We start from the raw sequence: 57,671 nt of genomic DNA on the forward strand, positions 1-57,671 counted from the left end.
GAGCAGTTCGCCGTCGACGTAGCGGAAGGCGAGGGCGCGCCAGTGGTCGACGGGGCCGGGCAGTTGGAGGGTGTGGTGCAGCAGGACGCCCTCCGGGCCCACGACGACGGCTCGCTCGGGGGTGTGGAGGATCAGTGCGGGCCAGGCCCCGGTGATGCGGACGCCCTGCGATCCGTGGCGCCGCTGGTTGGCGGCCTCGGTCTCGGCGACCAGTTCGGCGTACGTCTCGTCCAGGGCCGGCCAGCCGAGTTCGTCGGGGATGCCGGTGCGCAGGGTGGCGGCCAGCACGGGCGGGACGTCGCGCTCCTTGATGACGCGCACCGCCTCCGGCGCGACGTCGGCGGCCACGGCGCGGAAGGCCGAGAGCTTGTGGAGGGCGGTGCGCAGGCCGGGGAGTCCGGCCGCGTCACGGTACTCCTCGGCGCCGGCGGTCAGCCATTCCTTGAGGAGTTCGCGGAGGACGGGGTGCTGCGCCAGCCGCGTCAGCGCGGCGGTGTCGAGCGCTTGGCCGTGGCGGTGTCCGATCGCGCCGATGGTCCGGCGCAGCAGGTCCCGGAAGACGGGCCGGGCGGCGACGGCGGCGAGGTCGCGTGCGCCGGGTGTGGTGTCGGTGAACCAGATGACGAAGGGGACGCCGGGGCTCTGCGCGTGGTCCGAGTCCAGGTCGTCCGGTTCGGCGACGGGGACGCCGGAGGCGAGGCAGAGGTCGAGGAGGTCCAGGTCGGCGTTGCGCTGCCAGCGGCCCTGGAACAGTTCGACGGGGCGCCCGTCGGCGCGCAGCCGGTCCGCCATCCGCGCGACCAGCTCCAGGGTGTGCGGGCTGCGGCCCGCGGTGGCCCGGTTGCGGCGGCGGTGTGCTTCCCAGCGGGCGAGCCAGTCCGCCGGGGAGACGGGCCGTTCGATGGCGGACCCCTCGTCCTCGGGGGCGTCCGGGAGGGCGGTCAGGAGTTCTTCGGCGCCGGACTCCGCCAGCAGCGCGAGCCAGCCGCGTTCGCCCTCGGTGTCCTTGCCGCTCTCGCTGAAGGTTTCCGGGAAGAAGCCGAGCAGTCGCGCTCGTACGGCGGCGTCCTGCCGGGCGAGGGCGAGGAGCGCGGGCCGGTACGCCGTCCAGAACGAGGCCGGGGCGCGGACGACGCCCGGGGAGTCGATGAGATCGGCCACCAGGTCGCGTTCGGCGGCGTCCTGGTCCAGCCCCGCGGCCTTGACCAGGGCGCGTACGTCCTGGGGCAGCGCGGCGTAGGGCGGCATGCCGGCCGCGCAGCGTTCGACCAGCAGGCGGCGGAACTGGGCCCAGGCGTCCTCCGGTGCGAGCCGGGCCACCAGGTCGCGCACGTACTGGCGCAGCGCCTTGACGGTCAGCGCGCCGGCGAAGGCGAACTCCAGGAAGACGGCTCGCTGCCGGTCCTCGTCCACGACGAGTCCGTGGACCCGCTCGGCCTCGCGGGCCTTGCCGAAGAAGGAGGCGGCGTAACTGGTGCTCTCGGCCTGGAGGAAGAGGCGGGCGACCTGCTCGTAATAGGTGGGGAGGAAGTGGGGAACGGCCCGGCCCAGGCGCGTGCCCAGGGCGTCGAAGCCGTCCTTGGCCGCTCCGGCGCGGGTCTTGGCCTGGCGGCCCAGCCGCTCGATGTCCTTGACCAGCGCGAGGGCGTGGTGCCCGTTGGCCGGGTCGTTGACGAGGGCCCAGGCGGGGAAGCCCAGGGTCTCCCTGCGTACCTGGCCGACCACGGGGGCCTCGGTGGTCCGGGCCAGTCCGAGGAAGTCCAGGGCCAGGTCCTCGGCCTCGCCGAGGGTGCCGGGCACGAGCCTGACCACCGGGCGGTCGCCGAGGGCCGTGTGCGTGTAGGTGCGTGCGGTCAGGGCGTCCGCGTCGTCCCGGTCGGTGGTGCCGGCCGGAAGGATCGCGCCGGCGTCCAGCAGGGCCGCGGCGCGGGCGTCGGTGAAGGGCTCTCCCAGCGGGCTGCGGGGCTGCGGCGGGCCGGCCGTCGTGGTCGTGTGGGTGTTCGTCGTCGTGGTGCTCATGCCGCCTGCTCCTCGTCCTCCAGATCACGGCCGGCGTAGAGCGCCGCCGCCATGCGCATGCCCTCGGACCACGCGACGGGGCCGACCTCGGCTGCCGTCAGCGCGCGTCCCGTGGGGTCGGTCCAGCCCAGCGGACCCGTCTCGGTGTCGTAGGCGTCGTAACCGTCGTGCTCACCGATCCAGATGCGGGCCTCCGCCGTGGTCCCGTTCTCGACGACGGGGCACACCGCGTATCCGCCGCGGACCCGGTAGCCGAGCTGGGTGGCGCGGCCGTGCAGGAAGCGCAGCTCCTTGAAGACACCGCCCGCGTACGTGTCCACGGACGTGGTGTCGGCGGCCAGTCCCTCCGGCCGGCGCCACACCTCGCGGAACAGCTGCTCCACGTTCTGGCTCACGCCGAGCTCGACCGCGAACTCGCGCAGGTCCTCCAGGTCGTCGAGGAGGACCGGGTGCGGCACGCTGACGACGTCCGGGGTGATGCGGACCGTGTCGCCGTCCAGGTCGACGAGGCCGAGTCCGCGGTCCGGGTCGACGTCGCGGAGGAATCCGGCGACGCCGCCGTCGGCCCCGGTGACGACCGTGTCCCGCAACGCCTCCTGCCAGGCCGGATCGGGCCAGACCCGCGCCAGCACGGCCGTGGGAACGGGCAGCGACCGCACCATCCACTGCTCGACGTCCGTCAGGCACCGCTGCTCGTGCCGGGTCAGCCACTCGGTCAGCTGCCGGAGGCCGACGACCGCCGGGTCGTCCTTCAGCTTGGCCGGGACGGACTTCAGCCGTCGGCCCTTCTCATTGCGGCAGACCACCTTGCCCGCCTCCAGGGCGACTTCGTAGTCGCCCGCAGGAACCCACCCCATGCGCTGTTCTCCCCGTCGTTCCCGACGGCCGCCGGACCGGCGGCACGCTGATGAAACCCGTCGGCGGCAACTCACCGTGACGAGTGAGACAGACTCTAGGTGCCGCCACTGACAACGCGGATCTCGGGGACGGGGGCCGGTCCACGACCGTCACGTGAACGCGAACGGGGCGCGCGGGGCGCTCGGGGACCACGCGTCGGCGGGCCGGCCGCTCGCACCGGCGGGCCCGGTGGTGCCGCTGCGGGAGGGCGGAGAACAGGGCCGGGCACGGAATTCAAGAACCAGGGGCCCGCCCGCCGGCCGGTCGCGTGGTGGGGACGCGCCGGCCGGGGCCGTGCGTCAGTGCCGGAAGGACGGCCGGACGCTGAGCAGTTCGGTGCGCAGCGCGGGCGTTCCGTCGACGGGCGCGGGATTCTCCGCGGTCGGCACGATGCCGCCGGCGGCGACCTTGTCGAGCGTCTTCAGACCGTCGGCGCCGACCGTGCCGAAGACCGTGTAGTCCGGCCTCAGCACGGAGTCGCCGTAGACGACGAAGAACTGCGAACCGTTCGTGTCCGGACCGGCGTTGGCCATCGCCAGCAGGCCGCGGCCGTAGAGGCGGCGGGTGCCGGTCGTGTCGCCCGGCACCGTCGGCAGGTCCACGGGAAGCTCGTCCTTGTACGTGTAGCCGGGTCCGCCTTCGCCCGTGGCGCTGGGGTCGCCGCACTGGAGGACCCTGAGCGTGGGATACGCCGTCAGCCGGTGGCACACGGTCCGGTCGTAGAACCGGTGCCGCGCCAGGTGCACGAAGCTCTGCACGGTGCACGGAGCCTTCGCCCGGTCCAGCCGCAGCGGGAGCGCGCCCTGGCTGGTGCGGACCGTCGTGGGTACGGTGCCGTGCGCGGGGGTGTGCCGTGGATCGCGCGGCAGGGGAACCCGACGCGCCGCGGGCTCGTCCGGAGTCTCGGTGTACTGGCACGGACCGTGCGTGGTGCGCGGCGTGGTGACGGAGGCGGAGCCGGAACCTGAGGCGGAGGCGACGCCGCCCCCGGACGCCACCAGTGCCACCGCGACCACCGCGGTCATGAGAGTTCGGCCCATGCTGCACACCCTCCAGAAGATCGCCCGGTTGCGGAGCGGTCGCAGTCTAGGGCGCGACCCGACGGGCGAGAACCCGCCCGTCGGCCACATCCGTCTGACGGCCTTCGGCCACGCGAACCGGTCGATTCCCGTACGCGCCGCCCGGATTCGGCGCCGTACTCCCGCCCTGTTTCACTGCCGCACCGACCTGCTCGGTTTCGGTGCCGCAGGCCCGCCCTGTCGCGGCGCTCGGCACGACTGTCAGGAGGTGTTCAGGGCCACCGTGGGATGCAGGCGGGACGCCCGGACCGCCGGATAGAGTCCCGCGATCACGCCGATGACCAGAGTCGCCGCCACACCCCCGGCCAAGGACTCGGGCGGGACCACCGCCGTCCAGCCCTGGACGCGTGCGAAGCCGTACGTCGCGGCCGTGCCCAGGAGCGCGCCCGTCACCCCGCCGAGGGCGGAGAGCAACAGCGACTCGGTGAGGAACTGGAGGCGGACCGCACCCCGGGTCGCGCCCAGCGCGCGTCTGAGGCCGATCTCCTGACGGCGCTCCAGCACCGAGATGACCATGGTGTTGGCCACGCCCACCCCACCGACCAGCAGGGCCACCGCGCCCAGTCCGAGCATGAGCGTGGTCAGTCCTTCGTCGGTGGCGGTCTTCGCGGCCAGCGCGTCCGAGGGACGGGAGACCTTGATGCCGCCTTCCCGGCCGGGGTCGACGGTGCGGGCCAGGATCGCCCGTACGTCCTCGACGGAGGCGTCGGTGGAGCGCTCGAAGACGGTGGTCGGATGTCCGTCGAAGCCGAAGTACCTTTCGGCGGAGGGGAATCCGACCATGGCCACGCGGTCCAGGGCGGGGACCAGTTCGAGAGGCTTCAGGATCCCGACGACGGCGACCCGTGTGTCGTTCATCATGATCGTCTCGCCGGTACGGGTGATGCCGAGGCGTCGCGCGGCGAGAGAGCCGAGCACCGCCGTCGGCAGCCGTTCGGAAGCCGGGTCCAGCCAGACGCCCCGGGACACCTCGCCGCCGAGAGCCGCGAGGAGGTCGCGGCGGACCGCCTGGGCGGTGACGCCCGCCGAGCGTTCCTCGGGGACCACGTCGCTCCGGCGGATCCGGGCGTCGATGTCGGCGGAGGCGGTGGCCTGCCGCACCGGGCCGATCCGCTGGACCATCGCCACCGCGTTCTTCGGGAGCTTGATCTCCTCCCCGGTGGGACTCCTGCCGGCCTCCGCCGTGAGCAGATTGGTGCCGAGGCGGTCGAGCCGGGCCATCAGGTCCGCGCGGCTCGACTCGGACAGGCCGACCACGGCGACCATCGTCGCGATGCCGATGGCGATACCGAGCGCCGAGAGCACCACCCGGGCGCGCCGCGCGCGCAGCCCCACGGCGCCGACGCGCAGGACGTCGCCGGGCGAGAGCCGGGCGGGCCGGAGACCGTCTCTCATGACGTCCCCTCCGGCGCGCGGGTTCCGTGCCCCTGCGGAGGCGACGGGCGGCCCGTGTCCGACACGATCTCCCCGTCCCTGAAGCGCACCCGCCGCGGCAGCGCCTCCGCGATCTCCTGGTCGTGGGTGATCACGCAGACGGTCGTGCCGCCCGCGTTGAGCTCGCGCAGCAGCTCCATGACGATCCCGCCGGACGCGGTGTCGAGCGCCCCGGTGGGTTCGTCCGCCAGGAGCAGCCGGGGCTCGCCCACCAGGGCGCGGGCGATGGCCACCCGCTGTTTCTCGCCTCCGGACAGTTCGTGGGGCGTGTGCGAGGCCCGGTGGTCCAGTCCCACCGTGGCCAGTGCCTCCCGTGCCCGCACGCGCCGTCGCGCGCGCGGTATCCCCGCGTACAGCAGCCCGTCGGCGACGTTGTCCACCGCGTCGCGGCCGGCCGCCAGGTGGAAGTGCTGGAACACGAAGCCGATGTGGCGGGCCCGCAGGGCCGAGAGCCGGGCGTCGGACAGCTCGGCCACGGGGTATCCGGCGATCCTGACCGTGCCGCTGGTGGGCTTGTCGAGGGTGCCCATGATGTGGAGCATCGTGGACTTGCCGGAGCCGGACGGGCCGACGACGGCGAGCAGTTCGCCGGCCGTCACCGCGAGGTCCACCCCGCGCAGGGCGTGGACGCCCCCGGGGTACGACTTGGTGGCACCCCGCAGTTCGACCACCAGCGGCTCCGGGGGCGCGGCCGGGCCGTGCGTCCGGGGTGCGGGGAGTGCCGTCATGACGCCGCCACCCCGACCTTCATCCCCTCTCGCAGTCCGGCGCCGCTGACCTCGATCCGGCCGTCGGCGGTCATGCCCGTCTCCACCCGTACCATCCGGGACGTGGTGCCCTGGACGATCTGGAGTCCGTAGCCGCCGTTCTCGCCCCGCAGGGCCACGACCGCCTCCACGGGAACCGCGAGGACGTTCGTGCGCGCCTCGCTGACGAAGCGCACGCTCGCGCCCGCCCGGGGGTCCTCGCCGGAGGCGGCCTTCGCCCCGCCGTCCAGGACGACTTCGACGGTGATGCCCTCCTGGGACGCGTCCTCGGAGGCGCCCGCCTCGGGGCGTACCGTGCCGGCGACCTTGCCCGTGACGGTCCGCCCGCTCGGCAGGGTGACCTCGACCTTGGTGCCCGAGGCGGTCAACGCGGCTTCGGTCGTGTCCAGTTCGGCCCGGACGACGGGCTGGGGAGAGGCCACGGTCAGGACCGTGTCGCCGGGCGCCACACGGTCGGCGAGAGCCGCGTCGGCGGAGACGACCTTGACCGGTCCGGGCTGGAAGACGACATCGCCGGCGCCGACGCGGCCGGTGGGCTGCCGGTTGAGGGACTTCTGCCATCGTTCGACGGCGGCCGCGGTGTCCGGGCCGTACCAGACGTCGGCGTACAGCCCCGATCCGTAGCCCAGCTCCCTGAGGTTGCGCTCCAGTTGCAGCACATCGCTGCCGCGGTCGCCGTTCTTCATCTCGCGGAACATGGGGACCGGGCCGCGCAGGAGGGTGACGGGCTTGTCGTTCAGCTCGTACAGCGCCTGGCCGGCGGTCACCGTGGAACCCTCGGTGGCGGCCACCGTGACGGTGCCCTCGACGGCGGCCTTGACCGGGCGGCGCCGTGCGAAGTCGAGTTTCCCGTCGACCGTCGTGGACCGCACGAGGTCGGTACGGACGACGGCGGCGGTGGCGGGCGGCAGACCAACGCCGGCGGCCGGCTCGGAGCCGCCGCCCTCGCCGATCAGCAGCACGCCTCCAGTGGCCACGACTCCGGCCGTGCCGAGTGCGAGGAGTACGGTGCGTCGTCTCACTGCATGCCTTCCACGCTGTCGATCAGCTTCGGCCGGCAGGTCTCCTGCGCCTTCTTGTACGTGGGCGAGCCGACGTCGAGGACGGGCGAGGCCGGATTCGGGTCACCGCCCGGGATGGCCTGGCCGCCGTTCATGGTCGGGTTGGTGAAACGCGAGACGCCGTTGTCCCGCATGCACGTGGCGTGGGCGAGCATCGACTCGTACGCCTTCTGCTGGTCGACCTCGGGCTCCACGTCCATGGCGGCCTGCATCTCGGGGACGCAGACGCCGTTCTTGCCGCCCTTCCACGCCTCCTGCTCGCCGGATCGTTCGACGACCTTCTCGATCTTCACCCAGTCGAGATATCCGCTCAGCTTGGGGTCGGGGTAGTCCTTGTAGCCGCCCTTGGTGCGCATGCACCGGACGTACGTCAACTGGGCGTCGTAGTAGGCGCTCTTGGCGGTGGGCCGGGGGGTCACGGTGCCTTCGGGGGCTTCGGGCGTCCCGGAGGAGGGGCCGGCGGACGGGACGTCGGCGATGGGCGGGTTCTTCTCGTTCCCCGCACCGGAGTCGTCGCCGCAGGCGGCCGCGAGCGCGAGGACGGGCAGGGTCATCAGGGTGGCGGCGCGCAGCCGCAGGGCGGCCCGGGGCCGCGTTGCGTAGCTCATGGGTCCCACGATCACCACCCAGCGTGATGGGCCGTCCATGGTTCCATGATGGGAACGTAACAATGCTCTGACCTGCGCCTTCCGCTGCCCCGAAGGCGCGTGGAGCGGCACGGCGGACGCCCATAATCGTGCTCATGCCGCATGTGCTGCTCATCGAGGACGACGCGTCGGTACGAGACGGAATGGAGTTGGTGCTGCGCCGGCACGGATACGGGGTGGACACCGCCGCCACGGGTGAGCAGGCCCTCGCCCTGCTCGACGGCCCGGACGGCCGGAAGGTCGAACTGGCCGTGCTGGACCTGATGCTGCCCGGGATGGACGGCTTCGAGGTGTGCCGACGCATCCGGGAGCGGACGGCCGTCCTGCCGGTCATCATGCTGACCGCGCGCGGCGACGACCACGACATCGTGACGGGGCTGGAGGCGGGCGCCGACGACTACGTGGTCAAGCCGGTCACCGCGCCCGTGCTGGAGGCCCGCATCCGGGCCGCGCTGCGCCGGGTGGAGCCGCCGGCGGGCCGGGACCGGGAGAGCGACCACGACGGGCTGGTCATCGACCGTGCCGGACTGACGGTCACGCGTAACGGCGTCCCCGTTCCGCTGCCGCCGGTCGAGTTGCGGCTGCTGCTGGAGCTGTCGGCCGCGCCCGGCCGGGTCCTCAGCCGGGAGCAGCTCCTCGAATCGGTGTGGGACCACAGCTTCCTGGGTGACTCCCGGCTGGTGGACGCGGCAGTCGCCCGGTTGCGGTCCAAGCTGGAGGACATACCGGCCAAGCCCCGGTTCGTGCAGACCGTGCGGGGCTTCGGCTACCGCTTCGGGCCGCTGTGAGACGGGCGGACGGGGGCGCGGGTGGTGGCGCCGGACACCCGAGGCGGTTCACCGGCGGGTTGCGTCTGCGGCTCGTGCTCACCTTCGTCGTCGTGGCCCTGCTGAGCGCGGCGACCGCGACCGCCCTCGCCTACCGGGACGCGCGCACCGCCGTCCTGCAGCGCACCCAGAACGCGACGGTGAACGACTTCCGGGCCCAGGTCGGCACGGTGGCCGCCGATGTCGACCTGCCGCCCGACCAGGAGTCGCTGTCCCGGTTCGCGGCGAAGGTCTCCGAGCGCGTCGGCGGACGCACGGTCGTCGCCCGCTACCGGTCCCTGTCCGCGACCTCCGACACCTTCGGCGCCGCGACGCCCTGGATCACCGCAAGCCTGCGTGCCTCCGTGGCGGCCGGCGACCGCATCGCCTTCCAGCGGGTGCGGTGGCAGGGGGAGCCGTACCTCGTCGTCGGCACCCCTGTCCGCTACGTCGACGGGGACCGCCGCGCCTCCGGCCTGGAGGTCTACACGCTGACCGATCTGCGGGCGGAGAGCGCGGACACCGCCTCCCTGCTCGACTCCGTACGGAACGGCACCGTCCCGGTGATCCTGCTCGCCGCCGTCCTCGCGCTGCTGGCGGCCGGGACGGTCCTGCGCCCGGTGCGCAAGCTGGGCCGGGCCACCCGCGGGCTCGCCTCCGGCGACCTGGGCAGCCGGGTCGAGGTCACGGGGGGCGACGAACTCGCCGACCTGGCCCGGACGTTCAACGAGACCGCCGACGCCCTCCAGGCGTCCGACGCCAGGTTGCGCGAGCAGGAGGCGAAGGCACGCCGTTTTGTCGCGGACGTCTCCCACGAACTGCGCACCCCTCTCGCGGCGATGACGATGGTGGCGACGGTCCTGGAGGAGGACGCCGGCCGGCTGCCTCCGGACGCGGCGCGGGCGGCCCGCACCGTCGGCGCGGAGACGGCCCGGCTCGCCCGGCTGGTGGAGGACCTGATGGAGATCTCCCGCTTCGACGCCGGGGCTGTCCGGCTGAACGCCGCCGGAACCGACCTCGCCGCCACCGTCCGGGCCTCGCTGGCGCTGCGCGGCTGGACGGACCGGGTCCGCACCGAGCTCCCGGACGAACTGCGGGCGGTGGTGGACCGGCGGCGGATCGATGTGATCGTGGCGAATCTGGTCGGCAACGCGCTGCGGCACGGCGCCCCGCCGGTCACCGTAACCCTGCGCACCTCTCGCACCGGGGACGCGGAGTGGGTGCTGCTGTCCGTCACCGACCACGGCCCGGGGCTGCCCCCGGAGGTGCGCGAGCGGGTCTTCGACCGCTTCTACAAGGCGGACGCCGCCCGTACGCGCGGCGCCGCGGACGACAGCGGGCAGGGCAGCGGCCTGGGGACGGCGATCGCGCTGGAGAACGCCCGGCTGCACGGCGGCACGATCGAGGTGACGGACGGACACCGGCCGCCGGACCCGGACGCCCGGACCACCACACCCGGTGGCGGCCGGGACGCCGCTCGCGGCGCGGTGTTCACGCTGAGACTGCCCCTGCGACGCCCGGAAGAGGACACGGCATGCGCATAGTGCGGCAGGGGGTCCTGGCCGCCGCGCTGGGGATCGCCCTGATGGCGTGCGGGGTCCGGCCGACCGGCGTGATCGGGGCGGGTGAGCCCGCCTCCGGTCTGACACGCGGGATGCGGCTCTACTACGTCGCGTCGAGCGGGTTGCGCCCCGTGCCGCTGATCGACCGCGAGATCGGCCCGAACATCGGCGGGGTACTGAAACTGCTCCTCGACCCTCCCGAGGGACTCGTCAACCTCCTCCAGCTGGGCGGCTACACGGTCTCCGTCCGGGGTGCCCGGGTCACGGTCGAGATAGACGGCTCCTACGGGGGAACGGGCCGGGACCTCGGTACGGGCCAGCTGGTGTGCACCTTGGCGAGCGCCCGGTCCGTGTCCGCCCCGGGGATCGACAGCGACGAGGTGGAGGTGGTCCTGTCGCCGTCGCAGGGTCCGGAACAGGGGCCCTACCGGTGCGCGGACTACTTCGTGCGGTGAGCTGCCCCGTGGTTCCGGGCGGCCGGGGCACGGCGTCGCCTGCCGACGGGCGGCCCGCGCACCGCGCACCGGTGTCCGAATGTGACAGAGAACCGTCATTGCGGCCACCCGCACGCGTGACGACGATAGAGGCATGTCCACCCCCCACCGCGTCGTCATCGCGGTCTTCCCCGCAGTCGACCTGCTCGACGTCTCCGGCCCCGCGGAGGTCTTCGCCCTGGCCAACAGGGTGTCGGGCCGCGCCGGCTACGAGGTGCGGCTCGCCGGACCCGAGGCGGGCGAGGTGCGGACGTCGGCGGGGGTGCGGCTGCTGACCGATCTCGCCTTCGAGGAGGTGAGCCGGGACGTCGACACCCTGTTGGTCCCCGGCGCGGTCGACGTGACCGACGACGGGCCCGTCGCCCGCATCGATCCGGACATCGTGGCGTGGGTACGGGAAACCGCCCCGCACACCCGGCGGGTGGCGTCCGTGTGCGTGGGCGCCCACCTGTTGGCCGCGGCGGGGCTCCTGGACGGCATGACGGCAACCACGCACTGGTCGACCGCCGCCCAGCTCGCCGCCGCGCATCCGGAGGTCACGGTCGACGCCGACCCGATCTTCGTCCGGGCCGACCGGGGGCGGGTGTGGACCGGGGCCGGAATCAGCGCCTGCCTGGACCTCGCACTCGCCCTGGTGGCCGAGGACATGGGCGAGGACACCGCCCTGGCCGTGGCACGGCAGTTGGTGATGTACCTCAAGCGGCAGGGCGGGCAGAGCCAGTTCTCCGTACCCCTCAGCAGGCCGGCCGCCTCGCGGCGCGACATCGACGCGTTGCGGCTGTGGATCGCCGACCATCTCGACGAGAACCTCTCGGCACCGGTGCTCGCCGCGCGCATGCGCCTGAGCGACCGGCACTTCGCCCGGGTCTTCAAGCAGGAGACGGGCCTCTCCCCCGCCGCGTATGTGGAGTCCGCCCGTGTCGAGACGGCCCGCCGGCTCCTCGAAACCACCGACGACCCGCTCGACCGGGTGGCGGCCGCCGCCGGTCTCGGCTCGGCGGAGACCCTGCACCGCGTGTTCCGGCGGCAGATCGCCACCACCCCGGCCGCCTACCGCCGCCGCTTCCGCACCGGCGCGGCCTGACCGCTCGGTCCCCTCCTGCCCCGCCGCTCCCGGCGGCTTCCTCCCGCAATCCGGGCACCGCGGAACGGCTCCGCCCTGCCCTCGTCCCAGAAAGGCACCACCATGACTGTCAACCAGCCCTCCGCGACGCTCCGCGAGGTTTCGGGCCTGGCCTCCCGGCTTCCCCGGCTGAGCGAGTCCGTTCTGATCCTGATCGACGTCCAGAACACCTACCGCACCGGTGTCATGGCCCTGGAGGGGGCGGAGGAGGCCGTCGCCGCCTGCGCCCGTCTGCTGGAGCGGGCCAGGGCCGCCGGCACCCCCGTCGTCCACGTCGTCCACGACGGCGGCGAGGGTTCCCCGTACGACATCCGCGAGCACATCGGCGCCCTCAGCGACGAGGTGGCTCCCAGGGAGGGGGAGACGGTGGTCGTCAAGCAGTTCCCCAACTCCTTCCACCGCACGGAACTGGAGAAGACCCTCACCGCCCTCGGCGCGGAGCCGGGCAGCGGCAAGGATCTGGTGCTCGCCGGGTTCATGACCCATATGTGCGTCACCCACACCGCACAGGGCGCCTTCAACCTCGGCTACCGGCCGGCCGTCGTCGCCGAGGCCACCGCCACCCGGAGCCTCCCCGCGCCCGACGGCACGGTCGTCCCCGCCGCCGTCCTCCAGTCCGCCGCCCTGACCGCCCTCGCCGACCTCTTCGCGCCCGTCGCGCCCACGGTGGACGCTCTCCCCGCCTGATGGGACCCCGAGGCCGGCGCGGAACGCGGCGCCGCCCCTCCACCCCCCGGCGCACCACGCCGGACGCGCGCCGTTCGGGGCGCGCGGGCGCCTGGCAGGGCGGTCCCGGGTCGAGGCCGGGACAGGGGAGCGGCGGCTCCCGTGCCGTTCGGGAGCCGCCGCCCTCCGCGTCAGGGGCTACGGGGTGCTACGGGGTGACGCAGCCGATCGATCCGACGGGAAGGTCATTGCCCGTCGAGGTCGCCGTGAAGCCGAAGGTGACGCTGCCGTCCGGCGGGATCGACCGGTTGTAATCGGCGTTCCTCACGGTCAGCGTGCCGTCGGACGCGGTGCTCAGCACCCCGCTCCACACGCTGCTGACCTTGGTGCCGGCGCCGGGCTTCCACTGAACGGCCCAGCCGTTGAGCGCCGTCGTGTTGTGGTTCATGACCTCGACGGATCCCTGGAAGCCACCGCTCCAGGAGTTGGTCACCTCGTAGACGGCCATGCACCCGGTGTGCGGCTCGGTCGGATCCGTCGGGCCCGGGGTCGGGTCGGTGGGGTCCGGGTCGGGGGTGCTGCCCGAGCCTCGGATGCCGGTGACCTCGCCGTGACCGCCGTCGAAGACGATGTCGGAGCAGGAGAAGAAGTTCTCCTGGCTGTCCGAGCGCACCCACTGGATGAACATCACCGCGTCACCCGAGCGGCCCGAGGGCAGCGTCAGGTCCCAGTAGTAGTGACCGCCGTCGGTGCCGGGCGAGCCCACCTGGGGCGGGTTGGTCACGGTCTGGATCAGCTCCAGGTCGTCCCAGCCCAGTTCGGTGCTGGGCGAGTATCCCGGCTTGGAGACGTACACCCGGAAGGCGCCCGGGTGCGCGGCCCAGTTGCTGTGGTCGACCTCGATCGTGGCGCCCGAGGTGAGGTGCGTACGGGGCCAGTCACCGCGCGGCGCGTTGTAGCCGGTGAAGTTGTACGGGGAACGGTTGCCGGCACTGCACAGCGTGCCGTCCGGCACGTAACCTGCGCCCCGGCCGCCGGCGTTGGAGTCGAGCACGGCGAACCAGTTGTACAGGGAGGTCGCGCCGCTCTCCGCGAGCGCGGCCTTGCAGGCGGGGTTCGTCGGGTCCAGGGAACCGGTGCTGGTCTTGGCGTCCAGCCAGCAGAGGTAGGTGCGCGACCCCGGTGACATGGTGACACCGTGGGCCTGGGCACTGCCCTGGCCCAGCAGAGTAAAGGCGATACCGCCGAGCAGTGTCGCCAGTACCGCCGCCAGGGAGGCGAGTTGTGTTCTGCGTCGTGCCATGGTGTCTCCTTCTGCGGGTGCGGGGGACCGTGGGGAAGGCGGGGCGTACGGATGGGAGCGCTCCCATATGTGCGTTGATAGGGGACTGTAGGAGGAGGTCGTGTCCCTGACAAGTCTGCGGACAGCATCGGCCGAAATGGGCCGCGGCTCGACGCACCCCAGCACGGCAGCTCATCAACTATGCGCTTTCTCAGGCTGATTGACGCACCATCAGGCTCGTCCGCAGGATGACGTGGTGCCAGGCGACCTTCGGCCGGCTCATCTCCTCCAGCAGCAGCCGCACCATCGCCCGGCCGATCTCCTCCATCGGCTGGCGGACCGTGGTCAGCGGCGGATCGGTCTGCTCGGCGAGCTCGAAGTCGTCGAAGCCGACCACCGCCACGTCCTCCGGCACCCGCCGCCCGGCCGCGTGCAGGGCGGCCAGCGCCCCGGCCGCCATGCTGTCCGACGCGGCGAACACCGCGTCGACGTCCGGATGCCGCTCGATGAGGCGGGCCATCGCGCGCCGCCCACTGGCCTCGGTGAAGTCACCCTGGACCACCAGGGACGGCGGCTCGGCGCAGCCGGCCTCGCGCAGGGCCTCCCGGTAGCCGCGCAGCCGGCACTGCGCGACGTACATCTCGGGCGGGCCGGAGATCGCGGCGATGGTCCTGCGCCCGCCGCGCACCAGATGGCCGACCGCGTCCCGCGCGCCGCCAACGTTGTCGGCGTCCACATAGGTGACCCGCTCGTCGCCCGAGCGGCGGCCGAACAGCACCGTCGGCACCCCGGCGTCCGCGAGCATGTCCGGCAGCCGGTCCTCGGCGCTCACCGACATCAGCAGCACGCCGTCGACCCGGCCGCCGCGCACGTATTCCAGGAGCCGCTGCCGTTCGGTGTCCGTGCGGACGAGGGTGAGCAGCAGTTGCACGCCGCGCTCGTCCAGGGCGTCCCCGACCGCGCGCACGATCTCGGAGAAGAACGGCTCCCCGAACAGCCGCCAGTCCGTCTTCGTCATCACCAGGGCGACGGCGCCCGCGCGCTGCCCGGCCAGGGAGCGTGCGGCCAGGTTGGGCACGTAACCGAGTTCGTCGATGGCGCGCTGAACGGCGCGCCGGGTGGAGTCCCGGACCCCCGCGGCGTTGTTGATCACTCGGGAGACCGTCCCCCGGCCCACCCCGGCGAGCGCCGCCACCTCTTCCAGCGTCGGCGTGCCGGAACCCCTGTTCAGCATGGACCACCCCCAAGAGCCACCGATCCTACGGCCCGGAGGGTGGACGGCCGAAGGAGTCGGATCAATTGACGGCGTGATCGCGCCGCCGATCTGGGAGCGCTCCCAACTTTATTTGTGCATGACAGCTTTGAATGGATGTCGAATGGCTATGCGCGGGCCGCCGTGGCGTGTACGGTCTCGGGCCGATGGGTTCTGGGAGCGCTCCCATCCAGTGGTTCCTCAGTTGTTCCCCTTCGAACGAGGAGAAATGCTGTGAAACGCTTCTTGGCCCTCCTGGCGGCCGGTGCCACGGCCACCGGCCTGACGGTCCTGGCAAGTCCTCCGGCGGCGGCCGCCACCGGATGCACGGTGGAGTACACGGTCGCCAGCCAGTGGGCGGGCGGCTTCCAGGGCGGGGTGAAGGTCACCAACCTGGGTGACTCCGTCAGCGGCTGGCGGCTCACGTTCACCTTGCCGGGCTCGGGCCAGAAGGTGGTCCAGGGCTGGAACGCCACCTGGTCGCAGTCCGGCTCCACGGTCACCGCCGCCCCCGTCGACTGGAACCGCACCCTGGCCACCGGTGGCACGGCGGACCTGGGCTTCGTCGGCTCCTTCTCCGGTTCCAACCCGGCGCCCACCGGCTTCGCGCTCAACGGTGTCGCCTGTACGGGCACCGTCGGCGGCGGGGGCGACGACGATCCGCCGCCCACCACGGGTGACGGCACCCCGGTGGGGGTCAACGGCCAGCTCCGCGTGTGCGGGGTGCACCTGTGCAACCAGTACAACCGCCCGATCCAGCTGCGCGGCATGAGCACGCACGGCCTCCAGTGGTTCAGCCAGTGCTACACCAACGCGTCGCTGGACGCGCTGGCGAACGACTGGAAGGCGGATCTGCTGCGCACCGCCATGTATGTGCAGGAGGACGGCTACGAGACCGACCCGACGGGCTTCACCAGCAAGGTCAACAGCCTGGTCGACATGGCCGAGGCCCGTGGCATGTACGCCCTGATCGACTTCCACACCCTCACGCCGGGCGATCCGAACTACAACCTGCAGCGCGCCAAGACCTTCTTCGCGTCGGTCGCCGCCCGTAACGCCTCGAAGAAGAACGTCATCTACGAGATCGCCAACGAGCCCAACGGCGTGAGCTGGGCAGGCATCAAGAGCTACGCCGAGCAGGTCATCCCGGTCATCCGGGCCGCCGACCCGGACGCGGTCGTCGTCGTCGGCACGCGCGGCTGGTCGTCGCTCGGCGTCTCGGACGGCTCCAACGAGAGCGAGGTCGTCAACAGCCCCGTCAACGCGACCAACATCATGTACGCGTTCCACTTCTACGCCGCCAGTCACAAGGACAACTACCGGGCGGCAGTGAGCCGGGCCGCCTCGCAGCTCCCGCTCTTCGTGACGGAGTTCGGCACGGTCAGCGCCACCGGCGGCGGCACGCTGGACCGGTCGAGCACCACCGTCTGGCTGGACCTGCTCGACCAGCTGAAGATCAGCTACGCCAACTGGACCTACTCGGACGCCAACGAGAGCAGCGCCGCCTTCAAGCCCGGCACCTGCGACGGCGGCGACTACAGCGGCAGCGGCGTGCTGACCGAGTCGGGCGCCCTGCTCAAGGCCCGGATCAGCACCCCGGACAACTTCCCCACCAGCTGACCCGCGCGACGCGGGGGCTCCGGCGCGACCGGGGCCCCCGCACCCGTGCGACCACGGCCGATCCTTCATGGCAGCCGACCCTCCGGCCGGTCGAAGTTCCACCTGATCACCGACCGGCACGGACCGCCGCTGTCGCTGGGCCTCTCCGGCGCGCACATGCGGGACAGCCAGGCAGGGGCTGGAGTCGCTCGTGCGCGGCATCCCGCCCGTCCGGTCCCGCCGCGGCCCTCGCCGTCGCCACAGACTCGCCACATCACCCCCCTCCACCGCCCGGTTCAGGACCCGGCCGAAATCGCGGCGTGCCTCGCTTCCAGCCCCGACCAAAGCAGGATCAAGAGGGTGAGTTGACGATCTGCATGCCCTTGGCGGACGAGGACGGCGACGCCGGTGGGGCTGCTACGCAGCCGATCCCGGGCGGGCCTTCCCAGGAGGTCGAGGCCCGCCCGTCACACCACGGGCCGAGCCCTCGGCGCCCGGCTCGGTCCCGGCGATCGAGAGGCCCAGCCCCTCGGTCAGCCATGCGTGGGCCGCTGTCATGTTCAGGGAGAGCCCACCGGTGACGGTGTCCAGCAGATCCCAGTAGCGGCGCAGACGCGGATCGAAGCCCGACGACCTGGACACCAGGGCGTGCAGGAAGCGGCGGAAGGCGGGGGTGTCCGACTCCCTCCGCGCCCGCGCGTGAGCGGACACGAAGGCGTCGACCGCCGCGCCGGGGCCCGGCCGCAGCCCCTGCCGCACCGCAGCGGCCGTCAGCCCGGCTGCCTCGTCGATCTCGCCGTAGAAGGCGGGTGCGTCCCGCATCTCCTCCGCATGGTCCCCCGTCCAGCGCGTGAAGCCGGGCGTGGAGACCAGAACGTGGATCTCGGCGTACGCCAGCGCCGAGGCTGGGGAGGGGGCGCGCGAGGGCTCGGGCGACAGCATGGCGATCATGAGGTCGAGCCGCCGCTTCGGCATCTCCGCGGGCAGTTCGCGGTACCAGTGGTCGGTGAGGCTCCGCCGCGCCTGCGGCAGTCGCTGCACCCGGGCAAGGATCTCCAGGCGCCGCAGGCGCTCACCGCCCGCGCAGTCGTCGAGGGCACGGAGCGCCGCCTCCCGCCACCGCAGCTGCGTCAACTGCTCCTGCACGGTCGCGAGTTCGGTCTCCACGAGATCACCGAGGGTCTGCTCCCCGCTCGCGACCCGGGTGATGGCCGCGATCGGGGTGTCCAGCTCCCGCAACCGCCTGATCAGCCCGATCCGCTCCCAGGCCTCCGGTCCGTAGCGCCGATGGCCCCCGCTGCTGCGCTCCGTGACCGGCAGCAGACCGCTGTCCGAGTAGTAGCGCAGCGTCTTTACCGCGATGCCTGTCGCGGCGGCGAGTTCACCGATGCTCCATGTGCGGTGCGTCACAGACCCTTGAACCTCCAGCGCGCGGGAGCTTCTAGCGTACTGAGCACCGGGCGCCCTCGCCCCGGGCCCGTCAAGAAGGGTGAGCACATGTCCTCGATCCCACCACCACGCCCGCGCGGGCGAGTTGATCCGCGCGCGCACAGCGGCCGACTACTGCGCGTGGCCCTCCTGCTCGCCGTCACGGCCGTGTCGGTCACGACCGCGGCCGCCGGACCGCCGCGTGCCGACGGGGCGCGTACGGGAGCCGTCGTACGGACCGACCACGGCCTCGTCCGGGGCGCCGCGCATGGCTCGTACATCACGTTCGACGGCATCCCCTACGCCGCGCCGCCCACGGGCCGGCTGCGCTGGCGGGAGCCCGCGCCGGCGCCGGCCTGGCGGGATGTACGGGACGCCACGGCCCCCGCCCCGCGCTGCGTCCAGATGCCGATGCCCGGCGCGGAAGGGGTGAGCGGTTCCGAGGACTGCCTCTATCTCAACGTCACCGTGCCGTCGGTGCCTTTGCCGGCCGGTGAACGACGCCCGGTACTGGTGTGGTTGCACGGTGGGGCGTTCCTCGGCGGGTCCGGCGGTGACTACCGGGCCGAGCGGCTGGCCGTTCGCGGCGACACCGTCGTCGTCACGGTCAACTACCGCCTCGGCGTGTTCGGATACTTCGGCCATCCGGCCCTGGGGTCCGCTCCGCCGTTCGGCCTGGCCGACCAGCAGGCCGCGTTGCGCTGGGTGCGGGCGAACGCGACGCGGTTCGGCGGTGACCCGAACGCCGTCACTCTCTTCGGCGAGTCCGCGGGCGCCCTCAGCGTCTGCGCGCACCTCACTTCCCCGAGCGCGGCCGGGCTCTTCCAGAGGGCGGTGCTGCAGAGCGGCTCCTGCCACATGTCGTTCCCGCCGGGTGCCCTCGGCCCCGGAACACCGGCGTACGAGCCCTTCGCCGCCGAACGCGACGTCCAGGCCGGCGGCGCCCTGGCCGCACGACAACTCGGCTGCACGGCGAACGACGAGGTCGGGGTACTGGCGTGTCTGCGCGAACAGAGCACGGAACACCTCGCCACCGCGCCCCTGATGGCGTCCTTCAACCGGCCCGCCTTCGGCAACCCACTGCTGCCCACCGCACCGGCCACGGCCCTCGCCTCCGGCAGCTTCCACCGAATGCCGCTGCTCCAGGGCACCAACCACGACGAGATGCGGATGTTCGTCGGCCAGTCACTCGCCGCGTACCCCATCCGGACCGAGGAGGACTACCGTGCCCGTCTCGACGCCACCTTCGGCGCGGCCGGCGCCGCCGTGGCCTCGTACTACCCGGCGGTGCGCTACCCCACCCCGGCACTGGCCTGGTCCGCCGCACTGACCGACCGCTCCCTGGCCTGCACCACACTCCTGGCGGCAGGTGAGATCACCGCCAAGTCGCCTCGGATCCCGCTCTACGGCTACGAGTTCAACGATCCGGACGCCCCGGTCCTGACCGGCCTCCCCGCGCACTCCGACCTTCCGTACGGCGCGGCACACGGCTTCGAGTTGCCCTATCTCTTCTCCGCCGTGCCCACCGAGCAGCCCCTGACCGAGGCGCAGAGGGCCTTGTCCGACCGCATGATCGACTACTGGGCGTCCTTCGCCCACACCGGGAACCCCCGCACACGCGGCGCTCCGCACTGGCCGGCCCAGCGTGGCACGGGCCCCGTCCTGTCGCTGGCCCCGGGCCCCGGGGCGATCCGCACCACCGACGCGTATGACACCCACCACTGTGCCTTCTGGCGCGAGGCGCGGAAGTGACTCCCGATGGCGACCGAACCATCCGCCCCAGGGACGGTGCGGGAGCCGGCCCCGGGGCCGGTCTTCGTTCAGGTGGTGCCCGGTGCTTCAGCAGCGGCGCGGGCGATCTCCGGGTCCGACGGGATCGCGGCGGCGACCTCCTCGGCGCTCGGCCCGCTCTGCGCCGGCCCAGCGCCACCTGCCCCCGCCAACCGACCCCCCACTGGTCCCCAAAAATGATCAAGGGCCGGTCTCGGATGTCTCCGAAACCGGCCCTGATCTGCGACTGTCTCCAGTCGGGACGACAGGATTTGAACCTGCGACCCCTTGACCCCCAGGAGTGGAGGCCAAGGGTATTTTCTGGATATAACAGACTTAATCCGGGCGTAAGTTGTGCGTAGAGGCATGCATCGTGCACCACCGTACGTAGCGTGTGGTCCCCAACTGGTCCCCAGAATCACCGCCCTGGCTGCGAGGTACCGCTTCGGCAATTCCGGTCACTGCAGGGTAGAGAGGGCCGATTGCCCGGCGGACTGCCAGTGCCTGCACATAGCCTGCCGACATGTCCTCGACTCGCGATGAGCTCCGCCACGTCATGCTCGGTGCCCTCTTCACGCCTGACGTCCCCCTGGGGCCGACCCGGGACATACTCATCACCTGCCACCTCTCTGCAACAGGCAAGGGCAAGCTCCAACGGAAGCACCGAGTGCCGCACGCTGCGGTCAGCCACCGCGATGAACCAGATCGACGTCCCGTTCAGTGAAGCCGTGACGCGGCTCTGCGCGAACTGCCGGTGGCTTCTACCCACGGGCAGCCCGATCCTCCCGCTTGGCGCCCGCAGTGGGCGAGATGGATTCACTCGCCATCTGGCTCGACCGAGAGGCCGAGGACGAGGAGGACCTCAAGGCGGAGCGTGACACCGCCATAGCCCTCGTCGCTGGCGAGTACCCCCCCCCGTTACCTTCTTCGTGGCTCCGCAATGGGGCTACCGGCCTTCGGGCCCGGCATGACTTCCCCCCCTTGTTGTTCATGATCCGGGGGGTGGTGTCACCGGGTCCGGAGGCATCGACGGACCGCTGATGAGGGGCTTGAGCACCGGCTTCACCCAAGGCCGAAGAGCTCTCCGTAACGTGGATGTGGCAGCTCGGTGCCCTGGCAAGGCCGGACGAAAGCGTGATGGAGGGGCCTGCACGTGACCGACACCGGCGACATCGACGTCTTCCTCGGCCTGGACGTCGGCAAGGGCGAACACCACGCCACCGCCGTCACCCCGGCCGGGAAGAAAGCCTTCGACAAGCGTCTGCCCAACACCGAACCCAAGCTCCGCGAGCTGTTCGCCAAGCTGCAGGACAAGCACGGGACCGTGCTGGTCGTGGTCGATCAGCCGGCTTCGATCGGCGCCCTGCCGCTGGCGGTCGCCCGGGACGTGGGCTGCCGGGTCGCCTACCTGCCCGGCCTGACGATGCGCCGGATCGCCGACCTCTACCCCGGCGAGGCCAAGACGGACGCGAAGGACGCGTTCATCATCGCGGACGCCGCCCGCGCGATGCCCCACACGCTGCGGACGATGGACGGCGAGGACGAGACCATCGCCGAGCTGGAGATGATCGTCGGCTTCGACGACGACCTCGCTGGGGAAGCAACCCGGGTCGCGAACCGGCTGCACGGTCTGCTGACCCAGATCCACCCGTCGCTGGAACGGGTGCTGGGGCCGCGGTTGCAGCACCCGGCCGTCCTCACACTGTTGGAACGGTTCGGATCCCCGGCCCAGATACGCAAGGCCGGACGCCGACGGCTGATCACCCTGCTGCGGCCGAAGGCACCGCGGATGGCCGAGCGCCTGGTCGAGGAGATCTTCGCCGCCCTGGACGAGCAGACCGTCACCGTTCCGGGGACCGAGGCGGCCGCGCTGATCGTCCCGAGCCTGGCCGGATCCCTGGCCGCCGTCCTTGACCAGCGGAAACTGCTGGCCAGGCGGATCGAGGAACTCCTGGAGGACCACCCTCTTTCGAAGGTCCTGACGTCGATGCCGGGAGTCGGTGTCAGGACCGGAGCCCGGATCCTGATCGAGGTCGGCGACGGCAGCACCTTCCCGACCGCCGGACACCTCGCCGCCTACGCCGGACTCGCCCCGGCAACCCGGAGCTCGGGCTCCTCGATCCGCGGCGAACAGCCGTCCCGGAGGGGAAACAAGCAGCTCAAACGGGCTTTCTTCCTCTCCGCGTTCGCCACACTCGGCGACCCGGCATCGCGGGCCTACTACGACAAGAAGATCACCCAAGGAAAGCACCACACCCAGGCCCTGCCCTGCCTGGCCAGGCGCCGGGCCGACGTCCTGTTCGCGATGCTCCGCGACGGAACCTTCTACGAACCCCAACCCGCTGCGGCCAGGTGAGGGGTCCAGACTGCTCGATCAGTCCCCCGGCCGAAGCCGCTGACGAGCGGCCTCAAGCCGCTGGTCATAGTCAGGTGCAAACAGCTCAGGAAGCGCCTGCTGGCCCTCAAGCTCAGCGGCCCCCTCGACCGGCAGGCGCTGCGACACGCGCTCGACGGGCTCGTGGACCGCCACGAGATGTCGGCGGGGCATTCCGCCGAGACGTAGCAGCCCATCCCCTACAGCTGTCCCGCCCGGCCCCGAAGCCGGCGTGTGCCGTGGATCATGAGGTGCCGCTCCGGTGCGGTAGCCCGGCCGCCATGACCAGCGCCGCGCCCGCCGGGAGGACGGTGGAGAGCAGGAACACCGGCTGCGCGCCGAAGTGGTCGGTCAGCGTGCCCGCGAGCAGGATGCCGAGCGAGCCGCCCGCCGCGCTAAGGGAGGCGAACCACGCGAACGCCTCGGTCCGCACCCCGCTGGGCACAGTGCTGCTTAGAACGGTGCTCGCCAGGGCAGCGGCGGGCGTGGTGGCGAGTCCAGCCGCGAACATCAACGGCAGCAACAGGGCGACGGAAGCAGGGGCCGCGAGCAGCGCGAACCCGACAGCCGCGCACACCGAGACCACCGCGTACTGGGCACGAATACCGCCCTGCCAGGACCGGGCGCTGAACACCAGACCGCCAGTGACCGCGCCGCCCGCCCACACGGCGAGGCACGGTCCGGCCACTGCGGGGGCGCCCAATTCAACGACCCGCGCGGAAGTACCGACCTCGACCATGCCAACGGCAAACATCTGAGCGAACCCGGCCAGGCTCACCATCCAAGCCGTCCGCGCCGTGCGCACCTTCCTGCGCGGCGCAGCGGCAGCCCGTCCGTTGGACGGACGCCGCGAGGGGCGGGCCGACAAAAATACCAAGGCACCGACAGCCGTGAGTACTGCCGCGCCCAGCAGGGCGTGGTACGGCGCGGCCAAAGCCACCGCAGCACCGACAACGGCTGGACCGATCACGAAGGTGGCCTCGACGCTAATGGCGTCCACGCCGTACGCGGCCGTGCGGACCTGTTCGTCGTCGGCGAAGGCCTCCGCCAAGAGGGTGCGCAGCGCCGGAGTGATCGGGGGCTGCGCGGCGCCAGCCACCAGCGCACACGGCACCAGCCACGCAGACTGATCAGTCAATGCTGCGGTGACGAGACCGGCGACGCCCAGCGGCCCGGCCACTGCGCACACGATGAGGGTGGCGGTTCCGTGCCGGTCGATGAGCCTGCCCAGTAAGGGGGTACACACCGCGATCGCGATGCCGAAACAGGCCACGACCAGCCCCGCCATGCTGAAGCGCTGGGCCGACTGCCGCACGGTAAGCAGGATCGCCACGGGGTACATGCTCTGAGCTAGTCGTGCGATGAGGGCGCCCACCAGGGCACGCCGAACACCTACCACGGTGAAGACCACCGCGAACCGGCGGACACCGCCAGCCCTGGCCTTCGAAGACTCCGCCGCGCTCCCCACGGCACGAGTGGGCTGCCGCGCCGCCTCCGATGGCTCCGTCACCGGTCGGCCTCCTCAGGGAAACCGAAGGAGACGAGCCGTACCGGGACCCGCCAATCGCTGTCGGACCGAACCGGGGCTCGACCGGATCGGAGAGACGCGCGTCGGCGGGACCGTGCCACGTGGACCTGGGTGATCTCCTCAACCTCGTGGGCCCATGCCTGCAGTTCCTCGGGACTCATCAACGCACGGCGACTGGTCACGGAGGCAGCCCGCCGCCAGATAGGGGTCAGTCGGTCAAGTCGGCTAGTAAATGAGACCAGAGCGTGGCCTGCTCGCGCTAGCAGAACCAACAGCAGCCGCTGCAATGGTTCAGTGAGGGCACGGTCCCGCTGGTCAAGCCGTGCACCGACACAGTCGTACGTGACCTGCCAATAAATCTGCCGCCGCGGGACGCATCTGACGGCCTCCACGAGGGTATTTTCTGACAACAGGTATAGATGATGTACACAGAGGCGTTCAGGGATATCCAGAAGATGGGCGCAATCGCTCAGGGTAAGCGCACCACGCTCGTGAAGCAGTTCGAGGAGCCCCAGCCGTAAAGGATGCGCCAAGGCGTGCAGTGACGGCCGGTCTGCGAGTTCCCTGGGGTGCTTGCCGTCGTCAGTCATACGCAACCTTTCAGAAGGCGGGCGGGTTGGGGCGTAGGGTTCATACTGCGACGAGACCAATCTGCCAGGCCAAGCGCGCCGCCTGCACCCGCGTACTCAGGCCCAATTTGGTAAGGATGTGGGACACGTGCGTCTTGATTGTGGTCTCGCTCACCTGTAACTTGCGACTGATCTGCCGATTCGAGATGCCCTCCGCCACCCACCTGAGTACTTCGATCTCGCGTTGACTCAGCTCAGCCAGCGGCGAGGAGGAGTTGAGATTCGCGCTGGCCGCTGGGGTGAGACGGAAGCTTTGGAAGAGTGTCGCGGTCAGATCGGGGCTAAGGAAGGCCTTTCCAGCAGCCGTCGCACGGACGGCGGTGATGAGGTCGCTGGCGCTGAAGCCATTGTGGAGGCATCGAGGCATCCGTGGGCCCCGAACGCGATTGCCTCGGCAAGCAGGCGGTCGGCGTCGATTTCCGTTGCAACGATGCGGAGACCCTGCCCTGGCAACGGATTGCCCGAAAGCTCTCGCAGGACGTCGACGCCGCCGCGGTGGCAGAGGTGAAAGTCGAGTACCAGCACATCCGGCTGCAGTGTCCGCACCAGCGCGTCCGCCTTGTGGATGTCCGCGGCCTGCCCAACAACTCTGATGTCCGAACTCCTGTCAATGAGTGACCGGGTGCCTTCTCTTACCAGGTCATTCTCGATCGCGAGGACAGTCCGTATAGGCGCGACGGTCTCTGGGGATAAGTCGGCGGCGGTAGTCGATGCGGCCCTCACTCTCCCGCCCCTGGTCGCACGGAATCCTGAGATGCAGATGACGGCGCCGTCAACAGCTGGGCCACGCTCCAGTGCGATGGGATCTTCCACGTCGTCGGTGCGGGACCGAAGGGCCTACGCCCCGATGGGCAGGGCCACCGACTCGGAGCCGAGGGCATCCGCGCCCAGTAATACGGCATCAAGCATCCACGCTGCGGGACGTGCAGCAACGCGGGGGTCAGCACCTGGGCTCGAGGGGGCTCCTGAACAATGGCCAACGCTCCGGGTTCCTCCTGTCGACGCGGTGTCGTTGGACACCGCCGAGGGGGTACAGGTTGAGCACGTGCGGGTCGTGTTACTGAGACTCCAGAGGAGAGATGGAACCGTGCAACGGTAAACGATCGATAAAGGCGGACGCCAGTACCCATGTGAACCGCCGTGTCGGTGCGGCAGCAACGGGGATCACGAAGCCAACCCTGGCCGCATCGCGCCGCCACGTGAACGGAAGGTGACCCCGGCGTCCGCGAGGAGATCATGCACACCGCCGTAGGAGCGGCCGGTCTCCTCGGCGCGCAGGGTGCGCGGTGCAAGCTGACGGGCGGACGCTGTACAGCCCCTACAGCAACAGCTACGTCGATGCCCCGGGCGGCCTGGACATCGACCATCTCGTCCCGCTCGCCGAAAGCTGGGACTCCGGGGCCTCGGGGTGGACGGCGGCCGAGCGGGAGCCGACGCCAACGACCTCGCCGAGGACCGCTCACTGATCGCGGCGACCGCCGCGAGGCTTCTTCCCGGTGGCCTTCTTGCGGGGGCGTATCTCGTGGACGGTGGCGTCTTCGTCCCGTTCGCCACGCTGCTCCTTCGCCGCCGCGACGGACGCGTTCAGGGCCGCCATCAGGTCCACGACCGCCCCCGGCTCCGCCTCCGTTGTCTGGGCCGGCTCGGGGCGCTCCGTGCCCTCGGACTTCGCCTCGATCAGCTTTTCCAGCGCATCGCGGTAGCGGTCCCGGAACTGGGCGATGTCATCGGTGGTCATGGACTCGGCGAGCTGGAGGGCCTGTTCGACCTCCGCCTCCTCCAGCTGGACCGGCTTCGGGGTCAGGGACTCGGGGCTGCGGACCTCGTCGGGCCAGTGCATCGCGTGCAGGACGATCGCGTCCTGCCGCACCTGGAGCAGCCCGAGCCGCTCGCGCCCGTGCCACGCCCATTTTGCGACGGCGACCTTGTCGGATCGTTCCAGGGCCTGGCGCAGGAGGGTGTAGGGCTTGGCGGCGACCTGGCCGTCGGCTCCGAGGTAGTAGCTCTCGCCGATTCGTACGGGGTCGATGGTGCCGGCGTTGACGAACGCGACGATCTCGATGGACTTGGCTGTCGGCAGGGGCATCGACTCCAGCTCCTGGTCGGTGACCGGGACGAGGTTGTCCTTCGAGATCTCGTAGCCCTTGCCGATCTCGTCCTGCGACAGCTCCTGTTCGTCGATCTCGCAGACCTTCCGCGTCCGGACGCGGCCCATGTCCGCGAGGTGCACTCGCCGGAAATGGATCGAGTGGTCCTCGGTCGCACTGATGATCTTCGTGGCGATGGTGACCAGCCCGAAACTGATCGCTCCCGTCCACAGCGGTCGCGGCATCCGTCGCACCTCCAGCCCTGACCGGTTGGTTCGCGGAGAGCGACCCGTACGCCGTGCGCAGTTGTTTGTCCGCGCTGTGTGACCGAGCCTGCTGCCCGCACCTCGATCGTCGCCTGACCCGTTGGTCTCTGTACCCCGGCCCGCGGTCAGAAGTTGAGTGGCTCCGTCGCTTCCCGGATCGCACGCGGCCGCCCGCCACGCTCGACGGACGCATAGCCGACCACGCCATCACCATGCGGGGCCCGGCATCCGTGCAGACGGGCGACCTCTCCGAGCACACCGACGTCCCCGTGTCCCGGTGACGATCGCGTCGACGGAGCCCCGGTCGGCCGGCTCGCTGTCCTCCGGTCCTCCGAGGCCGCTCTCCGAGGTCCCGTCCGCGCGCCTACGCGTCCAGGCCCACCGTGAGGCGGTCGGCCGCCGCCGGGTCGAGGATCGCGGTCCAGCGGGGCTCGGTCAGAGGGGTGCGGCGGTGGCGGATCGCGGCGTCTCGCAGACCGGCCAGTGCCTCGTCGAGGTAGGGGCCGGCGGCCAGCGCGGATTCGGCGACGGCTCGCAGGTCCTCGTCGCGGCGGTGCAGGGCGGCGAGGTCGAGGGCCTTCTGGAGCACGGCGAGGGGGCCGTGGGCGAGTCCGGACAGCAGGGTGTGCCACTGGGCCGGGTCGGTGTCGGTGGCGAGCCGGGTGAGCGGCTTCTGCCACTTCCAGCCGAGGCGCGTGACGTGGTGCGGGACGTCGCTGCCCGCCGACGACCCGACCGCGCGCTCGGCGACCATCACGGTGACCGAGACGGCCGCCGCGGGGTCGACCGCGCAGAGCCGTTCGGCGAGGAAGCCCGCGCCGCAGGCATGGATGTCCGCGGTCGTGCGGGCCGCCCGTACCTCCGCCCGGGCGGCGGCCAGCGCCGCGGTGACCTCGTCCGGGCCGGTCAGCGGGGCGAAGCGGCAGTGGAGGAACGACCGCAGCGGGGCGAGGGTCCGCCGGAGCCCCGGAAGGGTGGCGGCCGTCGCGAGAGCGGCGTCCAGATCCGCCCAGTCCGGGTCGCCGGCCTCGTCGGCGGTGGCGGTCGCCGCGAGGCCGTTCCAGTGCCGGAACACCTCGGAGGCGCGCTGCCACCAGCCGGCGCCGAGCGCCTCGGCCAGCTTCTTCTGCCGTTGCAGCGTGGGGCGTTCGGCCGCCCCCAGCCGAACCAGGTCGCCCCAGAGCCGCAGGGCCGCAGCCTTCGCGGTGTCGTCGGGGCAGGGGAGCGTCCGGTCCCACAGGTCCGAGCACCAGGCGGCCAGGTCCGGACCGTACCGGACGAGTGCCGCCCTGGCCCCGGCGGCGGGGGCGTTGTCCGGCCGGTTGGCTGCGGACTTGGCGAGCCGGGCCAGCCACGGCAGGTCCGCGGACGGGATCCGGTGGCGCAACGCCCCGGCGATCAGCCTGTGGTCGCCCTGGGCGTGATCGGCGAGCGCCGGGTGCAGGACCTTGTGCAGGTTCGTGCGCGCGGAACCGTGCCAGGGCCGGTCGCCGTGGTAGCGGGGCCAGTCGTTGCGGCCCCGTACGAGCTGGTCGTGGTGGGCCTGTTCGAGGGCCCGCCACCGGTCCAGCGCGGCGAGGGCCTGGTGGTCGCCCGCTGCGGAGAGCGGTACGAGGAGACGTGCGGCACCGCCCGGAGCCAGCCACACCGCGTCGCACCGGACCGTGCCCCACGGTGCGCCTCCCGACGCACCGGAGGGGCGTGCCGCCGAGGACCAGGGCACGAGGCGGGCCGCGCGGCCGGGCGGGAGCGCGGCGATCCCCGCCATCGCGAACCGCGCCTCGGGACGCCGGTCGCTGACCACGGTGAACAGGGCGAGCTGGTGGGCGCACCACCGCTCGGCGGCGGCGACCCCCTCACCCGGTGGCTGCGTGCGGCCGGTGCCGGTGCCGTGGCCGCCAGCAGCGGCCGGACCGTCCGGATCCGCAGCACGACCGGTGACACGATCCCGGTCCGGGGCGGCTGCGCCGTCCATGAGGAGGGGCGGGAGCAGGGCCCGGGCGACCTGCTCGATGCGGTCGGTTCCCGCGCACAGCGCCACGGCCTCGTCCAGCACGCCGTACACCTCGCGCGGCGCCGCACCGCGCAGCCGGTTCCCGAGCCGGGTGAGGACGCCCCGCAGCCGGGGCGGCAGAACGTCGAAGGGCCGGTCGCCCTCCGCCGCCAGTCCGCGCAGCACGGTCAGGGGCTCCTGGTCGCCCGCCGCCGTCTCGGACCAGTAGGCGTCCAGGATCCGCTGGCCGTCCGTGATGTCCTCCTCGGTGCCGGCCGGGCCGCCGGGCCGTCCGGGTCCGAGCCGGGCCGCCGACTCGGCCGCGCGGTCCATGAGCTTGGCCCACTCCGCCTTCGTGCGTCTGCGGTGGATCGCCGGTAGACAATGGAGTACCTGTGCCCGCAGGCCGTTGCGCCGGGCGAGCGCCAGCAGTTCGTGCATCCGGGCGACGCCCCAGACGCCTTGGTGCTCGGAGAGGACGTCGACCAGCCGGGCGGCGAGATTTCCGTGGCTGGTGGCGCTGTTGCCGTCGAGCCGGACCAGCCATGACCAGAGGCAGAGGTGGCCGCCGCACCCCGTCGGCGGCGCGTCGCCGTCGGCGACGGGCCGGTTCAGACACGTGCGTGGGCCGGCGCACAGCTGGTGCAGCAGCGACCAGACCGCCCGGGAGGCCTTCGCGTCCGCGCCGCCGAAGCGGCACAGCACCTCCAGCACCCGGTGGCGGAGGACGGGATGGCGACGCAGGACGACGCCCAGGTCGGCGGTGACCACCTCCGGTTCGGGATGGCAGCGGGTGGGCAGGATCGCGAGCAGTTCCTCGGCCAGGGCCTGCGGCACCTTCTCGCGCAGATACCGCTGGATCGGCTCGCGCTCGTGGACGTACAGGTGCGGCAGGAAGGCGTAACAGCGCACAGCGATGACCTGGAGGTCCACCTCCGCGCAGGCCAGCAGATTCAGCAGCAGCGCCGCGGCCTCGTCGCGCGCCGCACCGGCCAGCCGTACCCCCTGGACGATCGCCTGCTCCGCCACCGAGGCCCGCAGGAAGTCGTCCGGATGGTGTTTCAGATGCGCCGCCAGCGCCTGGTAGTAGGAGAGGCCCGCCTCGTCGGCGAGCCGGGACACGCACCGCCCCGCCGCGTACTCGTACAGGGTCTGGTGGAAGAACTGCACCGACCCCGCGGCACCCTCCTCCCGGTCCGGACCGGCCCCCGCTCCGGACACCGCCGTCTCGGGGGACGCCGTACCGGCGCTGCGGGCCGCCGAACCCGCACGGGTGAGCACACCGCGTTCCTCCAGGACCGCCACCTGCTCGTCGGGATCACCGCCCGTCGGCCCGGCATCGGCCAGCGGCAGACGCTTCGCGACTTCGACGGCGGACAGCGCCACGGTCCCGTCGTGCAGCATCAGCCGCGCGGCTGCCTGGGCCGGCCACGACAGATCCCTGGTGTCCGCCACCACGTCCGCACCGTGGCGCCGGTCCTCGCACACCCGCCGCGCCCAGTAGGTGTCGTACACCATCGCGGCGTCGATCTCGGCGGTGTCCATGCCCTCGACGTACACCTGGAGCAGCATGCGCAGGGTCAGGGGCCGGGCGACGACCTCCCGCACGGGAAGACCGCGCACGGCGGCCGCGAGCAGTCGCTCGGCCGTGCCGTACTGGATGTCCTCCGACAGGTAGTGGCGGCAGTAGGCGGTAACGGCGCGCTCCACCTCACCGTCGAACCGGAAATCCTCCACATGCGTCGACACGTCGAAAGGCGCGCCCCCGAGAACCTCCTCCAACTGGGCCCGGTCACGGGTACGGCAGGTCAGCGCGAGCGGCGTACCCCGGCTCTGGCACAGCTCGACCACCTGCCGCAGACGCGCCCGGCCGTCAGCGGCGCGCAGAAGCAGATCGGCGCTGTCGATCAGGACGATGCGGCCCCGCCCCGACTGCCCCTTCCCGGAGTCGACGAGCGCCTTCAGCAGCCGCGCCCCGAGCCGCAGGTCCAGTAACTCCTCACCACGCAGAAGACGCGGCACCAGCGCCGGTCCCCGCCTCCGCCGGGCCGAGGGCGGCCCGGCGGGTACGTCGTCGGGCGGCGGTCCCGCCCGGCGTTCCCGCAGTGTCGTCACCAGGTACCACAGCAGGCTGGTCTTTCCCGTGCCCGGCTCACCGAGAACGACCTGCACGGGCCGTCCCGGTTCCCCCGAAGCCGCTTGCTCCTCCAGCCTGCGTGCCAGCGCCTCCTCGTGGCCACGCACCACGTACACGTCTCCCAGCGCCACCGCGCCGGGGCCCCCGAGCGTTCCGGCCTGCGCGAGCGCCCTGTCGTGGGCGTTCTCCAGACAGACGAGGTGGCTCCTGCCGCCGTCGCCCGCGCGGCGGGCCGGTGGTGGATCAGCGGCCAGGAACTCGTCCGCCCGCGTCGTCCATGGCGCCGGCAGCCGGCCGCCGACCCGGCCGAGGGCCATCACGGCCTCGAAGACCCGCAGCCGGTCCCGGCTGAGCGGCCGGTCGGCCTGCACATCCCAGCGCAGGGTGGAAAAGGTCTGATCGGTCAGCACCGGGATACGGTCGGGCGCCGCGACCCGCCCCTGCTGCCGGTCGAGCTCCATCTGCGCCGCGATCTCGCGGCGCAGCCGCTCCCACACCTTGCGGTCCGTGCGCAGAGTCAGATCGGGGTTCAGCCGACCGGTGGCGGACGTGCCGCTGAGCTCGTCGTACAGACGGGCCAGCGACCGCCGGAGCAAGTCGGTCGTCCCGTTGCGCCGATTCCTCTCCCGGCCGTCCCCTGGCCCCGGGCCCTGTCGATCCGTCACCACGCGTCCCCCGTACGAAGCCGATCCCCAGAGTAAGCCAAGCGCCCGCACCGGCACCGACCGGTGAACGAGACCTCGCGCGAGTTATCCGCGCGCCTCTCTCACCTGCACCTGTCCGCGCGTCCACGTCTCTTTCCGGCTGCCACCTCGGACGAGTTACGCCCCGCCTGTCCCGGCCCGCACCGTGAAGTCTCACGCCGGCACAGCCCGGGGTGCGGGCCCGCACCTCACCTTCCGATCCGTTGGTGAGGTCCGCATGATGCAGTTCGTCCTGTCCCAGCTCCACCATGTCCCATCCCTGCTGCCCTCCCTGCTCTTCCCACTGTTCCCCTCCGAGTCCGCCGTCCCTCGCGCCGACCAGGTCCGCAACGGCCTGCGCCTGGTGGCCGAGTGGTGTTCCTGGCACCCCTCCCTGGGCGTGTCCCTGACCGCCCGGACGGTCACCGACCTCGTGGGCGACGAGGGAGCACGCCTCTGGTTCCGCGTGACCGGCAGGGTCCTGTGGACGTCCTGGACGGCGGCGCGCGAGCGGAGGCGGCGAGGGTAGGGGCGCCCGCGCGTACGTTCAGCGGCGGGACTCGGACCCCCGCCGGAAGCGGTGACGTTACGGAGTGGTGGCGTCCGGGCCGACCCCGGCCCGGACGCCACCACTGGCGGGATCACAAGCGAATGCCGCGACCGCCCTCCGTGGCCGCTCCCACTGGCATACCCAAGGTTGTCGAGGGAAACGGACTGTCGTGGAGCGCGGCCTGACGCAACGGCTTCTGCTGACCGTCTGCTGACGTCGGTGGGGCCGGGCGCCTCAGGATCCCCCGTATCCACTGTCCGCCAGCACAGGCCCCGGTTGGGGCGGTGTCACGGCCCGGCCGGTTACTCGACGGCGCGTACCTGAGCGAGCTGCTGGAGATCTTCGAGGCCGAGGGCGTGGACAGGTTCGTCTTCCTGCTCTCCCTGCGCGGCTACCCGCATCATCCGGACGGCGATCCCAGGGACGATCTGGACCGCGCCGGCCTGGGCATCGCCAAACTTCCTCGAAGGGAGCCGAGGGCGGACCTACCGCGACACGGGGCGGGAACCCGAGGCCGACCTCACGGCCCGCGGTCTGCCCGGGCACCTCGACGGGAATCAGGCCGGTGGAGACTCGTCGGCGACCTCGCCGTCTCCCGCCGAGCGCTCGACGCCGCCCAGGCGGCCGCGGCCGAATTGCCGGACGACCTCGCGCAGTGCGTCGGCGGCTACGGCATCGACGCCTTCCTCCTCCTGGCCGCCGCGACTACCGGGTCCGTCAACTCCGTGCAGTTCCACGAACCCAGGCAGCACGCGGGGTCGTTCACGCACCTCCCGGCGATCTTCCACCAGGCCGTGCCGGTCCTGCTGCACCTGACGGCGGCATGGCCCCAGCTGCCCGCCCCGGCCGGCACCGGCACGGTCATATACCGGACAAATGGCCGGGCGCTGCCGCCCGACCGTGTCCGAGAGATGGCGGAATCGCTCACCGCCCTCGTGCCCGGCCCCGGCGGCTACGATGACGGGCCCTGGCCGCAACACCTCGCCGCTGCCTGGCGGGCCGTCATCTGCGGTGCACCAGCCCTCGATGCGGCCGGGCGGCTGTGGCCGCACTACCTGCGCCGCGTCTGCGGCTGGCTCACCAGCGCGCAACACGCCACCGTCCGGCACCGAGCCCAGATGCTCTACGCCGCCCATGACCGTCTACGCACCGCCCTCTCCCCAGCAGCAGGAGCACCATGACCGCCACCTCGTCCACCACCTCCGGGTTCTCCGCGTTCGGCCTGGAACCCTTCCCCGCAGTCCGGCCCGGCGACGACCTCGCGAGCACCGTCACCAAGGTGCTTTCCGAGAACGGCACCGAACTGCTCGACGACGAGTGGTCGTCGTCGCCAGCAAAGTCGTGTCGATCTCGGAGGACCGCTACGTGGACCTGGCCGACGTCACACCCTCCGACGAGGCCCTGGAGCTGTCGGCCCGAACAGGTAAGCCCGCGACGGTGGTCCAGTTGATCCTGGACCACTCCACCTCGCACTTCCTGGCCACGGCGCGGGGGCCGATCATCGCCCAGCACCGGCTCGGCTACCTGCTGACGTCGGCCGGGATCGACCGAGCCGGCGACAAGGGCGCGTGGCTGCTCCCCGAGGACCCCGACGCGTCAGCCCGGGCGCTGCGGGACGCCTTGGTCGCTCACACCGGCGCGGGCGTCTCGGTCGTCGTCGCTGACTCCGACGGTCGCGCGGATCGACGGGGGGCCACGTGCATCGCCATCGGGGCCGCCGGAGTCGCACCGCTGCGAGTCACCGAGCACGGCGCGAAGCGGCAGGAGGAGACCCAGGTCGACATGATCGCTGCGGCTGCCGGGCTGATCCTCGGCCAGCGCGGACGCGGCGTCCCCGTCGCGATCCTGCGCGGCATCAACTACACGGGCTCGGACGAGGGCGTGGCGGCGATGCTGCATCAAGCGCCGGCCCGGTAGCCACCGGGTGAACGGCCCGCCCCCACCTGCAAACGCGGGGACGGGCCGTCAGTCCCGGAGGGCTGTCGGCTACCCCTCGTCCACGGCCCTGGACGCGATGATGATGGGGCCGCTCAGGTCGCCGATCTGTGCTGCGGGATTCAGGGTGTTCCTCTCGGTGGGTCCGGACGGGCCGGGTGCCCGTGCCGGTGGGGGCGGGCCCAGACGGACCGCCCACCCGCCCCTGGCCGGGGCGGGAAGTCGTCATCTCGTGTGGTGCGTGGCCCAGGTAGCCGCCGCCCGTGCGACCTGCGACGTCCACATGGCCCAGTGGGTCTGGGCGAGGTCAGCCCACCACGCTGCGGAGATCTGCGCGTAGGCGCGGCGCGCCTCGGGGGGTGCGGTCCGGTACGCCGGGATCATGCGGGCCCACTCCTCCGCCGCGACGGGGCTGTGCCCGTACGCGACGAGCCAGACGGCCCAGGAGGCCGCGTCCAGCCACGGCGCCCCGTGCATCGCCCTCCCCCAGCTCACGAGCCGGACCGCCCCGGTGGTGGTGATCAGGATGTGGCTCGGGTCGAGGTGGGTGTGCAGCAGCGCGCGACCGGAGATGTGGCGGTCCTCGTCCGTCGTCCCGTACCCGCCGAGCCTCTGCTCGGCCCGATGCGCTACGCGACGCCCTCGGGCACCTCCACCGTCGAGAGACGGCCGAGGAGCGCGGCGACGGCGGGCAGGACTGTGCTGTGCGGGCGCCACGCCCGGCATTAGGGCGCAGGTACAGAGAAGGCCGGACGAGCGCCGCGCTGCGCCGCCCCGGAGACGCAGGACTCACCGCAAAAGTCGGACGACACAGTCCGCTCGCCTTGGCCCCTCAGTAGACTGCATTCGCGACTCCCGCGAGGAACCGCCGACGGTTCTACAACATGCCATCGATGAGACGAAGTAGCCGGGAACTCGACCTGAGGTCGGGGAGTACATGGTCTGCTCCGGCGGAGCGAAGTTGCTCTTCGCTGGTGGTGCCTGATGCGACTGCAATGACTCTGGAGCCGCCTTCCAGACCGGTCCGGACATCCTCAAGGGAGTCCCCGACGATCACCGTGGTCGCGGACGTGAAGCGATGCCCGTGCTTAGCTAGTGCCCTGTCCTGCGCGATACGTACGAGGGCAGGGCGGTGGGGGTCGTCAGAGGCGTAGCCACCAATGTCCGTGTCGAGGTAGCCGATGAGGCCCAGCGCGGAAAGCTTGATCTCGGCGTTCTTCTGCAGGTTTCCGGTGACAACAGTCGGGATCAGATGCTTGGTCTGCTGGACTGCGGAGAGTGCCTGCACTGCTCCAGGCATGACGACTCCGCTGGTGGCCAACACGAGGCGATGCGCCGCCAGACGCCCTGGAAGCTCCGCGATGATCCGGTCAGCGAGTACGGCCTGGTCCCGCTCCGGAATGCCGTTGGCGCGCAGGAGTTCGCGGACAGCAACGGGCATGGTGACGCCGGTGCCGCGGGCGGGCAGGGTGGTCGGTGGGTATCCGACGACCTCGGTGAACGCCTCGATGTAGACGCGACGGTCGGTGTCTCCCGTGTAGACGAGCGTGCGGTCGATGTCCCAGAGAACCAGGATCACGCTGCGCGCTCCCTCATGACGCTCCGGCCATGCTCCAGAAGCTCGTTGGCTGATGTCGCCGAAGCGTGGCCGCGGGCTTCGTCCAGCATCGCCGTCAGGTTCTCGTCCAGACGAGCCGAGCTGACTCCGGTGACGAGCGCGAGGACCTCGTGGCCGGTGGCCGATCCGGCTTCGACGTCGCCCGAGCGCATCTGTGCCGTTGCGGCGCGAGACAGGAACTGGGCGCGGGTGCGAACCTCGTCGACGGCGAAGGTGTCGCGAGCTGCCGCGAACGCTTCGGCGGCCCGACCGGGTTGCCCAAGATCCAGCAGGCAGCTGCCCGTCTGGCCCCTGATCTCACCAGGGTTGATCCAGTACAGCCAGTGCGGGTCGTTCTCTCCTCGTCCGCGAGCACACAGGTCCTGCGCCTCGTCCAGAGCCGCGCGGGCTTGGCTGGCTTCTTTGAGTCGGGCGTGCCCGCGGGCCTGTCGGGTGAGGAGCATGGCGTGAAGGGCGGGGGCTTCCTGATCGGAGATGGCCTGCCGTGCGGTTCGGGCCGCGCTGATGGCGTGGCGGGGGTCTCCGACGGAGTATCCGTAGATGGCGAGGAAGGAGAGCGCCCCAGCCTTCAGTCTGCTGTCTCCGCTGGCGTGAGCCGCGCGCAGGGCTCCGAGGAAAAGGTCGCGGCCGGCCAGGTGTTCGCCGCTATCGAACTGGTACCACCCGGTTTGAATGGCGGTGTCGGCCGTGACTGCGGCAAGACGCTGACCCGTAAGTTCATCAAAGTTGCCCCCGCGCCGGAGTCGCAGAAGGAACCTGAGATGTGCCGCGGCCGCCCGCGCAAGCTTTCCGCTTCCGCGGCTTGCGTCTGCCAGGCGCAGCGAGTCGGTGGTGCTCTGAAGGCTGGCGAGAAGCTGGTCGGATACGGCGATTCCGCCTCGGAGGTTGGAGGCGACGGTTTCGGGGGGCGCGATGGTCGACTGCAGGATGTACTGGGTTAGCCCAGCAGCGGGCAGGGCCGTGAGAGCCCTGCGGCGGCTGATTCCGGTCATGGTTCCTCCGACGGCTGCCTCTAGTGACGTCACCATACGGGTCGCCGTCCATGGCAGGGCCGGGTCATTTGCCTCAGCAGTGCGCTTCGACTGGGCTTGCGCAAACGGCGTCAACAGAAGTGGAGTCAGGTCGGACGGTATCCCCAGCCCGGTCAGCGCCTCGACGATCGTCTGCGGGCTGTTGATCATTTTGAGACCGCGTTCCACCGCTGAGATGAACCCCTGAGACAGGCCGGTCAGCTCCTGAACGGTCTTCTGTGAGAGCCCTGAGCGCAGCCGGACGAGACGGACCACGGTGCCGAAGTCCCAGTCAGCCAGCGCCTGGTGAACCGCCTCGTCGCGCCAGGCGCGGTCCGGGACCTCAGGAATGGCAGTCGCTCTGGAACACGGAGCGCAGAGAACACCAGAGTTGTACCGACTCATCGGCTTCCGACACTGCTGACACAGGTGGCCCGGTTCGCCGGACATGTCTACCTCGGCTCTGTGGTTGTGATTCAAGGCTTCCCAGCCGCGAACTCCACCGTAGACGGAGATCGTTATCTCTGCAGAGATATCTCTCCAGAAATTCATCCGGACTCAGAACTGGATCAAACTCCTTACGCATCTGGTCGTACTCAGCTGCTGCAACGTCGTTCTGAACACTGGAATCGGGAGGCCGTCATGCTTCACCCTTCCGCGAGCGTTCCATCCGGTCTGATCCTTCGTGGGCCGCTCGGTGTTGGGAGTTCTGTCGGCTCTCTCACCGCGGAACGTCGTGCAAGCCTTGCACGGGTTGTTGCCAGGGTCCGCTCGCACGGGCGGACGCCGCGGGTGTGCCTGTATGCGTTGGCCACCGCGGGCCAGACGCCTCGCCACTCCTTCGACAAGGCTGAAGACTTCGCAGTGCGACAGGGCTGGCAGGCGGGAGATGGGCAGCGCTACCGCGACCACATGGGCGCCGGCTCGCCCGATGCCCGGCCGGGTTGGTGCTGTGTCCGGCGGCAGATCCTGGAGGGGTACGCGGACGGGGTCGTCGTGATCACGACGGATGCCATCAGCGTCAACTTCGAGGAGCTCCGGCGTGAGCTGGACTGGTTCGAGCACCGAGGCTTCGTCGCTGTAGTGGCTCCCGAGGCTGGCCGAGCGTGGGCCTGAAACGCCGATCGGCCTGGCCCGTTGACCGTTCTAAGCAGCTGTCACGCAGCGAAAACCCTGCTGCCCAACAAGGGCGCCGCTGCGTCTGGCCGCCCTGGAGTTGCTCTCCCCTTCATCGGGTCAACCCGTTCCGCCCCGTCCCAGTACCTCGTCGAAGGATTCCCGTGGCTGCTACGAATGTGCGTAACGCCCCCGCCACCACTCCGTCACTCCCACTGGCCCTCAGGGTGAGCAGCCCGCCGAGGGTGATTCATGTACCCCGGGCGTTGCCCGGTGAACGCTTCGACGAAGTCCGACAGGTCCGTATCGACCGTGACGGTGTTCCGGTGATCCACAGCCCGGAGCACCTGGCCTCCTCCACCATGCCCAGTAGTCAGGTTCGGTCGGGGGACATGTGGACGAGCGACGTTGCCGGTGTTCCCGGTGGCGCGCTGTGACCACCCCGATGTCGGCTGACGGCGGCAGCACGGTCCTGGTTGTAACGGAACGCGAGTCGGACACCGGTGACGCGGTGACGCTCGCGCTTCAGGACCTCTCCGTGCGCGTCGCCCGGTTCGACCTCGCCGATGTCGCGCGACGCCACGTCGTTCTCAACGCCCAGTGTCGCGGGGGCAGGTGGGATGGATCGCTCGCCGTAGGTTCTCGGATCACGGATCTTGACGATATCCGGGCCATCCTGTGGTTCCACCCTGGTGTTCCCCGGATTCGCGTCAACGGGATGACTTCCGCAGAGGCCCGGTGGGCGTCGGGGGAGGCGACTGCCGGGCTCGCCGGGGTGTTGGGATCCCTGGACTGCCTGCATGTAAATCACCCGGCAGATATCCGCCGGGCGGAGGTCAAGGCCGATGTGGTCGCCGCTGCCGAGCGATCCGGTCTGGCCGTGCCGCCGACCTGGATCGGAAGCGATCCCCCCTCCGCCCGGAGATTCGCCCGCGCCGCCGGAGGCGGAGTCATCACAAAGGCTCTCACTCTCCCGCAGATCACCGAGCCCGGAAGCCGGGTCCGATCCCTCTACACAGCCCAGGTCGGCGTTGACGATCTGGGAGCCGTCGCCACCGGCATCACGCAGCTCCAGCACCGCGTTCACACCCGCTACGCCGTTCGGGCCCACACCCTCGGCACGCGCACGATCGCGGTCCGGATCGACGCACGCACAGCAGCCGGCCTCACGGACTGGCGCGCCGACCTGGAAAACCTGACCTATACCCCGACCACGCTCCCGCCCTCTGTTGGCGCTGCTCTGACCACCCTTGCGCAGCACTACCGACTCCCCTACGCCGCCAGCGACCTGCTCGTGGACGCCAGCGGCGTCTGGTACTTCGTGGATCTGAACCCGTCGGGGCAGTACCGATGGTTGGAAGCGGCGCAGCCGGACCTCGGCATCAGCCGTGCACTGGCCGTGCTGCTGGCCGCCGGGCGCAGAAGCTCGTCGGTGTGGTCGCGGAGTCGGCCTCGCGCGGGGTGAAGAGCGGGGAGTGCCGGACGGCCGCGCTGCGCGCCGTGTCCTGACTGCCTTCAGTTTCCTCATCCTTGCCGCATCGGTGTCGCGGCTTCCGTTCCTTTCCCTTCCGGCTGTGTCCGGCCCGCATGCCCCGGCTACGCGGGGCTATGGAGATCACGATGACGTCCATCGACAGTTCGCCTCTCATCGAGCAGTACGGCCTGATCGGCGACATGCGGACAAGCGCCCTTGTCTGCGCCAACGGGTCGGTCGACTGGCTGTGCTTACCGCGCTTCGACGCTCCGGCCCCCTTCGCGGGACTCCTCGGCACGCGAGGGAACGGTTCGTGGCAGATCGCGCCGGCCTTGATCGCCGACTGCGGCGGCTCCCAGGACGTGGCCGAGCGGCGGTACCTCCCAGGCTCCCTCGTACTGGAGTCCCTCTGGCGCACTCCGTCAGGCTCGGCTCGGATCGTGGACTTCATGCCGCCTCGCGAGGGAGCGCCGCAGCTGGTCCGCATCGTCGAGGGCCTGGACGGCGAAGTAGACATGGTGTCGGCCATGTGCCCCCGGCCGGGGTACGGGCGCGACACCTGCTGGATCCACGAGGCCGGTGGACGCATGGTCGCGGAGGCGGGCGCGGACGCGTTGTGGCTCGACACGAATGTCCGGCAGACCGAGAAGGACGGCGTCCTCACCAGCCGGTTCACCGTCACCACCGGGCAGAGCGTGGCGTTCGTCCTCAGCTGGTCACCGTCCCTCGCACCTGCCCCCGCGGTGCCCGACCCGCAGGATGCCCTCGCCCGGACCCTGTCGTTCTGGCACGGCTGGACCGAGCAGTGCTCCTACACGGGCCCGTACCGCGAGGCCGTGCTCCGGTCGTTGATCACGCTGAAGGCGCTGACGTACGAGCCGAGCGGCGGGATCGTCGCCGCGCCGACCACGTCGCTGCCGGAGGAGATCGGCGGCACGCGGAACTGGGACTACCGCTATACCTGGCTTCGCGACGCGGCTGCGACACTGGCCGCGCTGCTGGCGTGCGGCTTCCGCCAGGAGGCGCAGGCCTGGCGGCAGTGGCTCCTGCGTGCCGTGGCCGGCGACCCGGAGAACCTGCAGATCATGTATGGGGTCGGTGCTGAACGCGATCTGCCGGAGCGGGAGTTGCCGTGGCTTCCTGGATACGAGGGCTCGGCCCCGGTCCGGGTGGGCAACGGCGCTGCGGGGCAACTCCAACTGGACGTGTACGGCGAGGTGATCTCGACGTTCCACCTCGCGCACCTAAGCGGTGTGGCCCACTGCGCGGACACTGCGGTGCTGCACGAGAAGCTCATCGGACAACTGGCGCGGCGGTGGCGAGAGCCCGACGAGGGGATCTGGGAGGTCCGCGGGCCGCGCAGGCACTTCGTGCACTCGAAGGTGATGGCGTGGGTCGCGGTTGACCGCAGCATTCGCCTGGCAGAGTCCGGTGCACTCGCGATCGACGCCGGGCCGCTGCATGCCCTGCGCACGCAGATCCACCACGAAGTCTGTGCGCGGGGATACGACCCGGTGCGCAACACGTTCACGCAGTCCTACGGCTCGGACGAACTGGACGCCGCGACCCTGCTGATTCCCGCCGTGGGCTTCCTGCCGCCCGATGATCCGCGCGTCATCGGCACCGTTGACGCGGTCCGCAGTGGGCTGGCCACGCCGGACGGCCTCGTTCGCCGGTACCCGACCGCCGGCGAGCACACCGGGGCGGACGGTCTGAGCGGTGACGAAGGCACCTTCGTCCTGTGCGCGTTCTGGCTGGTCGATGCCCTGGCACTGACCGGGCGCCTCGCGGAGGCCCAGCAGCTGTTCGACCACCTTCTGACACTGCGCAACGACCTCGGTCTCCTGGCCGAGGAGTACGACCCCGACCGGCGGCGCCAGCTCGGCAACTTCCCGCAGGCCTTCAGCCACCTGGGACTGGTCCACAGTGCGCAGCTCCTTGACCGGTTGACGGCGGAGGCCTCCGCCCGGGGGGCCGCGGCGGTTCCTCCCGTGCCGCGCCCGGTCGTGCGCGGCACACTCCAGAGCCCTGTCGGCCTGACGCCGCAGCACGCCTAGCCACCCACCCCCTGACGAGGATTCCCATGTCTGACAGCGTCTTCCCGGCACGGTCTGCGCCCGCCGGTCACCGCAGACGGCGGCCCCCGCTCGACACGGTCACGCTGCACGTCGCCCGCCGCGCCGTCGCACTACCCCTGGTGCTTCTTGCCACGCTGCTCGCCACCACCTTCGCCCTCCGGGCCGTGGCCGTGGTGGACGTCGGCTGGCTTCTGGCCGGTCTGGTCTGCGGACTATCCGGGGTCGTCGCAATCGCGGCGCGCGAAGCACGCGCTGCCGCCCGCGCCGCGCACGCGGCCGTGGAGAAGGCCCAGGCCTCGGCACTGGCCACGCTGGAAGGGGCGGCAGCGGCCGTCGGGAAGTCGCTGCAGTGGTCGGCGGAGGAGCTGTGCCGCGGTGGACGCCCGCCGCTGCGGGAACCACAGGTGCCGTCATCAGCCGGCCCCGACTCCGCAATCAATCACACCCTGGGCAATCTCCAGGCGCAGGCCATCGCCGCCCTGATCCGTGTGCACGACAGGTCGCAGTCGTCCATCCTGCTGGAAGTACTGCGCCGTCTCGCCGAACGCGAACACGCCCTGGTCGGCAGGGCGCTTGGTGCGATCAGCGACCTGGAAAAGCAGACCGACGACCCTGATCTGCTGGACCCGATCTTCAAGATCGATCACCTCGTGACCCGCATGCGACGTCAGGTGGAGAGCACGGCGGTGCTGGGCGGGCAGTCCCTACGCAGCACGCGCCGGCCCGTACCGGTCACGACCGTGCTGCAGGGTGCGCTCTCCGAGGTCGTGCAGTATCCGCGCGTGGCGATCGCTGTCGGGCCGGTGGGCGTGGAGCTGGGCCTTCCCGGCCACGTGGGCCCGGACCTCACGCATCTGCTGGCGGAGCTGATCGAGAACGCCTGCGAGTGCTCCGATCCGTCGACGCGGGTGACCGTTCGTGCGCAGCGGGTTGCAGTCGGGTTGGCGGTCGAGGTCGAGGACCGGGCGGTGCGCATCGCCCCGCAGGTGCGGGAACACTTGAACCGCCTGCTGAAGGCACCCGACCAGGTAGACGTCAGCCGACAGGTCCGGAACGGGCAGCTTGGGCTGCTGGTCGCCGCCAAGATCGCACAGTCACACGGGATGTCCGCCCTTCTCCAGGAGAATACGACGGGCGGAACAACGGCCCTGGTCGTCATCCCGGCACGGCTCCTCGTCCCGATGCCCCCCGTCGAGGGCGCCGGTGCGCCGTCCCGGGAAGCTTCCTCTCCTACGCCCCCCGCGCGGCAGGCCGCCACAGCACCGGCATCCACGTCGGCGGGGCGGAGCGTGCACTCGGGCCCGGTCAGCGCGCCGGGGCACGGAGCGGCAGGTCAGACGGCGAACCCGCCCAAGCTGCCCACTCGTTCGCGGCAGCCCGGGGCGTTCACTCCCCCGAGTAGGCGGGAGCAGGTGCCTACTGCCGCGCCGACGCCGGGGCTCGCCGGCGCCTTCCGCGCCGGACTCCACGACGGAGCCACCGCAGGCACCCACAACGCTCGGGATGAGCGCCCCAGCCCCTGAGCTCAGCCATGCCCCACCTCCCCCGCGGGCCCCCTCGCATGCCGGTTACCCCTTCCTCGTCTGGAGCGATTCCCATGAGCGTCCCCCCCGAGAACCACTCCCTGGCCGACGGTTCCGCGCAGGAGACCAGCTCCCAGCGCAGCAGCATGGCCTGGCTGCTGCGGCAGTTCGTCGACGACATCGCGGGCGTCACGCACGCCGTCCTGCTGTCCAGGGACGCACTGTCCCTGCTGGACAGCGACGTAGAAAAGGACTGGGCGGACGAGATGGCGGCCGTTGTCGCCGGCCTCGCCTCCCTCGCGACGAACCTCACCGGACCCACCGGCCTGAAAAGGCCGGCCCGGCAGATCATCATCGAGCGGGACGACTGCCTGCTCTTCATCCAGAGCGCCGGAAGCAGCGCCGCCTTCGACAACTACCCCGGCAACGAGCGCGGCGAGGTGGACACGATCCTCGCCGTCGTCACCGACCCCAACGCCGACGCGGGAACCGTCGGCTTCGAGATGGGCCGCCTCGTGGCACGGTTCGCCCCCTACATGCGCATCCCGGTCCGCGTCGGCACGAACGGCGACGTCCGGTGATCAGGCACGGCCTGACGGACGAGGAATCGACGTTCATTCGGACCTACACCCTGACGCAGGGACGTACCAAGGCACGGCACCTGCTCGCCGTGGACACCGTGCTGGAGGCCGGGCCTGGGCGGCCCGGTCCCGGCCAGGTGGACGCACACAAGGTGATCCTGGGGCTGTGCCGGGATGAGGGGAGGTCGGTCGCCGAACTGGCGGGACTGCTCGACCGCCCGATCACCGCCGTCAAGGTCCTCGTCTCCGACCTCATTGACGCGCATGCCCTGACCGTCTCCGTCACCGGTGCCTATGCAGGCTCCGAACCGGACGGGCGACCCACCACCGACCTGCTGGCCGCCCTCGCGGCCGGCCTGAAGAGGAAGTGGCCCAATGCCTACGCCAAGGCCGGATAGCCCGACCGTGCCGGGGCCACCGCGCCGGCGGTCCGGGGAACTCACCGTGCTGAAGATCGTGATCGCCGGTGGCTTCGGTGTAGGGAAAACCACCGCCGTGGGCGCCGTCAGCGAGATCAAGCCGTTGCGTACCGACGAGTACCTGACGGAGGCGGGCACGAATGTGGACCGTCTGGAGGGCGTCCCGGCCAAGGAAACCACCACGGTCGCCTTTGACTTCGGCCGCCTGAGTCTGCCCGAAGCGCCCGTGCCTTTGCAGCTGTTCCTGTTCGGCACGCCCGGCCAGGAGCGGTTCGTCGACCTCTGGGACGACCTCACACGCGGCGCCGTCGGCGCGGTCGTCCTGGTCGACACCCGCCGCCTGGACACCAGTTTCCCCGCAATCGGCTTCTTCGAGGACCTCGGTCTTCCCTTCGTCGTCGGGATCAACGAGTTCGAAGGCGCGCACCGGTACGACCCCGCAGAGGTCCGTCGTGCCCTCAAACTCCCGGCCGACGTACCGGTGGTCACCTGCGATGCCCGCAACCCGGTCCATGTCGCCGGCGTGCTGCTGACCCTGGTCCATCACGCACTGGAGCACGCCCCGGCACAGCCCGCCCACCCCGTATCCGCAGCTCACCCTGAGGACAACTGATGGCATATCCGCCCGATCACCGCTTCGTGACACCGGCCGCGACACCCCTGCCTCAGCGCACCATGCACATCGAGGACCATGGCGTGACCATGCCGGGTCAGGCTCCCGATCTCGTCCCGGTCTGCGGCTCGGACGCCCTGACGCAGAGGCACCAGCTCCTCCAGCGGCTCGGAATTTCCACCGCGCCCAGTCCGGAGTGGGACGATCTGGCGCGCAGCATGGCCGAGGAGGCAGGGTTCCTCTACGGGTTCATCAACTTGTTCTTGGCCGAGCAGACGTTCGTCGGGCTCTATCAGCCGCACCCGGACAGCGGGCACGTCATCGTCGGCCGCACGATGCGACTCGACCACGGCTGGTGCCCGGCCGTCGTGGACCGACAGAAGGCCCTCCCGCTGCACGACGTGCACGCGAGCCCGCGATTCAGCGGCAATCCGGTGACCGACAGGGTCGGCATCCGCTCCTACTACGGCGCTCCGCTCATTCATCCGAGCGGAGTCGTCCTGGGCACGGCCTGCGTCATCGACCCCGAGCCGCGTCACCTGAGCGATTCCCGCCGGATCCGAGACGTCACCCTCCGCACCAGCGCCCAGGCAGTGGAACGCATCGACCCCGCGTCCGTGCGCCAGCCTGTGCGCGCCCCGGGCCGCAGGCCGTAAGCGATTCCCGGCCACACCAGTTGCGACCTTCGCTCAGGGAGAGGGAGACCATGTCCGCCACACCGCCAGCAGCACTTCGTCCCTACCTCACCGCCCGCCACGACAAGCTGTGGAGTGAGGCGGACGACTTCGCGGCCGAGCAAGTCGCGCCCCGCGCCGTCCGCATGGAAGCCGCACCGGGCCGGGTCGAGCGCAAGGTGGCCGGCCTCATAGCCGCGCGAGGGTACTTCGCCGTCACCGTCCCGCCCGCCTACGGCGGACTCGGCGCCGGCCACGTCGCTAAGACCATTCTGATCCACCGCATCGCGCGGGTCTCCGCAGCAGCCGCGGCCATCCTGCAGGCCACGCTGATCCCCGTCGGCGCCCTGGTGCAATTCGCCACCCATGAGCAGAAGACCCGGTGGCTGCCCGGGGTCGTGGACGGCTCCCTCCTCCTGTCGATCGCCGTGACTGAACCGGATGCCGGTGGACACATCGGCGGGATCGAAACCACCGCCGAACCCGACGGCAGCGGGTGGGTGATCACCGGCAGCAAAATCCATATCGGGAACGTCCACATCGCAGGAGCCCACCTCGTCGTCGCCCGTACCGCCGCGGCCGGGGTGCGCACCTCCCAGGCACTGACTGCGTTCATGGTCGAAACCGGCAGCCCCGGGCTCTCCATTCCCCCCCACCGTGCCGGTCTCGGCCTGCACGGCTTCACCGCCGGCCGACTGGACCTCGACCACGTCCGCGTCTCCTCCGACAACGTGGTCGGCGAGATCGGGCAGGGACATGCCGTCGCCCAGAGCAGCAGCATCCTGTACGGGCGGCCCAACCTGGCCGCGGTCAGCCTCGGCATCCATGACACTGGCGTGGACACCACCATCGCCCGCCTGAGAACCCGGCCCCGCTACCAGGGCAGCCTGTCCGAACTGCCCGTCCTGCGGGACCGCGTCGGAGGTATGGAAGCCCGCCTGCGTGCCGCCCGCATACTCGCCTATCAGGCAGTACACCTCCTCGACCAGCGCCTCGCCTGCGACGCGGACCTGATCAACTCGAAGTACCTCGGACACCGGTGGGCCATGCGGTCCATCCAGGACGCCATGGAACTGCACGGCGCTCACGCCCTCGGCCACGACTCCTTCGTGCAACGTCTGTGGCGCGACATCCAGCACACCTACCCGCCAGCGGGAACCGGCGAGATCCAGCGCAAACGACTGGCCGACGCCGCCTTCGACGAGGACCACATCCAGTGGTCCGTCCGCCACTGCGCCGGTGCCGTACCGGACCGGGCCGTGCCCAGTCCGACGGCCCTCTGAACGGCCCGGGCGCGGAAAACCCCCGTGAGATCCCTCCGCGCCCGGGACCACGCCGCCGGCCCTTCCTCCCCGAAGGGCCGGCGGCCACCAGCCACATCAACCAGCCCGCCCGGAGAGCCCCCTGTGACCCCGCTGTCCCTTCCGGCCAGAGTGCCGACCACATCGCTGACGTCCACTCAGCGCTGCATCGCGAAGCACCTCGCCAACGATCCGGAGCCCGCAGAGCGAACCCCGGCACCCGCATCGGCCGTCTACGAGGTCCGGTCCCTGCGTACGGATGCCGAGCGCGACGAGGCCGCCGCCTTGGTGGACGAACGTCATCGCTGGCTCGTCCGGCGCGGTCTTCCGAACCAGTCGACAGCAGATGTGATGGCCGTCTTCCGCGATCCGCATGTGCGATCGGCGGCGCTGTTCGACGGCGACGGCAGGCTGCTGGCCTGCCTGGTCCCCCGGCTGGCCCGCGCTGCTCAAGGCAGTCGTGCCGGAGACTGTCTCTACCTCGGCCACGTTCACACCCTGCCCGGCCAGCCCGGCGAGATCGCCCGGGTCCTGAGCCTCTGGGCCGCTGATCTCGCGGCCCGTATCGACGTCCCCTTCGTCCGTGCCGACGTACGTGTCGCCCGACCGGCCGGCGACCGGCTCCTGCAGCACCTCGCCGATATGGGGTGGGAAGAGCACGGTCGCGGCCCCCGTCCAACGGACGAGCTGGGCCGGCTCCGCCTGCCGGCTGTCCGGCGCCCTGCGCTCGCCGTGTTCGTCGACTGCCAGATCGTCCCCGCGGGATCCGCGTCTGTGCCGAGCGAGGTATCACGGGATGCCTAGCACGCCACACCGTTCGCTTGAGGGTTCCCCGATCACCGAGTCCCTGCTGCTTGTTGCCCGTCACATTGTCGCGGGGCGAAAGGTCCCGGAGATCGCCCGCATTCTGCGCCGCCGGGACACGAGCGTCTACACCAGTCTGCAGACTCTGCGCCGCCTGTTGGGATGCCCGCCCGGCTGCGCGCTGGCAGTACTGACGCACGCCCTGCTGTCCTCGAAGGTGCTCACAGCCCCGCCTCCCCTGCCGCCTCCCCCGGGTCTCACCACCAGCCCGATCAACATCGCCCTCCTCACAGCTCTCACCAGGCACTCCGCGCCCGCGGACATCGCCAATGCCGCCCGGCTCACGCAGTCCGCGCTGCCCACGGCGCTGAGCGACCTCCTCACGGCGATGGGGGCAAGGTCCAACGTGGACGCCGTGGTCCTGGCGCACGGCTGGAACCTCGTCACGCCGCGCAGAGACGTCCCCTATCTACGCACACCACCTGAACTCCCAGCCGAACGGTCCGAGGGATACGCCGCAGCAGATGCGGTCGCAGCGCCGGTGGTGGAGCCCGGCGCCCGGCTGAGCGGCAGGAAGGCACGCGAGTTCACCGACTACGTCGTCTGGCTGTACACGAGGCCTGTGAACCCCTTGGGGGTGCGGGCGATTGCCGGGCTGACCGGTCGGTCCTACGGCGACATCCATCGCCGAGTCGCGGAATCGGGAGTACGGATGAACCCGCGGGGGACCCAGCCACCACGGTCTCCGTCCGCCGTGTGCAAGCACACTCCGACGTGCCCGGTCCCGGCGAGGGCGGACGGCACCGCCGCCCGCCTGATCCGCAGTTGTCCCGAGCAGGGCTGGAGCCTGCTGTGCAACGGTGTCCTCCTGTTCGAGGACACCGGAGTGGTCCTTCCTAACGGCAGGATCAGCGGCCCTTCCCGGCCAGGCGACGGCCCTCGGACGGCCACCTCGTCCTCCGTATCCCGCAGCAGCAGGCGCAGCAGGAGCGTTGCTCCGCCGCCCGCTCTACTCGTGACAGCCGCCTACCTTCGGTGGCTGCGCCTGGCCGGAGATATCACCGTACGGAGAACGGCGGAAGCGGTGGGCGCGCCAATAGCTTCCATCTACCGGTGGGAGTCCGCCAAGAATGCTCCTCCGCCCGGCGTACTGGCGAGGCTGCTGCTCCACTACGGGGCCGAAGAGCACGTCGACTACCTCACCCGGGGTACCGGGAGCGGCAGGGCAGGGATGGTGCGACGTTCGGCCGACGCCATGTGGACGGACGCCGCAGGTGCCGGGGCGGCACTTCGCTACCTCGCATTGACGTGTATCGCCAGCAGGATCGCCGAGATCTGCGTGCGGGTGCCCGTGGGGCTGCGGACCCCGGCGTACGAAGCAACTGTTCTCAGGTCCGTGCCCGGCGCGGGCCCCAGCGAACGCGATCTGGAGTGGGTGCGGCGCGTCAGGACGGCGGCAGATCAGCAGCGGACCGTGCTGCTGGACGAGACCGTGCTCACCCACGGAGCCGGGGAACCCGGAGTTCTCGCCGGCCAGCTGCGGCATCTGGCCGGGCTCGTGCACAGCGAATCCCCCGGTGGTCAGAGCCTGGTGATCCGGATCCTGCCGAAGGAACAGGCCGAGCGCATCCGCAGCACCGTCTCCTCGCCCGAAGTTGCCGACGCCACGGTCTACGGGCATCGGCTGGTGGCGAAACTGGGCCCCTCCCCCACCTACGGGACCGGCCAGGATGCCGTGCACGCGGTGGGCGAGGCCGTACGCGAGGCCATGTCCTGCGCGTGGAGCCGGGAGAAGACGTGCGAGGTGCTGCTGGGCGCGGCGCGGGGGGCTGCATCGTGACGCTGAACTCTCCGCTGGATGTCTCCCACGTGCCGTTCATCGCCCTGACCCAGGGCGAGGGCGAGCTCGACGTCCCTGAGCACGAGCTGGTGGTCCGGGAGGACGGCTGGCTCGCCTACCGAGCCGAGACGTCCTTCGACCGCTGTCCCGGCATGGATGTGCTGCTGGCCCGGACCACTGGGTCCACGCCGTCCGGCGCGGTGAATGGTGCTGCGCTGTCGCCCTACCGGCAGTCGCACTGCATGGTCGAGCGCCGGTGCCAGGGGTGCGGAGGTCTGGCCGCCCGGAGCCCCCTCGGCTTGTTGTTCGTCCTGGCCGCGACGCGTCGGGACGGGCGGCCGTCGGGGAAAACCGGGCTCACCGATATGCCGCCTTCCTGCGCCCGGTGCGCTCTCTCGCACTGCCCGGCCCTCGACAAGCAGGGCCGGCACCTCGTGTGGGCGCGTGAGGCAGAGGTGTCCGCCGTGTACGGACACGTCCTGCTCCCGCCCTCCGCAGCGCCCGGCCTTCCGATCTCGGACGAGCGGCTGGTGTCCCTGGACGACGAGCCGACGCTCTCCGCCACGGTGGCCACCCGCTTCGCCTGTGATCTACAGGCGGTGGCGGACGCCGACGAGGGAGAGATCCGGGCCATGGCCGACGAGACAGCCCGCGCCAGCCGTGCCGGAAACACCCCGCTCACCGCACCAAGGAGAACCGAGATGAACAGCGCCCGGCTGGGCCTGGCCTGCGACCCGAAGGGGGGGGCGATGATGCCGGTCGCCGCAAGTTCCGCGCACGCCTTCTCTGCGGCGCAAAGAGTCCTGGCCAGGCACGTCGTCGGCGGGATGTCCGTGGAAGGCTCAGCCGGTGTGCACCGGTCCCTGGACGTGATCCAGGCCCGATTGGGCGTGCTGACGCTGCGGGCCATGTGCTACAGGCTCCTGGACCGGGACGTGGTGCGCCTGCCCGCGGTTCGGCAGGTGACTCTGCGTCTGGACCGGGACGCTCGCGCGGTGTGGGCGGCGTTGCGGTGGGACATCCTGGAGCCCGAGCTGGTCCCGTCCTTGGCGGTGGCCCTGGGCCTGCCGGAGTCGCAGGTGGCCGGCGTCCTGGACTTACTGAGAAGCCGGTTCGGCACGTCGCTGCACGGACTGATCGGGTACGGCATCGCGCACGGTGTGCTGGGGCGCGGTCTGGACGTGGCGCCGCCCGCCCATACCGGGATCGCTGCCACTGCTCCGGGCGAGGGGACGTGGGACGCTGCCCCGTCGGTGCGGCGGGCGCTCGCCCTGCGGGCGGGGGGCCGGACCACCGGCGCGTGCGCGGCGGCCGAAGGGGTGTCCCGGGCGACCATCACGAAAAGGCTGGGCGAGTTCCAGTCGCTGGCGAAGCTGCGGACGCACCGAGCGCTGGTCCACGCGGGCCTTCTCGAGGGGGTGCTGGTGCGGCCGGATCGGGCTGGGAAGGACGCGGCCCCGGACGTGTCCGAGGCGGAGCGGCTGGTGTGGCAGCACCTGGTCCTGGACGTGGCCAATGAGAAGCTGCCCGGAGAGCTCGCCCTCCAGACCGGTCTGAGCCAGGACCTGGTCCACCAGTGCTTGAACGCGCTGAGGGGGCGGTTCGGTGACGAATGTGCCACGGTCGTCGAGGGCTGGCGGCACGGCGTCCTCTGCGACAGCACCCCCGTCACGCAGCCGGTCCCCTCGGCCGCAGACGAGCCCGCCAGGCTGGCGCGGCCCGCCCTGTCCCCGCGTCAGCACGAGGCTCTGTCGCTGCTGACGGTCGGCGGCCTGAATATCCAGCAGGCCGCCGCGCGCATGGGCATCGCCGCCGGAAGCGTCGACGGACACCGGCATGCCTGCGCGATCCGGGCCGGAGTCCGGTCGCTGCGCTCGCTGACCCACTGGGCGCTGACCGGCGGACTCCTCACGCCTCTGGACGCGGGGCACCGAATTCCGGGCCCCGTGACGAAGGAGACGGCGACGGTCTGGGGCCATCTCGCGCTCAACTGCCCCGACGCCTTCCTGGAGAAAGAGCTGGCGAACACGACCGGCCTGCCGCGCCATCAGGTCCACGCCTGTCTGAAGGATCTGCGGTCCACCGGGCTCACCGACCCCCAGCTGGTCGCCGCCGGCTGGCACCACCGGATCCTTGACGCCGCCTCGCCGACGCGGCCCGACGCGGAGACCACACGGCCGGTCCGCCGGACGGAAACCCGTCGTCTCCCGGCCAGGGCCGCTGTCGCCCCGCGCACCGCCGCAACGACGACGGCCCGCAACCGGCACGGCCGGTCTCTGGACATCCTGCCCCGCCCCTATCAGGAAAGCCCCGCCCCTGACCCGGCGTGGCTCGTGAGCCGGTTCGCCCGATGCGGACAGGACGTCGACATCCTGTGGACCGACCCGCACACGTGCCGCAAGCTCCTCACCCGCATACCGGAAGAGCGATGGGGGCCTGTCATAGCGGCCCCCCAGTCCCGGATGGTGCAGCTCGTCACGGAGCCCGACCCGGACCGCCCCGTACGGCGCACCCTTCTGTGGCGGTTCCACTCCAAGGGCGGCCGGGTCGAGCTCCCGCTGGCAGCCGCCCGTTCCGGCCCCGGTCCGTACTGGGCCGTCCCGCCCACCGCGCCCCTGTGGCAGGACTCCGACCTGGACGTCCTCCTCACCCCCCGCTCGGGGCCAGGAGGTGGACGATGACGAGCCTCAACCACCCCGTCGCCCACGTCATCGGCGCAGTTCTGCGCCACGGGCGGCGCACCCGGAACTTGTCGCCGGGGGAAGCAGGTGCGTTCCTGGGCGTCACCGGCACCTGGATCGACGACATCGAGACCGGACGCCGGCAGGCAAGCGATCACGACCTGCGTGCCCTGTGCCGGCTCGACCACATGGGCGCCGACGCGCTGCTCTCGCTCGCGGACCCGGACCGGCCCCGCAGCGACCGCGATCCCTCACGGTCCGGGAGCCTCGAAGGCGCCCGCGTCGACCGGATCCCGGGAAGCGTCGGCCGTCTGACCGCATGCATGCGCGAGTCCCGCCACGTGCGGTTCCTGTGTGGGGAGTTGCTTCCCCCGCCGCTGCGCCATCCCGGCCCGGGGCAAAGCCGTGCGAGGGACTGGCCCGATCCGAGACCGGCGGACGTGCACGTGTTGACGGAAGGACTGGTGCGTTCCGCGTCGCCCGCTCACGTGCGCTACCTGATGGCCCTGCGGGGCCGCGGCGTCACCATCCACGTCCGCCGTCCCATACGTCCGGTGCCGCAGGGCTTCGTCGTCGAGCTGGCCCTCTCCGGAGGCACCGTCATCGGCTGCGGTCACCACCTGATGGCCTACCAGCCCACGGCCGAACTCACCGACCTGATCAACAGCGTCCTCAACGGCCTCGGCCACACGCACTCGTTGCCCCCCGGGCCCCGCCGTACGGAGAAGAACGTCGTGAACCGCCAGCGCCTCGTCATGCTGCTGACCCTCATCGCAGTGATCACCGCGATCGTGGCTGCCGCAGAACTACAGCCCCGCTGAACCGCCTTCAGCTCCACCGTGTGCCCCGAGAACGGAGAGCCGTGTCTACTGTCCCGCCCCGCATACCCGCCCCAGGCAACCCGTCGAGGTCCGGCCATCCGGACCCGACAGCCGCCCTGCTCCGCACGAGGATCCAGGCGGGCACCTACGCCCCGGGGACGCGCATCACTCTGACCGAACTCGGCACTGTCATCGAGGCGCCGAGATCCCGTCTGCGTGAGGCGTTGGACCAACTGGCCGCCGAGGGGCTGATCACCGCGTCCGCCGGTCTGTGGAAGTGTCCGGATCACCGGCCCCCAGATCACTCCGTCGCCCGCAGCCACCGCCTCCTGGCCTCCATGATCGATCACGGCGCCTACCCCGCCGGCATCGCCCTGCCGACCCGGCACCTGCTCGCCACCATCCTCACGACCGACGACCCGGCCGACGTACGAGGAGCCCTCCACCGACTCGCCGACGACCGGGTCATCCAGCTCGCGGGACACGCCCGCCCCCGGGTCCTGGCAGCACCACCCGGCGTTCCCGCCCGCGCCGCCTGGCCGCCCGCACCGGACAGCGTGCAGGACGCACTGCCGACAGCATTCCTTCCCGGCGCCGACTCCGACCGAGTCACTCTCGGCCGGGCCGCATGCGCGGCACGTGCGCGGGTCCGCTGGGGCATCAGCCCCGCCCCGGACATCCTCACCGACCAGGAGTTACGCATCGCCTACGTCGTGCGTGTCCTGGTGACCCGCGCCTACGAGAAGACGGCCGGGACCGATACCGGCGTCCTGCCGAAGGTACGCTCCGCCGCCGCGCGGGTCATGGCCTGCCACGCCCTCCCCCCGGGCGAGCCGCACGAGCGGCAGTTCCGGCTCGCCGTGCTGGCAACCGCACTTCGTGATCTCGTCGACGCCCTGCCCCGGCCCCGGACTCGCGGCTGGCCCGACAGTCCGTTCACCGCCGACATCTGGAGCACTCATGTGTACTGACACACCCGCACGGACGCCGGCTTCCAACCTCGCCCCGAGCCCGCAGAGCGTGAAGACGACACAGCGGGCCGGTCTGGCGGGCCGGCAGCGCCCGGGGCCGGTGTACCGACTCCTGACCTGGGGGCTGCATCTCCTGCTCCACCTCACCGATCACCCGCACAGCCAGCAGGTGCGACGCCTGCTCGACCTGAACGCCCCCCGATACGCGGAGTTCGGCGCTCCCCGGACGGCACACGGTGGTCCCGGCCGCCGAAGCGCGGCGGGGGGATACCGGTGACCGGGACGCACAACACCATCAGCGGCGGCCGGTCGGGGCCCGTGCTGCAGGCCAGCTCGGTCTCCGGAGGCATCCACCACCACTACCAGACCCCCGCCGCCGGCCGGGTGACCGTGCGCCAGCTGCCCCGCCCGGCAGCATTCTTCACCGGCCGCAAGCAGGAACTCCAGGCCCTGAACGACACGCTGTCCTCGAAGTTCACCCTGGCCGTCATCAGCGGAATCCCCCGCGTAGGGAAGAGCGCCCTGGCCACGCACTGGCTCCGCAGCCTGCCCACGGGCCCTGCCGAGTTCTACGCCGATCTCACGCACGTCTGCGGCCCCCTGCCCGAGACGGTGCTGCAGCAGTGGCTGCGCGCCCTGGGAGTCGACCGCCCGCCCGGCCACCGGACGGAGGCCGCGGCCCTGTGGCGGTCCCTCACCGCCGACCGTCCGGTCCATGTGCTGATCGACGGGGCCACCGACGCCGACCAGGTACGCCCGCTGCTCCCCGCCTCGTCCAGCGCACGCATCGTCGTCACCAGCCGCAGATCCCTGTGGGAGCTCTCCACCGACGGCGCAGAGCCGGTACCGCTCGCCCCGCTGCCCTTACAGGACGCCGTCCAGTTGCTGACGGCGGCCTGCCCCGGCCAGCTCGCCCCTGACGACGCGACCGCCAAGCGCATCGCCGAGTCGTGCGGCGGCCTGCCGCTGGCGCTCGTACTGACCGCCGCCCGCCACCGCACCGGCCTCACCCCTTTCACCACCCTTCCCGCCGACCCTGCTCATCACCCCCTGGAGCGTGCCCGCATGGCAATCACCACCGCCCTGGACGACGCCTACAAGAACCTGCCGGAGTCGGCCCGCAGCCTGTACCGCTCCCTCGGGCGGCTGCCCCGCATCGTCATCACCGCCGAGATGGCCGCAGCCATGTCCGCTCCCCCCGTCGCCAACGCGGACCTTCTGGCCTGCCTGGCCGACGAGCGGCTCCTGGACGCCGTCCCCGGCAAGGGCTTCCGGATGAACGACGCCGTGTGGGAGCACGCGGGGCACTGCGAACCCGCAGCGGATCCCGGCGAGCCGCTGCACCTGTTGTTCGGGTGGATGCTCGGCTGCGCCACCGCGGCCCAGCGCCTCCTCACCCCCGCGCAGGCCACCCTCCGTAGGGACGCTCCGGCGCCCGTCGGTCTCTTCTCGGACACGGGCGCGGCACAGGCGTGGCTGGACGGGCAGGCGGACAATCTCCTGCCGGTCCTGGCGGCGGCTGTCGAGCAGGACCTGCCGGCGTGGGAGCTCACGGACGCTTTCTGGCCCCTGTTCCACTTCCGTCACCTCTATGCCCTGTGGGGTGCGGCCCACGAGATCGGACTGGAATCCGCACGCCGCACCGGAACCGTTGCGGCCGAGCGGCAGATGCTCAACTCCGGGGCCATCGGCTTCGCCTCGGCCGGAGAGCATGGCAAGGCCGTCGACTGGTACCTGCAGTGCCTCCACGCGTCCCGGACCGACGGCGACGTACGCGACGAGGGGCAGGCCCTGCTCGGCCTCGGTGCCGCACACTTCCACGCCGGCCGCTTCCCGCAGGCCACGGAGACGCTGACTCAGGCCATCGCCGTTTGGGAAGGGTGCGGTTACCGGCGCGGGATCGGACTCGCGCAGATCACTCTCGCGGAAGTCCAGGCAGCGACGGATCCGGACGCGGCCCTGAACACGGTCGAGGCCGCCCGCACCCTCCTCACCGACCTGGGCGAGAACTACGAGGCCGCCCGGGCTCTCGCCCTGCACGGCCGCTTCCTCGACGAGGCCGGCCGGAGCGCCGAGGCCGTGGAAGAGCTGACCCACGCACTCCCCCAGGTCCGAAGCCACCGCCGGTGGCAGGCCCGTGTCAAGGAGTGGCTGGGCGATGCCTACTTCCACAGCGGCGACCAGGACGTCGCGCGCATGCACCGGGAGGACGCCGCCCTCCTGTACGACCTCTTCAACCCCGCCGAAGCCGCCCGGCTGCGCGCCCGTGCGGCGCGGTGACCAACGCTACTGCGTGACGCGACACCCCGGGCACCACCGGACCACGCTCAGCTCCCCTTCCCGGCCCACCTGCCCAGGTGGGACCGGCAAAGCTTCCCGTCGCGGCATCGCGTCGGGTTGGCCAGAACCCGGCGGACGGAGCCAGCTTTCCAGTTGCGCGCCAGCTCGCCTCTGGCTGCACCAGAAAATCCACAACACCCATGTATCAAAAAGGAGTTGTCATGACGCGCACCATCGTGCAGAGCACCACCCAGGTCCAGGAGGCCGCGACCCAGGAGGACGGTTTCACCCTGGACGTCTGTCTGCTGGAGGTCTCCGATGCCGCGGGGCTGACCAACCTGACCGACGACAACTGCGGTAGTTCCTGCGGTGCCTGCATCACCAACGCCGCCTGACCCGGTTCATCCGGCCTGACCTGGCTGGGGCTGCCACACCGATGGTGTGGCGGCCCCGGCTGCCCTTCCCGCTCGGCTCCAGGAGGCATTCGTGACTGCATCACCGGCATTCCGGTCCGGGGGGATCGCTCTCGTTCGCGCCGTCGCACGACCGGCTACGGCCGAGACTCCCTTCCCGGACTTCGACGACCGGTCTCTGCGAGCCGTCGGTCAGGAAGACGTCACCACTGATCGGCTGGCGTGGGTGCGCGCTGTCTGGAGCGATGCCGCTCTGGCCGAGACCGTACGGCACGCCAGCCCGGACCTGGGGGCCCGGGTCGAGGCCCTGTGCGCGTCCCGGGCTCCCTCCGGGCGGGACGTGCGGCGTTCCGGCCTCTCTCTGGCCCGATACCTGTTGAGGGCCGGCTCCCGGCCCACACCGTTCGGAATGTTCGCCGGCGTGACCACCGCCGTCTTCGGCGACCGGACGGCCGCGGCCTGGGGCGAGGATCATGTGGTCATCGCGCGGGCCGGTGCCGAGTGGGTGTCCCGGCTGGTCGAGCAGCTGGAGAGCAGTGGAGAGCTGCTGCCGTGGCTGTCAGTCGTGGTGAACAGCACGGCCTTCGTACGGGACGGGCGCCTGGTCGTCCCGTTCCAGGACGACGGTCGGCGGTCGGTGGAGGTGTCGATCGAGCTGTCCGGCCCGGTGCGCAGTGCTCTTTCTGCGGCGGAGGAGCCGGTCCGGTTCGAGGACTTGACCGAGAGGCTGGGCGCGGAGTACCCCGGTGTGTTGCCCGAGCGGGTCCACGGGCTGCTGGTCGAGCTGATCCGGCGGCGCGTGCTGATCACGAATCTTCAAGCGCCGGCAACCGAGACCGATGCCCTCGGCTATGTCCTCGCCCAGCTCGACGCGGCCCGGATCGGCGTCCTTGCCCCGCTCGCCGGGGTGATCGACGACCTCCGGGCCGTCCACGCGGCGCTGCCGAAGTGCGTCTCGGCGGATGGCCGGGAGGATGTGGCTGCCCGGATGCGGCGGTTGGTGCCGGGCCTTCGGCGTCACCCGCTGGCGCTCGACCTGCGCCTCGACGCACATATTCGGCTTCCGGACGAAGTGGCGCGTGAGGTCGAGCGGGCCGCCACCGTCCTCACCCGGCTCAGCGCCCGCCCGTACGGGGCTCGCGGGTTGGGTGAGTACCACCAGCGGTTCTACGAGCGGTACGGCATCGGCACGATGGTGTCCCTCCTCGATGTCGTCGCCGACAGCGGCATCGGCTACCCCGCTGGTTACCCCGGGGCCCCGGCCGGTGCCCGACGGCGGCGGATCTCCCCTCGCGACGACGTTCTGGTCCGCCTCGCTCAGACCGCCGCGCTCGACGGGCACGACGAGGTGGTGCTCACCGACGAGATGGTGGACGTTCTGGACGT

At 71.3% G+C, this 57,671-nt stretch carries 46 protein-coding genes and 6 pseudogenes (2 of these 52 running past the window's edge); 33 read left to right on the forward strand and 19 right to left on the reverse strand.

The window, feature by feature from the left end:
- The 7 genes from ACWCXC_RS08400 to ACWCXC_RS08430 all read right to left on the reverse strand — a co-directional run.
- Positions 1-2,019, reverse strand: the 5' end (the start) of a protein-coding gene (locus ACWCXC_RS08400; RefSeq protein WP_450887482.1) for a hypothetical protein. Its footprint begins 3,147 nt before the window's first position; 2,019 of the gene's 5,166 nt are visible here — the first part of the coding sequence; the start codon lies at positions 2,017-2,019; its stop codon lies beyond the left edge, outside the window.
- Complete coding sequence (locus ACWCXC_RS08405) at positions 2,016-2,876, reverse strand: DUF4132 domain-containing protein (RefSeq protein ID WP_450685927.1); 861 nt, start codon at positions 2,874-2,876, stop codon at positions 2,016-2,018. Before ACWCXC_RS08405 ends, ACWCXC_RS08400 begins: the two co-directional genes overlap by 4 nt.
- Before the next feature lie 339 nt (positions 2,877-3,215).
- Positions 3,216-3,956: a peptidylprolyl isomerase gene (locus ACWCXC_RS08410; RefSeq protein ID WP_450887484.1), complete on the reverse strand. Its 741-nt coding sequence runs from the start codon at positions 3,954-3,956 to the stop codon at positions 3,216-3,218.
- 240 nt (positions 3,957-4,196) lie between these two features.
- Positions 4,197-5,390 carry an ABC transporter permease gene (locus ACWCXC_RS08415; protein WP_450887486.1) on the reverse strand — a complete coding sequence of 398 codons (1,194 nt, stop codon included), beginning with the start codon at positions 5,388-5,390 and terminating at the stop codon, positions 4,197-4,199.
- The gene (locus tag ACWCXC_RS08420; protein ID WP_450887488.1) at positions 5,387-6,157 is read right to left on the reverse strand and encodes an ABC transporter ATP-binding protein; all 771 of its coding nucleotides are present in this window, start codon (positions 6,155-6,157) and stop codon (positions 5,387-5,389) included. Before ACWCXC_RS08420 ends, ACWCXC_RS08415 begins: the two co-directional genes overlap by 4 nt.
- On the reverse strand, positions 6,154-7,218 hold the full coding sequence (locus ACWCXC_RS08425) for a peptidoglycan-binding protein (protein WP_450887490.1): 1,065 nt from the start codon (positions 7,216-7,218) through the stop codon (positions 6,154-6,156). Before ACWCXC_RS08425 ends, ACWCXC_RS08420 begins: the two co-directional genes overlap by 4 nt.
- On the reverse strand, positions 7,215-7,865 hold the full coding sequence (locus tag ACWCXC_RS08430; RefSeq protein WP_450887492.1) for a hypothetical protein: 651 nt from the start codon (positions 7,863-7,865) through the stop codon (positions 7,215-7,217). The genes ACWCXC_RS08425 and ACWCXC_RS08430 overlap by 4 nt, the downstream gene beginning before the upstream one ends.
- Before the next feature lie 134 nt (positions 7,866-7,999).
- Between ACWCXC_RS08430 and ACWCXC_RS08435 the strand changes: the two genes are divergently transcribed.
- The 5 genes from ACWCXC_RS08435 (at position 8,000) to ACWCXC_RS08455 (ending at position 12,576) form a co-directional block, all read left to right on the forward strand.
- A complete protein-coding gene (locus ACWCXC_RS08435) occupies positions 8,000-8,692 on the forward strand; it encodes a response regulator (RefSeq protein WP_450887494.1) in 693 nt (230 codons plus the stop codon).
- A complete protein-coding gene (locus ACWCXC_RS08440) occupies positions 8,689-10,254 on the forward strand; it encodes an ATP-binding protein (RefSeq protein ID WP_450887496.1) in 1,566 nt (521 codons plus the stop codon). Before ACWCXC_RS08435 ends, ACWCXC_RS08440 begins: the two co-directional genes overlap by 4 nt.
- The gene (locus ACWCXC_RS08445; RefSeq protein ID WP_450887498.1) at positions 10,245-10,727 is read left to right on the forward strand and encodes a GerMN domain-containing protein; all 483 of its coding nucleotides are present in this window, start codon (positions 10,245-10,247) and stop codon (positions 10,725-10,727) included. The genes ACWCXC_RS08440 and ACWCXC_RS08445 overlap by 10 nt, the downstream gene beginning before the upstream one ends.
- A 133-nt stretch (positions 10,728-10,860) precedes the next feature.
- Positions 10,861-11,850 carry a GlxA family transcriptional regulator gene (locus ACWCXC_RS08450; RefSeq protein ID WP_450887500.1) on the forward strand — a complete coding sequence of 330 codons (990 nt, stop codon included), beginning with the start codon at positions 10,861-10,863 and terminating at the stop codon, positions 11,848-11,850.
- Positions 11,851-11,952: 102 nt separating this feature from the next.
- Complete coding sequence (locus tag ACWCXC_RS08455; protein WP_450887502.1) at positions 11,953-12,576, forward strand: cysteine hydrolase family protein; 624 nt, start codon at positions 11,953-11,955, stop codon at positions 12,574-12,576.
- A 187-nt stretch (positions 12,577-12,763) separates the two neighbouring features.
- Here ACWCXC_RS08455 and ACWCXC_RS08460 read toward each other — a convergent pair whose 3' ends face one another.
- The gene (locus ACWCXC_RS08460; RefSeq protein ID WP_450887504.1) at positions 12,764-13,858 is read right to left on the reverse strand and encodes a lytic polysaccharide monooxygenase; all 1,095 of its coding nucleotides are present in this window, start codon (positions 13,856-13,858) and stop codon (positions 12,764-12,766) included.
- 190 nt (positions 13,859-14,048) lie between these two features.
- Positions 14,049-15,071 carry a LacI family DNA-binding transcriptional regulator gene (locus tag ACWCXC_RS08465; RefSeq protein ID WP_450686010.1) on the reverse strand — a complete coding sequence of 341 codons (1,023 nt, stop codon included), beginning with the start codon at positions 15,069-15,071 and terminating at the stop codon, positions 14,049-14,051.
- 252 nt (positions 15,072-15,323) lie between these two features.
- Between ACWCXC_RS08465 and ACWCXC_RS08470 the strand changes: the two genes are divergently transcribed.
- Both ACWCXC_RS08470 and ACWCXC_RS08475 read left to right on the forward strand, forming a co-directional pair.
- The gene (locus tag ACWCXC_RS08470; RefSeq protein ID WP_450887507.1) at positions 15,324-16,709 is read left to right on the forward strand and encodes a cellulase family glycosylhydrolase; all 1,386 of its coding nucleotides are present in this window, start codon (positions 15,324-15,326) and stop codon (positions 16,707-16,709) included.
- 63 nt (positions 16,710-16,772) lie between these two features.
- Positions 16,773-16,947: pseudogene (locus ACWCXC_RS08475) on the forward strand (IS5/IS1182 family transposase); the annotation flags it as partial.
- Between the two features lie 158 nt (positions 16,948-17,105).
- On the opposite strand, the gene ACWCXC_RS08480 reads toward ACWCXC_RS08475, so the two are convergent.
- Positions 17,106-18,098: a helix-turn-helix domain-containing protein gene (locus ACWCXC_RS08480; RefSeq protein WP_450887509.1), complete on the reverse strand. Its 993-nt coding sequence runs from the start codon at positions 18,096-18,098 to the stop codon at positions 17,106-17,108.
- Positions 18,099-18,257: 159 nt separating this feature from the next.
- Between ACWCXC_RS08480 and ACWCXC_RS08485 the strand changes: the two genes are divergently transcribed.
- Together ACWCXC_RS08485 and ACWCXC_RS08490 are read left to right on the forward strand one after the other, a co-directional pair.
- Complete coding sequence (locus ACWCXC_RS08485) at positions 18,258-19,868, forward strand: carboxylesterase/lipase family protein (protein ID WP_450887511.1); 1,611 nt, start codon at positions 18,258-18,260, stop codon at positions 19,866-19,868.
- 1,171 nt (positions 19,869-21,039) lie between these two features.
- Positions 21,040-22,242, forward strand: coding sequence for an IS110 family transposase (locus ACWCXC_RS08490; protein WP_450887513.1), 1,203 nt, complete (start codon positions 21,040-21,042; stop codon positions 22,240-22,242).
- A gap of 262 nt (positions 22,243-22,504) precedes the next feature.
- Here ACWCXC_RS08490 and ACWCXC_RS08495 read toward each other — a convergent pair whose 3' ends face one another.
- From ACWCXC_RS08495 to ACWCXC_RS08510, 4 genes and pseudogenes are all read right to left on the reverse strand, one after another.
- The gene (locus ACWCXC_RS08495) at positions 22,505-23,770 is read right to left on the reverse strand and encodes an MFS transporter (RefSeq protein WP_450887515.1); all 1,266 of its coding nucleotides are present in this window, start codon (positions 23,768-23,770) and stop codon (positions 22,505-22,507) included.
- 648 nt (positions 23,771-24,418) lie between these two features.
- On the reverse strand, positions 24,419-24,784 hold the full coding sequence (locus ACWCXC_RS08500) for a response regulator transcription factor (protein WP_450887517.1): 366 nt from the start codon (positions 24,782-24,784) through the stop codon (positions 24,419-24,421).
- On the reverse strand, positions 24,688-25,230 hold the full coding sequence (locus ACWCXC_RS08505) for a response regulator (protein WP_450887519.1): 543 nt from the start codon (positions 25,228-25,230) through the stop codon (positions 24,688-24,690). The genes ACWCXC_RS08500 and ACWCXC_RS08505 overlap by 97 nt, the downstream gene beginning before the upstream one ends.
- Positions 25,231-25,581: 351 nt before the next feature.
- Positions 25,582-25,689: pseudogene (locus tag ACWCXC_RS08510) on the reverse strand (helix-turn-helix domain-containing protein); the annotation flags it as partial.
- A 14-nt stretch (positions 25,690-25,703) separates the two neighbouring features.
- Here ACWCXC_RS08510 and ACWCXC_RS08515 point away from each other — a divergent pair.
- On the forward strand, positions 25,704-25,883 hold the full coding sequence (locus ACWCXC_RS08515) for a hypothetical protein (protein ID WP_450887624.1): 180 nt from the start codon (positions 25,704-25,706) through the stop codon (positions 25,881-25,883).
- On the opposite strand, the gene ku is transcribed toward ACWCXC_RS08515, so the two are convergent.
- Positions 25,877-26,749 carry a non-homologous end joining protein Ku gene (ku, locus tag ACWCXC_RS08520; RefSeq protein ID WP_450887521.1) on the reverse strand — a complete coding sequence of 291 codons (873 nt, stop codon included), beginning with the start codon at positions 26,747-26,749 and terminating at the stop codon, positions 25,877-25,879. The two genes, ACWCXC_RS08515 and ku, sit on opposite strands and share 7 nt — an antisense overlap.
- 385 nt (positions 26,750-27,134) lie before the next feature.
- The gene (locus tag ACWCXC_RS08525; protein ID WP_450887523.1) at positions 27,135-31,496 is read right to left on the reverse strand and encodes an NACHT domain-containing protein; all 4,362 of its coding nucleotides are present in this window, start codon (positions 31,494-31,496) and stop codon (positions 27,135-27,137) included.
- A 325-nt stretch (positions 31,497-31,821) separates the two neighbouring features.
- On the opposite strand from ACWCXC_RS08525, the gene ACWCXC_RS08530 reads away from it, so the two are divergent.
- The 3 genes and pseudogenes from ACWCXC_RS08530 (at position 31,822) to ACWCXC_RS08540 (ending at position 34,050) form a co-directional block, all read left to right on the forward strand.
- Entirely contained in the window at positions 31,822-32,112 is a 291-nt protein-coding gene (locus ACWCXC_RS08530) for a hypothetical protein (protein ID WP_450887525.1), read from the forward strand.
- A 335-nt stretch (positions 32,113-32,447) separates the two neighbouring features.
- Positions 32,448-32,661 (forward strand): annotated as a pseudogene (locus tag ACWCXC_RS08535) (hypothetical protein); the annotation flags it as partial.
- Positions 32,662-33,474: 813 nt separating this feature from the next.
- Complete coding sequence (locus ACWCXC_RS08540) at positions 33,475-34,050, forward strand: coenzyme F420-0:L-glutamate ligase (protein ID WP_450887527.1); 576 nt, start codon at positions 33,475-33,477, stop codon at positions 34,048-34,050.
- A gap of 243 nt (positions 34,051-34,293) precedes the next feature.
- On the opposite strand, the gene ACWCXC_RS08545 is transcribed toward ACWCXC_RS08540, so the two are convergent.
- From ACWCXC_RS08545 to ACWCXC_RS08555, 3 genes are all read right to left on the reverse strand, one after another.
- Positions 34,294-34,785 (reverse strand): hypothetical protein, encoded by a 492-nt coding sequence (locus ACWCXC_RS08545; protein WP_450887529.1) that lies wholly within the window; start codon positions 34,783-34,785, stop codon positions 34,294-34,296.
- A 160-nt stretch (positions 34,786-34,945) separates the two neighbouring features.
- Positions 34,946-35,647: an HAD family hydrolase gene (locus ACWCXC_RS08550; RefSeq protein WP_450887531.1), complete on the reverse strand. Its 702-nt coding sequence runs from the start codon at positions 35,645-35,647 to the stop codon at positions 34,946-34,948.
- Positions 35,644-37,146 carry a helix-turn-helix domain-containing protein gene (locus tag ACWCXC_RS08555; RefSeq protein WP_450887533.1) on the reverse strand — a complete coding sequence of 501 codons (1,503 nt, stop codon included), beginning with the start codon at positions 37,144-37,146 and terminating at the stop codon, positions 35,644-35,646. The genes ACWCXC_RS08550 and ACWCXC_RS08555 overlap by 4 nt, the downstream gene beginning before the upstream one ends.
- A 342-nt stretch (positions 37,147-37,488) precedes the next feature.
- On the opposite strand from ACWCXC_RS08555, the gene ACWCXC_RS08560 reads away from it, so the two are divergent.
- The 20 genes and pseudogenes from ACWCXC_RS08560 to ACWCXC_RS08655 form a co-directional block, all read left to right on the forward strand.
- The gene (locus ACWCXC_RS08560; RefSeq protein ID WP_450887535.1) at positions 37,489-37,812 is read left to right on the forward strand and encodes a hypothetical protein; all 324 of its coding nucleotides are present in this window, start codon (positions 37,489-37,491) and stop codon (positions 37,810-37,812) included.
- 433 nt (positions 37,813-38,245) lie between these two features.
- The gene (locus ACWCXC_RS08565; protein WP_450887537.1) at positions 38,246-39,277 is read left to right on the forward strand and encodes a hypothetical protein; all 1,032 of its coding nucleotides are present in this window, start codon (positions 38,246-38,248) and stop codon (positions 39,275-39,277) included.
- A 155-nt stretch (positions 39,278-39,432) separates the two neighbouring features.
- A complete protein-coding gene (locus tag ACWCXC_RS08570; RefSeq protein ID WP_450887539.1) occupies positions 39,433-41,343 on the forward strand; it encodes a glycoside hydrolase family 15 protein in 1,911 nt (636 codons plus the stop codon).
- A 26-nt stretch (positions 41,344-41,369) separates the two neighbouring features.
- Positions 41,370-42,887, forward strand: a complete 1,518-nt coding sequence (locus ACWCXC_RS08575; RefSeq protein ID WP_450887541.1) for a sensor histidine kinase — start codon at positions 41,370-41,372, stop codon at positions 42,885-42,887.
- 74 nt (positions 42,888-42,961) lie between these two features.
- The gene (locus tag ACWCXC_RS08580) at positions 42,962-43,468 is read left to right on the forward strand and encodes a roadblock/LC7 domain-containing protein (RefSeq protein WP_450887543.1); all 507 of its coding nucleotides are present in this window, start codon (positions 42,962-42,964) and stop codon (positions 43,466-43,468) included.
- Entirely contained in the window at positions 43,465-43,866 is a 402-nt protein-coding gene (locus tag ACWCXC_RS08585) for a DUF742 domain-containing protein (RefSeq protein ID WP_450887545.1), read from the forward strand. Before ACWCXC_RS08580 ends, ACWCXC_RS08585 begins: the two co-directional genes overlap by 4 nt.
- Positions 43,867-43,912: 46 nt before the next feature.
- Positions 43,913-44,500: a GTP-binding protein gene (locus ACWCXC_RS08590; protein ID WP_450887547.1), complete on the forward strand. Its 588-nt coding sequence runs from the start codon at positions 43,913-43,915 to the stop codon at positions 44,498-44,500.
- Entirely contained in the window at positions 44,500-45,156 is a 657-nt protein-coding gene (locus ACWCXC_RS08595) for a GAF domain-containing protein (protein WP_450887548.1), read from the forward strand. Before ACWCXC_RS08590 ends, ACWCXC_RS08595 begins: the two co-directional genes overlap by 1 nt.
- 50 nt (positions 45,157-45,206) lie before the next feature.
- A complete protein-coding gene (locus ACWCXC_RS08600; RefSeq protein WP_450887550.1) occupies positions 45,207-46,457 on the forward strand; it encodes an acyl-CoA dehydrogenase family protein in 1,251 nt (416 codons plus the stop codon).
- Positions 46,458-46,580: 123 nt separating this feature from the next.
- A complete protein-coding gene (locus tag ACWCXC_RS08605) occupies positions 46,581-47,279 on the forward strand; it encodes a hypothetical protein (protein WP_450887552.1) in 699 nt (232 codons plus the stop codon).
- Positions 47,280-47,667: 388 nt separating this feature from the next.
- Positions 47,668-47,997: pseudogene (locus ACWCXC_RS08610) on the forward strand (helix-turn-helix domain-containing protein); the annotation flags it as partial.
- 36 nt (positions 47,998-48,033) lie between these two features.
- Positions 48,034-48,228: pseudogene (locus ACWCXC_RS08615) on the forward strand (DUF5999 family protein); the annotation flags it as partial.
- Positions 48,229-48,294: 66 nt separating this feature from the next.
- Positions 48,295-48,456, forward strand: a pseudogene (locus tag ACWCXC_RS08620) (helix-turn-helix domain-containing protein); the annotation flags it as partial.
- Positions 48,457-48,582: 126 nt separating this feature from the next.
- Positions 48,583-49,119 (forward strand): Scr1 family TA system antitoxin-like transcriptional regulator, encoded by a 537-nt coding sequence (locus tag ACWCXC_RS08625; RefSeq protein WP_450887620.1) that lies wholly within the window; start codon positions 48,583-48,585, stop codon positions 49,117-49,119.
- A complete protein-coding gene (locus tag ACWCXC_RS08630) occupies positions 49,116-51,800 on the forward strand; it encodes a helix-turn-helix transcriptional regulator (RefSeq protein ID WP_450887554.1) in 2,685 nt (894 codons plus the stop codon). The genes ACWCXC_RS08625 and ACWCXC_RS08630 overlap by 4 nt, the downstream gene beginning before the upstream one ends.
- On the forward strand, positions 51,797-52,621 hold the full coding sequence (locus ACWCXC_RS08635) for a helix-turn-helix domain-containing protein (protein ID WP_450887556.1): 825 nt from the start codon (positions 51,797-51,799) through the stop codon (positions 52,619-52,621). Before ACWCXC_RS08630 ends, ACWCXC_RS08635 begins: the two co-directional genes overlap by 4 nt.
- A gap of 41 nt (positions 52,622-52,662) precedes the next feature.
- Positions 52,663-53,592: a GntR family transcriptional regulator gene (locus ACWCXC_RS08640; RefSeq protein WP_450887558.1), complete on the forward strand. Its 930-nt coding sequence runs from the start codon at positions 52,663-52,665 to the stop codon at positions 53,590-53,592.
- A gap of 273 nt (positions 53,593-53,865) precedes the next feature.
- Positions 53,866-55,872 (forward strand): tetratricopeptide repeat protein, encoded by a 2,007-nt coding sequence (locus ACWCXC_RS08645; protein ID WP_450887560.1) that lies wholly within the window; start codon positions 53,866-53,868, stop codon positions 55,870-55,872.
- Between the two features lie 221 nt (positions 55,873-56,093).
- A complete protein-coding gene (locus tag ACWCXC_RS08650; protein ID WP_450887562.1) occupies positions 56,094-56,267 on the forward strand; it encodes an FxLD family lanthipeptide in 174 nt (57 codons plus the stop codon).
- Positions 56,268-56,502: 235 nt separating this feature from the next.
- On the forward strand, positions 56,503-57,671 hold the beginning of the coding sequence (locus ACWCXC_RS08655) for a lantibiotic dehydratase (RefSeq protein WP_450887622.1). The gene runs 1,771 nt beyond the window's last position; only the first 1,169 of its 2,940 coding nucleotides appear in the window; its start codon is at positions 56,503-56,505; the stop codon falls past the right edge of the window.

Source organism: Streptomyces sp. NPDC001515 (genome assembly GCF_053597115.1).

Excerpts from the sequence above, each read along its gene's own strand:
- ACWCXC_RS08405 (WP_450685927.1), bottom strand. The coding sequence starts at position 2,876 with ATGGGGTGGGTTCCTGCGGGCGACTACGAAGTCGCCCTGGAGGCGGGC.
- ACWCXC_RS08410 (WP_450887484.1), bottom strand. The coding sequence starts at position 3,956 with ATGGGCCGAACTCTCATGACCGCGGTGGTCGCGGTGGCACTGGTGGCG.
- ACWCXC_RS08415 (WP_450887486.1), bottom strand. The coding sequence starts at position 5,390 with ATGAGAGACGGTCTCCGGCCCGCCCGGCTCTCGCCCGGCGACGTCCTG.
- ACWCXC_RS08420 (WP_450887488.1), bottom strand. The coding sequence starts at position 6,157 with ATGACGGCACTCCCCGCACCCCGGACGCACGGCCCGGCCGCGCCCCCG.
- ACWCXC_RS08430 (WP_450887492.1), bottom strand. The coding sequence starts at position 7,865 with ATGAGCTACGCAACGCGGCCCCGGGCCGCCCTGCGGCTGCGCGCCGCC.
- ACWCXC_RS08435 (WP_450887494.1), top strand. The coding sequence starts at position 8,000 with ATGCCGCATGTGCTGCTCATCGAGGACGACGCGTCGGTACGAGACGGA.
- ACWCXC_RS08445 (WP_450887498.1), top strand. The coding sequence starts at position 10,245 with ATGCGCATAGTGCGGCAGGGGGTCCTGGCCGCCGCGCTGGGGATCGCC.
- ACWCXC_RS08450 (WP_450887500.1), top strand. The coding sequence starts at position 10,861 with ATGTCCACCCCCCACCGCGTCGTCATCGCGGTCTTCCCCGCAGTCGAC.
- ACWCXC_RS08455 (WP_450887502.1), top strand. The coding sequence starts at position 11,953 with ATGACTGTCAACCAGCCCTCCGCGACGCTCCGCGAGGTTTCGGGCCTG.
- ACWCXC_RS08460 (WP_450887504.1), bottom strand. The coding sequence starts at position 13,858 with ATGGCACGACGCAGAACACAACTCGCCTCCCTGGCGGCGGTACTGGCG.
- ACWCXC_RS08465 (WP_450686010.1), bottom strand. The coding sequence starts at position 15,071 with ATGCTGAACAGGGGTTCCGGCACGCCGACGCTGGAAGAGGTGGCGGCG.
- ACWCXC_RS08500 (WP_450887517.1), bottom strand. The coding sequence starts at position 24,784 with ATGCCTCGATGCCTCCACAATGGCTTCAGCGCCAGCGACCTCATCACC.
- ku (WP_450887521.1), bottom strand. The coding sequence starts at position 26,749 with ATGCCGCGACCGCTGTGGACGGGAGCGATCAGTTTCGGGCTGGTCACC.
- ACWCXC_RS08530 (WP_450887525.1), top strand. The coding sequence starts at position 31,822 with ATGATGCAGTTCGTCCTGTCCCAGCTCCACCATGTCCCATCCCTGCTG.
- ACWCXC_RS08555 (WP_450887533.1), bottom strand. The coding sequence starts at position 37,146 with ATGTCCGGCGAACCGGGCCACCTGTGTCAGCAGTGTCGGAAGCCGATG.
- ACWCXC_RS08570 (WP_450887539.1), top strand. The coding sequence starts at position 39,433 with ATGACGTCCATCGACAGTTCGCCTCTCATCGAGCAGTACGGCCTGATC.
- ACWCXC_RS08575 (WP_450887541.1), top strand. The coding sequence starts at position 41,370 with ATGTCTGACAGCGTCTTCCCGGCACGGTCTGCGCCCGCCGGTCACCGC.
- ACWCXC_RS08580 (WP_450887543.1), top strand. The coding sequence starts at position 42,962 with ATGAGCGTCCCCCCCGAGAACCACTCCCTGGCCGACGGTTCCGCGCAG.
- ACWCXC_RS08595 (WP_450887548.1), top strand. The coding sequence starts at position 44,500 with ATGGCATATCCGCCCGATCACCGCTTCGTGACACCGGCCGCGACACCC.
- ACWCXC_RS08600 (WP_450887550.1), top strand. The coding sequence starts at position 45,207 with ATGTCCGCCACACCGCCAGCAGCACTTCGTCCCTACCTCACCGCCCGC.
- ACWCXC_RS08635 (WP_450887556.1), top strand. The coding sequence starts at position 51,797 with ATGACGAGCCTCAACCACCCCGTCGCCCACGTCATCGGCGCAGTTCTG.
- ACWCXC_RS08650 (WP_450887562.1), top strand. The coding sequence starts at position 56,094 with ATGACGCGCACCATCGTGCAGAGCACCACCCAGGTCCAGGAGGCCGCG.